The organism is Rugamonas sp. GW822-FHT03B10 (assembly GCF_058801745.1).
Genome location: NZ_JBXANP010000014.1, coordinates 1 through 56,587, shown reverse-complemented (window position 1 = coordinate 56,587; position 56,587 = coordinate 1). Strand labels below are relative to the sequence as shown.

Genomic DNA, 56,587 nt, shown 5'->3' with positions numbered 1-56,587 from the left:
GTAGCAGATGCCGTCGGCGCGGCCCTGGGTCAGGGTGGGGGTGACGCCGTCCACGTCCACGCTCAGGTAGCTGGCCTGCCGGCCCAGCCGTTGGGCCAGCGCGTCGCCCAGGTCCTTCAGGATGCCGCCATTCAGTTTGCCGTCGCGGAACTGCACCAGCGGCATGGTCAGGTCGGTGGGCGCGATCATGACGATCTCGCCGGCCGCCGCATGGGCGGCAGGGAACAACAACAGGGTGGCAAGCAGACACAGGAATTGCCGAAGCATGGGCGGTTCGCCTCCGTGCAATGTTGGGTGGGGGCGGATCGCTTACAGGGGCACGCAAGCGAGCAGCATGGAATAGCGGCCATTCTACGACAGGCGCCGCCGCTCCGCAGGTACGGGTGTCAATTTTGTGACGGCGTCGGTCAATGGTCCGCCGGGCCGCGTGCCGCGTCTGGCCGTCCCGCGTGATGGCGGGCGGGCGAGAGGGGGGCGCGGCTCAGATCAGCGGTGGCGCATCGCTTTCCGCTTCCTGCACCAGCCACTGGCGGAACGCGGCGATGTCCGGCTGGCTGCGGCGTGCCGTGCTCAGGTAGAGGAAGGTCGCGCGCTCGGCCTCGATGAAGCCCAGCGGGGCGATCAGCCGCCCCGCCTCCAGATCGCGCTGCACCAGCAGCCGGGGCGTGATGGCGACGCCGAGGCCGCTGCGCGCCGCCTCGATGGTCAGCGACAGGCTGTCCAGCGTCTGGCCGTGGCGCAGGTTGGCGTGGACGCCGGCCATGCCGGCCCACTCGTTCCACGCGTCCCGGCGCGACGTGGCGTGGAACAGCGGCAGCGTCAGCAGGTCCTGCGGCGTGCGCGGCGGGTTGGGCCAGTTCGGCGCGCACACGGGCCCGATGGCGTCGGCGGCCAGGCGGGTGGCCTCGATGTCGGCCGCCGCCGGGGCCAGGCCGCTGACGATCAGCGCGTCGACCCGCTGCGAGCGCAGGGCGTCGACGTCGGCGCTGGTCTGGAAATTGAGCACCAGCGCCGGCTGCTGGCGCGCGAAGCGCTCGATGCGCGGCAGCAGCCAGTGGGTCAGGAAACTGGCCGAACAGGCGATGGTCAGCTTGCGCTCCTGTGCCGGCGCGCGGATGCGCGCGCACGCGTCCTCCAGCCGCGAGAACGCGGCGCTGCACGCGATCTTCAACTGCTCCCCCTCCGGCGTCAGGCGCACGCCGCCGTTGTGACGGACGAACAACGCCTTCCCCAGCCACTCCTCGAGCGAGCGGATCTGGTGGCTGATGGCGCTGTGCGTGACGCACAGGGCGGTGGCGGCCCGGCTGAAACTGGCATGGTCGGCGGCGGCCTCGAAACTCTGGATGGCCCGTAATGGCGGTAGGCGGCGCATGGCTGGCTGTGAAATTTATTTGCAGCCATTGTGCATTAATTTCGTGACGACGGATGAATAACTGACGCTAGAATGTTATCTTGCAAATGTTTCATCGCATCCAACTCGCTCTTTTACCAGCAAACACATGCACGCGACCATACTGAAGGAACTTGACTGTATCGAACAGACGCTGGGCCGCATCGGCACCGCTGTGAGCATATTCGGCAGCGCCAGGATCGCGCCGGGAAGCGAGATGTATCGGCTTGCCTATGGCATCGCCGAGCGCCTGTCGAACCAGGGATACACCGTCATCTCCGGTGGCGGCCCCGGCATCATGCGCGCGGCGAACGAGGGCGCCAGCGCCGGGGCCAGCCAGACGGTAGGCTTCAATATCGCCCTGCCGTTCGAGCCGCTGGACGACACCTACCAGGACATTTCCCTGGTCTTCGACAACTTCACCACGCGCAAGCTGGCGTTCGCCAAGTGTTCGGCCGCCTTCGTCGTGATGCCCGGCGGCATGGGCACGCTCGACGAATTGTTCGAGATGCTGACGTTGATGCAGACCCGGAAGATGACCAAGGTGCCCGTGGTCCTGGTGGGATCGCAGTTCTGGCAGGGCTTGCTGGGATGGATGCGCGAACGGCTGGAGCTGGCGGGCCTGATCAATCCGGGTGAACTCGGTGAAATAACCGTACTGGATGACGCGGAGGCCGTTGCCAGCCATATCGGCGGCCAAGTTCCGCTGGTCGCCATGCGGAACGGACGGGCCGCCGATCAGTCCTCGGTCAGGTGCAGGAATTCGTCAAGAATGTGGAAGTGATCTTCGAAGAACTGATCCTCCATCGCGAGGAGCTCGTTGAACGGGACCCATTTCGCCAGTGCGGCATCATCGGCCGCCTGCACCTCCGGCATGCTGTCCATCTTCAGGTCGAACAAGTGCGCATGGGTGATGGTCCGCCCACGCAGGCTACGGCGCGGATGATCAAATACCTTCACATCCACCAGCGCATCGACTAGTGTGGAAGGGAGCAGGCCAATTTCGGTCTCCTCCTGCAACTCACGTACGGCGCCTTCGAGCAGCCTTTCATGCTGGTCAAGGAAGCCGCCCGGGAGCGCCCACTGCCCCTTCCCGGGGAATCCCTTGCGCTGCACGAGCAGGACATGCTCCCGGGTCTTGACCACAGCGTCCACCGTCACGAAAACCGGAGCGTAAGGCGCGGCCTTCCAGGCGTCGCGATATGCGCAGATCTTGCGGTGATCCTCCACCAGTGTTGGATAGTGCCCGAGGATGGTCCATGCCTTCAGGTATTGGCGTACCGGTCTGGGCAGCCACTCCGCCACGGCGCTCAGCGACACCTCGACATCCTCCGCTTCGAACAACACCTGGCGGATGCGGGTCGCATCGATGTCCGGCGGATTGTCCACGGTGCGCAGTTCCCAGTGCGGAAACAGGTTCAAATAGTAGCTGGAGCTGTCTTTGAAGTAGCCGACCAGGACGATCTTGTCGGATGGCGCGGCGCTGGCGGTCACCGCCTTTTGCACGGCATTGGCCCAACGACGATCATCGTAGTAGTCGCGCACGGCGACATAGCTCACGCGCTCCCGATCGCCTTCGCGCAAGGTCGCGGCTATCATCGCGGCCCGCTCCTGCCAGGTGAACGGGTTCTTGGGACTGCGCGCGTGGAATGAGGTGCCGAGCACGATGATCACGCGCTGCGCCGTCTCCAGTGCCCGCTGGAGGAGCAAGGCATGCCCATTGTGGAAGGGCTGGAACCGGCCGATGAGAACGCCGATTTGATTGCGGTGGGTATCCATGGTTGTTTCCTTCTCAGTACTTCGCTGCGATCGGCATCTGGCGGCCTGTGCCAAACGCGCGCGCGCGGACACGGATAATCGGCGGCGCCTGTCTGCGTTTATATTCGTTCCGCGCCACCATGCCAAGGATACGGTCAACGAGGGTTCGGCCATTGTCCGTTTGCACAATGGTGTCGACGAATCGCTGGCACGCCAAATATTCTTCGACCGGCAAGCGTTCCCCTTCGATGTGCCACTTGAGAATTTCATCCAACACCTCGTAGGGTGGCAGACTGTCGGTGTCCTTCTGGTCCGGCGCCAGCTCGGCGGAGGGGGGCTTGGCCAGCACCGCTTCGGGAATGATCTCGCGCCCGGCGCGGACATTGATATGCCGCGACAGCGCATAGACCTCGGTCTTGTACAGGTCGCCGATCAAACCCAGGCCGCCGTTGGTGTCACCATACAGCGTGCAATAGCCTACCGATATTTCGCTCTTGTTTCCTGTCGTTAGCAGCAGTGTGCCGAACGCGTTGGAATACTCCATCAGGATCGTGCCGCGCACGCGCGCCTGCAGGTTTTCCAGCGTCAGCCCCTGCAGGGGTTGGTCAAACGCCGATGTGAACCCGCCGCCATATTGTTCGACCAGGTCGCGGATCGGATGCGTCAGCAGGCGGATGCCGAGATTGCCGCAGAGGGTGACGGAATCCGACACGGAACCCTCGCTCGAATATGCCGATGGCATCGTAATGGCGGTCACGTTCTCGGCGCCCAGCGCTTCCACTGCCAGCGCCAGTGTCAAGGCCGAGTCGATACCGCCGGACGAGCCGACCACCACGCTCTTAAAGCCGCAGCGGCGGGCATAGTCGCGCAGCCCCAGCACAATTTGGCAGCGCATCGATTCCACGCGCTCCTCATCCAGTACACCGGCTGCGTCCGCGATGAATCGGCCATCCTCGAATCCGATGACGCTGAAATCCTCTGCATACCGCGCCGCCTCGAAGGCAACGCCCTGGTCCGGCGACACCGCGAACGAGGCGCCGTCGAAGACCAGCTGGTCCTGTCCACCGACCTGGTTCAGGTAGAGGATGGGCAGACCGTTGTTCCGGGCCGCTGCCGCGAACATCGTGTGGCGCTGGAGGCGCTTTCCCATATTCGCCGGACTGGCATTGATGCTCACGACCAGCGCCGGTCTTGCGGCGGCCAGTGCCGCGAACGGGTTGACAGCATAGTCCCGTCCTTCATCGTTCCAGCCATCTTCGCAGATGAGGAATCCCACGCGGTGGCCGGCAACGTCAAGGACACATGCGCGCTCGGGCCCGGGCTCGAAATGGCGGCGCTCATCAAAGATGCCATAGGTTGGCAGCAGCTGTTTGTAATACTCCGCGACCACCACGCCGTCCCGCGCGGCGAGCAAGGCGTTGTACAGCGGCTTGCCCGGTCCGGACCGGCGCCGCACCGTACCGAACACCGCCACGAGGCCCGGGCATTCGCGCGACGCGGCGAGGACGCGTTCGACAGCGCGCGCGTTCTTGTCGAGGAAACGCGCATCTTCGAGCAGGTCGCCAGGGTAGTAGCCGGAGACGGACAGCTCCGGAAAGATCACCATATCGGCGCCCTCGCCGGCCGCCTGCAGCATGCGGCGCACCATCTCGGACGTGTTCCCGTCGAAATCCCCGACGGTCGGGTTGGTCTGCGCTAAAGCGAGTTTGAGCATCTTGTTCTCCGTGTATCAGGCAGCCTGGTGCTGGAATACCTGGCGCAGATAGGCTAGGAAGGTCTCGTCGGTGCACAGCGTCTTGCCGGGAGAATCGGACAGTTTGGCGACTGGCTGGCCGTTGCAGGTCATGAGTTTCATCACGATGTTCAGCGGTGCGATCCCGACGTCATTGGAGAGGTTGGTGCCGACGCCGAAGCCGGTCACGATGCGGTCGGCGAAATGCCGGTACAGTGCGAACGCCGCAGGCAGGTCGAGTCCGTCCGAGAACACCAGTCGTTTGGTCGCGGGATCGAGGCGCAGCTTGTTATAGTGGGCGATCGCCTTCTCACCCCATTCGATGGGATCGCCGGAATCGTGGCGCAAACCATCGAAGAGTTTCGCGAAGTAGAGATCGAAATCTGCCAGGAAGGCATCCATGCCAACCACGTCGGTGAGGGCCACGCCCAAGTCGCCCCGGTATTCCTGTACCCAACCTTCGAGCGCGGCTTTCTGGAAATCGCGCAAGCGCACGCCGAAAGACTGGAACGATTGCAAGTATTCGTGGGCCATGGTGCCGATCGGGACCAGGCCGTACTTCTTGGCGAGGTAGACGTTCGACGTCCCCTTGAAGAACTCCGGGACCTCACGCGCCAGAGTGGCAACGACTTCTTCGTGCCATTCGCCCGAGAACCGGCGCCGCGCGCCAAAGTCGAAAAACTGGAACGGGGTGCGGCGAGCCGGCTCAGCGCCGAATGTGCGCAGCAGCGCGATCTTGTCCGCGAGCCGCTTGCGGCCCTCCGTCATGGCCGCCTGTTGGTCGAAGCGACGGAAATACAGCTCGTTGACGATGTAGAGCACATAGATCTCGAATCCCATCACATGCACTTGCGGGCCCTTGGCCCGGATGACGAGGGTATCGCCCGCCGTTTCGACCGAGATGAAGCGGCGCTGGAAGCGGAAGATCGTCAGGAAGTCGACGAACGATGCCTTGACGTAGCGCAGTTCGCGCAGGTAGGCCAGTTCGTCGTCCGCGAACGACAGGGAGCACAGGTGGTCGAGTTCCCGATTCACATCGCCAGCGAGTTCGGCCAGCGGATACGCCGGCGTATTGCGGCAGACGAAAAGGTATTCGGCGTGCGCATCGGGATGGCTGCGCAGAAGCGCCTGCCACATCGTGAACTTGTAAAGGTCGTTTTCCAACAGGCTGCGAACAACGGGTTTCATTCTTCTTCTCGCTTGGTTGAGTTAACGGGTGGCGTTGGCCAGCAATTCAGGAAGCACATCGGCGGACGTCGCCAACTGGACGCCGCGCCCGATCATGTCGTGCACGAAGGCGTCGTATTGGGCTTCAAAGCCGGTCACGGGGCTCATGCAGTCCGTCACCAGCACCAGCTTGGCGGCATCGTGGGGGCCGAATTGCCAGGCCAGGTGCTCGGTGGTCGCCTTCACGCAGTGGCTGCCGGCCTCGCCGGTGATGAAGACCTTGTCCGCCGCGCGCAGCGTTTCCACCAATTTCTTGTTCAGTTGCGTTTCCGGATCGGCGGCGTCCGGGACCTCCGCCATGACAGCGGAGTAGTGTTCGGTCCACGGGTTGGTGCCCTTGCTGACCTTGCCGACGACGCCGCAGGCAGCGTCCTCCCAGCGGTTGTAGGCGGCGCGCACGTCGTCATGCACGTTATGGCCCCAAGAGCCGATTTCGCAGTGCACCGGCCATACCATCAGGCGATAGCGGCCAGTGGACTCGAGGGCATCCAGATAAGCCAGCGTTTGCGTCAACACGCGTGGGTCGCGCGGCTGGTAGCGGCCGGCGCGCACATCGGCTGCGACGATCTCCGTGAAGGGGGGGACGGCGTCGCCTTCTTCTTTCGCCCAGAACGTTGGATGCGCGATGTCGAATCGATGATGGGAGTCCAGCGTGACCGTGATGCCGGCAAGACCATGCATCCCTTGCGTGATCAGGCCGGCGACACGCTGCATGTCGGCATGGGCACCGCTGACGGGGAGGGCTGGCGCGACCTCGCCACCCTGGCAATAGCTCGCCGGCAGGTCGCAGAAATCATTTTGGGGATCAATCACAAGCAGGTGAAGTTGGCTTTTCATGGCGGTTCCCTTTCGATGTTGTGTCTCAAGTGTAATACGCTTAGTTTAAAAAGGCAACTAAGTATGCTATGCTCTGTACATGGGGAAGAAAAACACTTAGATCCACACAGAAACTAACAGGTCAGCCATGCAACAAGTCATTTGCACCGTCGATGTCGTACTGCTCACGCTCCAGGACAATTCCCTGCGGGTGGCGCTCCTCAAGCGCGACCGGGAACCATTCAAGGGCGTCCTCGCCCTTCCCGGCGGTTTCATCCACCCGGATGAGGATGCCGACACCCAGGAAGCGGCCTTGCGCGTGCTTGCCACCAAGACCGGCATCGAACCACCCTACCTGGAACAGCTCGCGACCTTCTCGGGTCCCGCGCGCGACCCGCGCGGCTGGTCGGTCTCGGTGGTGTACTACGCTTTGGTGCCACACGATGTCATCGCCAAGGCCGGACACGAGGACGTGAAACTGGCCAGCGTGGACCGGCCACTCAACCTCCCCTTCGACCACCGGACCGTTGTGGATACCGCCGTGGCGCGGTTGCGCAGCAAGAGCCAGTACTCGTCGCTGCCTTGCTACCTGGCGGGGGAATCCTTCACGCTGCCCCAGTTGCAGCGCGTTTATGAAGCCTTGATGGGCGAGCCACTGAACAAGGTGAGCTTCCGCCGCAAGATGACGGAAATGGACATGCTCGAGCCCATCGAAGGCGCCTTTTCCGCCGGCGGCGCCCATCGGCCCGCCCAGCTGTATCGCCTCAAGCCGGAACTCCATGACCGGCTCACCTTGATCGAAAGGGGATTGTGAAATGTTTAACGTGAAATTTATCAAATTTCAACCAACGACCTACGTTTTGCAATACAAGAACGGGACCGTGAAACGCGAAGGCATCGGTCTGGCGTTCTTCTACTACGCGCCCACCACCGCCATGGTCGCGGTACCGACCAGCAGCGAAGATGTCCCCTTCATTTTTGAAGAGGCGTCGTCCGATTTCCAGACGATGACGGTACAGGGACAGGTGACCTATCGCATCGCCGATCCCAAACGCATCGGTGGCTTGCTCGATTTCTCCATCAATCCGGTGACGCAGCAGTACATTTCGGAGGACCCGCAAAAACTGCCGCAGCGCGTCGTCAACCTGCTCAAGGTCGCCACCCGCAAGGGCGTGCAGAACCTGCCGTTGCGCGACGCGCTCAAAGCCACGGACCGGCTCGCCCAACTCGTTATTGATGCGATCAAGGCGAACCCGGAATTAGAAACGCTCGGGATTGAAATCCTAGGGCTGTCGTTCCTTGCCATTCGACCGACGCCCGAGACGGCGCGTGCACTGGAGGCGCAGGCGCGCGAGCAAATCCTGCGCGAGGCGGACGAAGCGGTGTACGCGCGCCGCAATGCCGCGGTGGAGCAGGAGCGCCGCATCAAGGAGAACGAACTGAACACGGAAATCGCCGTGGAGGCGAAGAAGCGTCAGATCCGGGAGACGCAGATGGATGCGGAGCGCAGTATCCAGCAGCGCAGGCACGCGCTGCAGCAGTCCGACATGGAGGCGAAGATCGCGCTCGAAGCCAAGAACACCGACCTGGTCGCCCTGTCGATGGACAACGTCAAGCGTGAATCGGACGTGAAAGCGTACGCCGTGTCCGCGTTGCTGCAGGCGTATGCCGGCGTCGATCCGAAGACGGTACAGGCGCTCGCTGTCTCGGGTATGCAGCCCGGGCATATGATCGCGCTCGCGTTCCAGGAGCTGGCGGAAAAGGCCGGCAAGATCGGCCAGTTGAACGTCACCCCCGACCTGCTGCGCGAGGTGATGGCGACAAAAGCGTGAACGCCATGGGCCCTCGCACCGAAACCAAGCTCGTGGTCGTGACGCGCAGGACGCGCCTGGAAGAGCTCGTCGCGCGCCACAACACGATCAGCCAGGCCAAGTTCTATATCGAGCACCTGGGCGCCGATTTTATGGACTATGTCCACGAGCATGAGATCTACCAGGCAGCCATCCACGAAGCGACGGCAGTGCTTCACCGCCTTGGACGGGTCCATCAGGTCGAACGCAGTTTCCTGCCGAATTTCATCTTCGGCCCCAAGGACATCGTCATTGCGATCGGTCAGGACGGGCTGGTGGCCAACACCATGAAATACCTCGATGGTCAGCCGCTGCTTGGCGTGAATCCGGAGCCTGCGCGATGGGATGGTGTCCTGCTGCCTTGGCGGGTCGGCGACCTGGCCAAGCGCCTTCCCTCCCTGCTTGCCGGCCGGTTTAAGACGCAAGAAGTCACCATGGCGAAGGCGTCGCTCAGCGGCGGTCAGGTGCTTTACGGCGTCAACGATATTTTTATTGGCCCGAAGTCGCATACCTCCGCGCGCTATACGATCCGCGTCGGTGCGCAGGAGGAACGGCAATCGTCGAGTGGCATCATCGTGTCGACCGGGCTCGGCTCCACCGGGTGGCTCCGAAGCGTGCGCACCGGTGCCCTGGCCATCACCGAGGAGTGCGCATCCGGCGCGGACCGGCATGCGCCGACGCCGTGGGATGCGCGGTATCTGCATTTCGCGGTCAGGGAACCGTTCACGAGCAAGACCTCGTCGGCCTCCCTCGTCAGCGGGATCATCGACGAGCAGCGCCACCTGACACTGGAATCCGCGATGGCGGAAAATGGCGTTATTTTCAGCGACGGGATCGAATCAGACTACCTCGAGTTCAACGCCGGCATGACCGTGTCCTTGTCCATCGCGGAAAAGTCGGGTTGCCTCGTCATCTGAAGTGTCGCGTCGACCGCTTGAATCCGCGCCTCGCGGCTGACTGCGCCGCATACCGCCCTGCCCGGGCCGGCTAACAGCTCGCCTCCCCATATTCCAGCAAGCCGAACAGGGAGGTGATGTCGATCAGTTGTATCAACACTTCCCCCCCATACGCCTTGATGATGCGCGTGACCAGCGTGCGCCCGTCCTGGCCCGCCAGCGGCAGCGCGATCAGGTCGTCGTCGCCGAATTTGGCCACGCCATGCAATTCGCTCACCAACAAGCCCACGGTGCGTTCGCCGTGGCGCACCACCACCACCTGCGAACGGCCATCGATTTCGGTGCTGCGGCCGGACAGGACGAAGCCCAGGTCGTACACCCACACATGACCCGCGTCGTCCTTGCCGGCCCCGTCCAGTTCCAGTATGCCGATGCATGCCGCCCCGCCGCCCATCGAGACGGGCGTCAGCTTCGATGCCGTGCGGGCCTCGTACACACCGGCCGCGCTCATGGCGTACAGCGATTCGCCGACGAAGAAGGTGGCGAACTCCGCACCGTGCCCGCCGCCGGCCGGCGCCGACAACATCCGGGGCCGCGCCGTGCCGGCCGCGCCCCCGGCGCGCACGGCGCCGAACGATTGCACCACCACGGCCAGCACGTCGGCCGGATAACCGTCCGACACCTTGAACTCGCGATAGCCGTGCGACACGGTGCAGCCCAGCAGCGCGTAGTGCTGATCGTGCGTCAGCAGGCAGGAGCCGCTGCGGCCATTCTCCATGGCCGCCAGATGGGGCGCGATCTCGAAGGTGGCCCCGACCGGCCGCGCCGGATCGGTGCTGGCGATGATGGTGCCCGAGCGTTCGATGAAGCAGGCGTGCAGGTTGGCCCGGCCGCCCAAGGCCCCGCGCAGCATCGCCTCGAATTCCGTCGCCGCGTCGAACACGATGCCGATGCCGCCGATCACGGCCTGGTCCTGCCCGGGCGCGCGGATCGCGGCGTGGTAGACGTAGGTGGGCCGGCCATCGTAGAGCGGCGATGGCGCGAACGGCGTGACGTGGTAGTCCTGCTCCGTGCGCAGCGCCAGCACGGCGGCCAGCGTATCCGCATCGATCGCCGTCGCCGGGCAGGGGCCGGAGCTGGCTACCACCTTGCCTTCCACGTCATAGACCACCAGCGAGGAATAGACGGTGTAGAGACCGTGGATGTATTCCAGCACGTTGGCGATGCGCGCGGCGCGGTCGGGCAGGTCGCCGGCCAGCAAGCGCCGTAGTTCCGGCGACAGCGCCCACCAGCGGCAGTCGTTGGCGCGCTCGTACAGGTTGCGGTCCAGCAGATCGACCATCAGATGGGACGCGAACTCGGCGTCGCGCAGTCCGGCCGCCAGCACGGTTTCGAACAGCTCGTCGATCGAATCGGCGAACAGCGCGTTGCTGCGCGCGCCGGTTTCGCTGATCTGCTCCAGCACGCTCTGCAGCCGCGCCGAGTCGCCCTCCTGGCCCGAACTCATCACCTGCCCGTTCCAGACCACGCGGCGCACCATCTCGGCCGCCCCGACGATCTCGTGCAGGGGCGGGCAGAACGAGCGCGCGTGCGACAGCAGGCCCTCGGCCCATTCCGGCGCCAGGCCGGCCAGCACGTCGCTGTCCAAACTGCCGAAGGCCACGTCCACCGGCACCATGACCTGACCCTGCCAGCCGTCCGGGCCGGGATAGCCCTGGTAGCCGGGCGAGACGGCGGTGCGCACCAGATAGTCGCGGCCGGCGTGCTTCATCAGGGTGGGGCTGCCCCGGCGGTTGACCGGCACGGTGGCGCCCAGCGGGATCCAGAGCGGATCGGCGCTGGCGATCACGGCGCCGTCGGCGTCCAGCAGCAGCATCAGGGCCCGCTCCGTGTGGTCGCGGTGGGTGTGGAAGATGCGCGCCATCTCCTCCTCGAAATGGAAGCACAGGCACAACACGCCGACCACGGCGCCGGTGGTCGGATGGTGCATGCGGCGCGAGTAGATCAGCGCCTTGCGTTTTCCCGGCCGCAGGTCGCTGGCGCGGAAGGTTTCGACGTGGCTGTCGCAGGACAGGGTGGCCGCGATCAGCGGATCGTCGCTGCGCGTGATCGGGCTGGCGTCGTCGATCTGCGCCAGCACCGCGCCATCGGGCGCGAGCAGGATGATTTCATCGTAGACCGAATACTTGTCGCGATAGGAGCGCAGCCGCGCGCGCACGCGCTCGACGTCGTTGCCGGCCTCTCCGTGCAGGCCCGCTGCAAACGCGCACAGCTCGTGGTCGGTGGCGAGAAAGCCCACGTCCGCCGTGCGCTCGTACAGGTTGCGCACCACGATCTCGATGATGTACTGGGACTTGGTCGCCATCTCGGCCAGCACCGTGTTGGTCTTTTCGCGCGCCAGGCCCGCCACCAGCTCCTGCTCCAGCTGGCTGAAGCCGGCGCGCGTCGCCATCACGGTCGGCAGTATCGTCTCGGCCTCGTTCGGGCAATTCATCTTGGCCGAGGCCTCGATCATGCGCCACATCAGATTCAGTTCGTGCAGCGACCGTTCGCATCGGCCGACATCGGGCATGTAGGGCAGGAATCGGTCGACCGGAAAGGGCAGGTTCATGTTCATATGCATGCTCCTCAGTGAAGTTCGGGAATCGGGGCCTGCGCCGGCGCTGGCGCCGGGGCCGGGCGCGGCGCGATGGCGGCAGCCGCGGTGCTTTGCGCGGCGCCCGGCGCGGCGAGCATCGCGATCAGCTGGGCCATCGCCATCGGCCGGCCGGGCAGGTAGCCCTGGATCAGCGCGCAGCCATACTGGCGCAGGAAACCCAGATGCGCGTCCAGCTCCACGCCCTCGGCGATCACGCGCAACTTCATGTTGCGGCCCAGGTCGATGATGGTGCGCACGATGGCGCAATCGTTCTGGTCGTGTGGCACGCCCTGCAGGAACAGCCGGTCTATCTTCAGCGAGCTGATGGGCAATGACTTCAGCAGCGACAGCGACGAATAGCCCATGCCGAAATCGTCGAGGCTGATCTCGAACCCCAGCCGCGCCAGCTCGCGCATGATGGGCAGCGTTTTGTCCATGTGCCGCATGACGACGGTTTCGGTCAGCTCCAGGCAGATCTGGCGCGGATCGACGCCTGCGGCGGCGGTGATGGCCAGCAGCTCGCGCGGCAGATCGTTGTCGAGGAATTCCGGCGCCGCCATGTTGACGTGCACCTGGATGCCGCCGTGGCCCGCCGCGCGCAAACGCGGCAGGTCGCGGCAGACCTGCTCGATGACCCAGCGCCCGATCAGCACGATCAGGCGGCTGTGCTCGGCCACCGGGATGAACTGGTCCGGCGGGACGATGGTGCCGTCGGCCTTGCGCCAGCGGATCAGCGCTTCCAGCCCCACCGGCTGCGGACCCTGGATGTCGTAGATCGGCTGGTATTCGAGGAAGAACTCGTCGCCGTCGAGCGCGTCCTGCAGCGCCGACAGCATCAGCAACTGGGCCGCCTTGGCGCGCTGCTTGCTGTCGTGGTCGCGGTTGAAGTAGCTGATCAGGTTGCGCCCGTTCTCCTTGCTGACGTACATCGCGGCGTCGGCCGCGTGTAGCAGCTGGGCCGTGTTGTCGCCGTCGCGCGGGAACAGGCTGATGCCCACGCTGGCCGACACCGACAGGTCGTGCCCCATGTAGTTGAAGCGCACGCGCGCCGCCTCCAACACGGCGCTGGCCAGCGCGTCGAGCCTGGGACCGGTCAGCCCGGCGGGCGCCAGCAACGCGAACTCGTCGCCGCCCAGCCGCGCCACCACGCCCTCGCCGGGCAGCAGCGCCCGCAGGCGTTGCGCGAACTCGCACAGCACCTGGTTGCCCGCAGCGTGGCCGAAGCCGTCGTTGATGGGCTTGAACTGGTCGAGGTCGATGTACAGCAGGCCGAACTCGCGGCCCCTGGCGCAGGCCGCCTCCAGCAGCGTGTGGAAATGGGCGCGGTTGACCAGACCGGTCATGTCATCCGTTTGCGCCAGCACCCGGACGCGCTCCTGCTGCACCATGCGCTGCGCGGTCTGCGCGATGAGGGCGCTGATCGATGCGGCCAGTCCCGGCAATTGCGCCTCGCGCTGGCGCGGCGCGGCGCTGAAGAATTCCAGCACGCCGGCCCGGTGCAGCTTGCCGTCGGTGGCCACATAGGTGACGGGGAAGAAGAAGCCCGACTGCAGGCCGCAGTGGCCGGCGGCGCGCGCGCGCGTGCGGTCGGCGTGGGTCAGGGTCGTGTCCACCCATTGCGCCTCGCTGGTGCGCCAGGTCTGGCCCACCAGCCCCTCGTCCGGCGTGACGGCCAGACGCATCGTCGCGTCGCGGAACTGCGTGTAGTCGCGGTCGGGCTTGTGCCAGACGTGCTTGCAGCTCAGGAGGTCGACCGTGTCGCCCCGTTCCAGTGCCCAGTACGCGCCCCATTCCCAACCAAGCTCATCGCAGACCAGGTGCAGGATCTTGTCGACGGCGGCGTCGAAGGTGTCGGTGCCGATCAGGTATTGGGTCAACGCGAAGTTGAAGCGCTCGCGGGTGGCCGCGCGTTTGGCGGTGGTGACGTCTTTGAGTATGCCGCAGGCCACGGGCAGGTCCGCCGCCGGCAGCGCTTGCAGGCGCAGCCAGCGCACGCCATGGTCCGGCGCGAAGACGCGGAACTCGCACACCACCGGCTTGCCGGCGTGGGCTATCTCGCTCAGCGCGGCCGCCAGCGGTGCGCTGTCTTCCGGCACCACGCCCGTCGTCCACTCGTCGTGCGCGCTGCCGGGCGCCAGGCTGAGCAACCGCAGGGCGACGGCCGAAAAGCGCATGCGGGCGCGGCTGCGATCCATCGCCCAGCGCCCCAGTCCGGCGAGATCGTCCAACAAATCGGATTGCGACGGGAAAGCCGTGCCGGTGTCCATGGCCGCGCGGGCCGGCGGAATATGCGTGAGGTGATCGTCCAAAGCTGGTTCCTGAAAATCGTTGAAGGCGTGTGTCCGCGGCAGGGGGACTGGACCGTTACATCGCGCGCGACGCGCGCCATCCCAGGCCGTGCGCACCGAAATGGACACATCGCGCACCAGCAACATGCATTTCGCTGTGGCAACGAAGGCCTGCGGGATCCAGACTGGGCCCAGCGCTGGTGGCGCCGGGCCTACGACGAAAACATCACATGGAATTTGCTTTTGGCATGGTTGTGGTTAGCAGTATTCATGCCATGTTGCAAGTGACTGGGGAGCCTGGGAGCTGTCCGTGCGACCGGAGCGGCAGCGCAGCGGCGCCGCCTGGTTTGCCGAAGCCGTTCGCCTTGCTGTAGCATGGGTGGATTCCATTCTTCCAGGGATCCATTTTGCATTCGCTCTACGTGTTCGATTTCCTCCGCACGGTCTCCAAGCAATTGAAGGACACGCTTGAGGAGCTTCCCGAGTCGGCGTTGAACGACGGCGCCTTGGCTGAGTTATTGAAGTACCAGTTGGAGATGGGATCACACCAGGGCGTCTACGTCATCCACTACGACGGCATTCCCAAGTACGTCGGCAAGGCCAACCACGTGCGGGACAGACTGTTCCAGCATCTGACCAAGCTGCGCGGCCGGCGCGGGATCGATACCCGGCTATTGGGATACAAGACCCTGTTGCTCGACAAGAGCATGAGCACGGCGGCCAACGAGGATCTGCTCATCGCCATGTTCAGGGAGGAGCACAAGGACATGTGGAACGGCGCCGGATTTGGACCCAAGGATCCCGGCAAGGAGCGCGACACCACCAAGCCGGGAAAGTTCGACCAAAGCCATCCCATCATCGACGACTATCCGATCCAACTATCCGCCGACGAGGCGGCCACGATGGAGCTTGGCAAGCTGCTCGGCACGATGAAGGCGCAGCTGCCGTATGTGTTCCGCTACGACGTGCCGGCCGGGGAGCTGGAGCGGCAAATCAACGTCGCGGGCGTCAACCCGATCGCGCGCGACCTCCTGCAGGCCGCCGTCACCTTCCTGGGCGAGGGCTGGCGGGCGGCGATCATCAGTTATGGCATGGTGCTCTACAAGACCAACAAGCACTATCCGCATGGGGAAGAGCTGAACCCGTAGATGGTCGGGTGGCCTACGCGACGGCCAATTCCAGTGCCGTTTGCCGCGCGGCGCGCAGATGGTCGCAGACGCTCCCCGCCATCACGGACGCGAGTTGCACCGGCACCGCGTTGCCCAGCTGGCGCATGGTCTCGCTCCAGGAACCTTCGAAGATGAACGCGTCCGGGAAGGTCTGTATCCGCGCCGACTCCCGCACCGTGAAATAGCGCACCGACCCGTCCGGCCGCCGCAGCATGTTCTCCCCGCCGGGGACGCCATGGTCGCCGGCCTTGAGCGCCTTGGCGGGCTCGTCCAGCGGGCTGCCCGTGTGGCCGGCGTAGCTGCGCGCGCCCGGCTGGAACTTGTGCGCCTGCACGACCCGGCCGCGCGGATTCTCCGGATCGGGCAAGTCCGAGATCACGTCCCGCACCGTCCGCCAGGGTAGCAGTCTACGCGCGGGATCGAGGTCCAGCATGCCCTGCAATTTCTTGTCGATGCCCTCGGGCTTCGCCGGCCGCTCGCGTTTCGACACGCGATGACGCTCCCAATACTCGCCAGTGCCCCACTGCGAAATCAGCAAGCTCTCCTGGCTGTGGGAGTGACCGGGGAAGGTGAACTGGGTGTCCACATCCGCGCGGAAGCCCACGATGAAAATCCGCATCCGCTTTTGCGGCACGCCGAAATTGGCCGCGTTGACGAGGCGCCACTCAACGCGATACTCGCTGGCCGCGCCGCCGTCCTTGTGCTTGCGCAGCCGTGCCAGATGGCGCATCCATTCCTCGCCCTTGCGGGGCAAGGCGGATGGGAATTCAAGTTGCAGCAGTATGTAATTGAGGTAGTCGGAAAACGCCTCGCGCTTCAGGCCCTGGACGTTCTCGAAGACGAAGGCGCGCGGTTGCGTTTCGCGCACCGCGCGTATGGCTTGCGGGAACATGTCGCGCACGTCGAGGAAACCGCCATGTTTGCCGCCCATCGAAAATGGCTGGCAAGGCGGCCCGCCGGTGATCAGGTCGATGCCCTGGTAGGGATCGTAGCTGAACTGGCGCACATCCCCTTCCGTCACATCGGGCCAGTGCGAGATCGGGGCGACGTTGTTCTGCTTGTTGTTGCGGATGGTCTGGCACGCATGGGGATTCCACTCGACCACCGCCCGATGGGCCACGCCGTGCCCCGAAAAGCCGAGTGCCAAGCCTCCGGCACCTGCAAAAAGTTCGATTGATTGGAGCGGCATGTTGATTGTCTGTGGTTCTACGATACGGGCGTTCCGAGCTCCGCAGCCGCAGCCGATTGATGGTCGGGCAAATGGCCGGGAACCCACCTGTGGCGGCGTGCGAACAGGAGCAAACCGAGCAGTATAAAGCAAGCGTGACGGTGAATGTGGATCAGTTGAGGGATATTGTACTGTGTATTTGTACAGTATTCAATCGCGCGCCGGGGCCGGCGCAAATTCCGGTCTTTACATTGCGCATTCTCCCCTAAGATATTGAATGACCGATCGTTGATCGGCATCAGAACTTGATGTCCAAGCTGTGCTAGAGGGCTTGGCCGTCGCGAGGGGGAGTAGTGGTCGACTCTGTCACACCTGCGCTGCGCAGCGACATCATGTCGCGCATCCGGGCCAAGGATACCGGGCCGGAGATGATCGTCCGGCGCATGCTGCACAAGGCGGGATACCGTTACCGTCTGCATGTCCGGAAGCTGCCCGGCACGCCAGATCTCGTATTCCCCGCGCGTAAGAAGGTGATTTTTGTCCATGGTTGCTTTTGGCACATGCATGAGGGCTGCGAATTGGCCCGCATCCCGAAGTCGCGGGTCGAGTTCTGGACGACCAAGTTGATGGCCAATAAGGCGCGGGACGATAAGAACCTGGCCGCGCTACGGGCGGCGGGGTGGGAGGTGCTGACGATTTGGGAGTGCGAGCTGCGTCAGCCTGGGTTGCTGGAAGTGATGACGCAGTTTCTTGAGAGCGAGCCGTAGGGTTATTGAATAAGTTCGAAAACGAAGCCCTCGGATTTTGTTTTGTTCCAGGCCGACATGAAAAAGCTCGCACCCCGCACCTTCCATAAGTCCGTGGAATTGTTCTTGAATTATGACCAGCGCGTGATTCGCGTTTGCGCGTCTTCTCGTGGCAAACGGCATCGCGGGTGCATCAGCAGTTGGCTGAGTCCTGCTACAAGGTCCGTTTTGGGAACACCTTTTAGCTCCATTTGGTCCAGCAACCAGAGCAGCCCGAAAGTGTCAACGCCATGCCGCCCAGCTTCGCCGCGTAGTGCTCGGTCGCCGGAAAGCAGGGCGTGCCCTCTTCGTGTGGCGCAAACTAACGCAAAGCAGTCCGGCAAAGACAGCTTAGGTTGCGCACCGCTAATTGATTGCACAAGTTTCAGTTCTGTCGGCGTCAACTGCGCAACTTGCAGTCCTAGTGCGCGCAAGTAGGAGCCGTTATAGTCGGCCAGCTCGCGCCGATAGAGCAAATCAGGGACGACCATGGTCAAACCGCAGGAGAACGATTGCTCTAGTAGTGCTGCGCGCTCCAGGTCGACCAGCACCGACGTATCAGATACCAGGACAATCAAGGTTACCCCTCTGCTCCCATCAATCGCAGATCAAGCTCGCGGACACTAATCCTCAACAACTCGGCGGCTCGGGACTCCGAAATTGCCCCTTCTGCTACCGCACGGAAGCACAATCGCTCCATTCGCTGCGGAAGCTCTGCTGCAAGTTTATGGGGCTCTGCAGAGCCTTGCCCATTCCAGCCAAGCGCCTTGATTTGCTCGAATAGGCGGCTATAGGTGGCCTTGTTGATGATCCCAGCCTGAGCACAGCGCACTACCAATGAAGCGATGCTGACTTTGAACACCTTCTTCAGTTCGGCAAGCTCGCCAAGAGCAATTCCTGTGCGATGGCTGCCTACTAACTGTACGAGCAGTTCCGTCGGCACAAGAAAGGCGCCGGCAAACCTGTTGGCAACCTTTTCCTCGTCGATGTCGCCCATGCTGAGTACCAGGTGGGCCAGTTCATGCGCCATGGTAAAACGCTGCCGTTCACCGTTATGCAACTTGTTAACGACTACAACCGGGACTTCCGCCTTGCCGGTACGGTTAATATGTGCCTTTGATCCAGATACATGCTCAGGTAAATCCAACGATATGACTTTGATTCCACGTTCTTCAAGTAGTTCCGCCATGGACGGGATCGGAGCCACGCCCAGCTTCCAATGCCGTCGGAGCGCATCGGCAGCCCGCTCGCCATCTTCGATCTGTTGGATGTGCAAGTCGGAGTCTGTGAGAACCTGCCATTTTTCGCCTGAGTCCGGCATGAGATCTTCGAGTACGAGAAAGCGCTCCATCTGATCCAACACTGCGGCTTCGACGGCGCGTTCCTCTTTGGCGCCTGCTTGAGGCTCCTTACGGAAGTCGACTCCAGTCAGTTGAATTTCCTGCTGGCTTAGCAGATATTCCGGCGAGATCTCGAGTGCATCGGCAATCGCCAGCAAGGTTTCCGAACCGGGCATCATCTCGTCACGCTCATACTTGCCGATCGCCTGCGCCGAAACTTTACCTTGTATTGCCGCTGCCAGCTGCCGAAGCGACAGGCCCTTTGACTCGCGGGCGCGCTTCAACCGGTTTCCGATCATGATTGCCCCTGAAAATTTTTTGGTTTACACATTGACTAGTTTAATCTTAGTTTGTAAACTTGTGTACGTCAAGCTAACTGCGCAGTAACAACCATTAGTCGCTCGCCGAGAAAGGAGTACATATGTTGAAGCAAAAATAAAAAGAGGCAAGCATGGAAGCTTGCCTCTAGTGAACCCGGCATGACGCCGACTTCAGGTTTGGTCGCCTAAGAGTCTGTCTTGCCGCACTCGCTCTGTCAAGCCTCCTACGTGATTTTCTAAACCGCAGCGCCGGATTTCGGCCTGCGACGGGGAACTATTACCTATGGAGTTCAGAATGAACAGCAATGAAGAAGTTGTAGACATCGAATCCCACGGCAAAGCCGGCAAGCCGGTACCGGCGGGGAAAAAGTATCAAATCAAGGTCGACAAGCAGCATTTTACGGTCGACGTATCGGAAATGACTGGCCGTCAGATCCTGGAGCTCGCGGGGAAGGTCCCGGCCGAGCGTTTTATCCTCCAGTTGAAAAACGGGTCCAACGTTACCAAGGTCGAACTTGATCAGCCGGTCAGTTTCCTCGCCCCGGGTATTGAGCGCTTCATGACGATCCCGAACGAGGTAACGGAGGGGGAAGGGCCGCAAGGCCGTCGCCACTTCGCGCTGATGCCGGAAGACGAAGCCTACCTGGCTGCGCTGGGCTTGCAGTGGGAGGCAGTGGCGGACTGTAACGTAAATCGCGTGGTAATTCATGGTTGGCCTGCACCGCCTGGCTACAACATTTCCGCCGTGAGCGTGAACGTGCAACTGCCTGCCGGCTATCCGGATACGCAAATCGACATGGCCTACTTTCATCCACAATTGGCGCGTCTTGATGGTCGCCAGATTGGGGCGCTATCTAACGAGTCTTTTGACGGCAAGGACTGGCAACGCTGGTCCCGCCATCGCACAGGTGCCAGCGCTTGGCGCATGGGAGTTGATGGCTTGGGCACCCATATGGCCTTGGTTGACGACTGGCTGGCGGCGGAGCTGCGCAAATGAGCACGCGCCATACGTTGGCCTTGTCCGGCGCAATGCATCAGGAAATCCGGCGCCATCTGTTCCCTGGCGACGGCAAGGAGGCGGTCGTCATTGCGCTTTGCGCGGTGGCGGCCGGTTCGGCCCGGACTTCGTTCCTCGTGCAGTCGATTTATCCTGTCCCGTACGATGCTTGCCGTATCCGGGCGGTCGATAGGGTAGCCTGGACACCGGAGGCCGTGGTTCCCGCCCTAACCGAGGCTATGAATCGGACGTTGCGTGTCGTGAAAATACATAGCCATCCCAATGGCTATGAAGCCTTCTCGCTGGCAGATGATGAATCGGACCGAGCGTTCTTTGACAGCGTACTTGGCTGGCTTGACAGTGATGAACCGCAGGTGAGCGCAATTATGCTGCCGAGTGGCGAGATGTTCGGCCGCACTGTCTGGCCGGACCGTCTCGGTCCGCCATTGAGCGACATTCGCGTCGCGGGCGATGACATCTCCTTCTGGCGTCGGGTTGACGGGGAGGGTGCGGCGCCCGAGTATGCGCGCCGCGTGTGGCAAACCTTCGGCGATGATACCTATAACAAGCTACGTGGTCTGCGGATAGGCGTCGTAGGCTGCTCTGGCACCGGGAGTATTGTCGTTGAACAACTAGTGCGGAACTGCGTGGGCGAGCTCGTACTTGTCGATCCAGACAGCGTGGAAGACAAGAATCTGAACAGGATTCTCAATAGCACAATGGCCGATGCTGTTGCAGATCGCAGCAAGGTCGAAGTTCTGAGCCGAGTGATCGCGAACATAGGCCTTGGCACGGTCGTAACACCATTGCATGCAGATCTTGAGAACAGCGAGGTAGTCCAGCACCTGGCCAGCTGCGACGTGCTATTCGGCTGCATGGATTCCATTGATGGCCGGCATTTGCTGAACAAGCTAGCCAGCTTTTACGTGATTCCATTGGTTGATGTTGGCGTGCGTATCGACGCCGATGGGAAAGGCGGAATCGACCAAATCTGCGTGGCAGTCCATTATATTCAGCCTGGTGGTTCCAGCCTGCTCAGCCGAGGCGTCTATGATCAGGAGGATTTGAATGCTGCCTTCATGCGCCGTTGCAATCCTGATCAGCACGCAAAACTTCTTAAAGAGGGCTATGTTCGGAATGCACGCGTAGATCAGCCTGCGGTCATTTCAATCAATATGCAGGCGGCTTCGCTTGCAGTGAACGAACTTTTGGCGCGGCTGCATCCGTTTCGCGTCGACCCTAACCGTGAGTATGCCTACCGCCGCCAAATCCTGAGCGACCCTCCTGCGAGTGGTGACACTGCTGAAGGGATGCCCTGTCCAACGTTTGCGCGTTGGGTGGCGCTTGGCGACGTTGAGCCGCCACTTGGCCTGCAACGGCTGGCTAAGAAAGGAGCTTGAATGCGACTGCTGCGATGGGTTAAACGCAAGCTGGGTATTGCATCGAAGCTCACACTTGTTCGTTGTGAAGAACTTCCAGATCTTCGGAAGAATGACGCAATCTACGTCGTGGGATCTGATGGCGTTTTCTGGCAGGCCTGCATGTGTTGTCCTTGTGGGTGCGGAACATTTATCCAACTCCCTATGTCAAAGAACGGTCGCCCGCGATGGAGTCTGTCTGTCGATTCCGCAGGCCTTGTGTCTTTGAATCCATCGGTACGAAGGACGAATGGCTGCCAAAGTCACTTCTTTGTTAAGCGGGGGAAAGTAATTTGGTGCACCAATTAATTCAAGAGGAGTCATGGTAAAGATGAAAGAACTAGAAGGAACAAATAGCGCAGATAACGAGGACCTAAGGACGATGTTTCCCGGCTGGAGTTTCATTCATCGTCACTTCTTTGAGATTATGGCGCTGGCAATACCTGTAATCGGAATCGCCGGCTTTGCCGCTGGTACTTCCTTCCTTGACGGCTGGAATATGGCTGCCGGGATTGGCAGCAACCTGTTCCCGGTTGGTGTAAACGAGACTGTCCTGCTGGGTTTGAAACTGACCCGGCCTTGGGCTTACAGCGGCGCGCTACTTGCCGTTGCTGTCTCTTACCTCTATTTCTTAGAGATATTAACCGAATGGGAGCGGGCAAAATGGGGCCGTGAAAGTCATTGGCGGCGATGGCAAAGGGTCAAGCTTGCGAAAGCTGCGAACACAGCCCGCAAGCTTATTGGAGTTAATGATCGCCTGACTGATCCGTCCAATAAAGCGTGGAAGAAGCTTGGCCCTAGACGGCGATGGGGATCCCGGATCCCGAGTGTGAATCTAAATTCGAAGCGGTGGCACAGATTTGGTATTCGCGCACTTGCGCTTGTACTGTTTCTTTTTGCAATTGCGATGACGCTGTTCCTCCATTTTTTGTTGAAGGCCTTTATTATCGAAGAGGCACACGCCGAGGGGGTTAAGAGATACGGTCAACTCTACGTTGCAATTACCGGCAAGTTGCCCCTCAATTTTTATGCCGATCTTTCGCAAGCGGAGTTGCGGCAATTTGCTTGTGCGGGAAACGACTTCCTTTGGCACTACAGATCCGTGGACATTTTACTGGAAGACGGGCCGGTCGCCACTAAGCAGCAGGCCTACATTATCCAAAGTACGGACAAGTTATTCTTTCTTCTGGATAAAGACGGATCACGGCTACATTCCTTTGGAGATGCGCCATATAGCCTTCGGGAGAGTTCTTATCGGCCTGTGTCTGCTTGGGCTAAAACTTGCAAGAAATTAGATGCCAAGAAGTAGAAGGAAAATAAAGGGGGTGACGATCTGGCCGTGCGAGCTGCGTTAACTTGGGTTACCGGAAATGTTGACGTAATTTCTTGAGAGCGAACCGGCGAGTGATTAAGCAAGTTCGAAAACGACGCCCATAGGCTTTGCCCCGGAGTGGCTAACATAACGAACCTGCCCATGATAAACAAAGGGCGCACCTTTCCCGTCTTCCAGCTTTCCTTCCCGCACAAATAAGTGGATTTTTGTTCCTGATGCTTCGTGATTCAATATTTCAAGGCCTTTCTTGCCGCTTGGCATAGTCGAGTTCTGGCTCTGCCAGTGGAACGCCTTTTCATCGATCCAATGGTCAACATATCGGTGATCAACAGACTTTCCTTGCTTGTTGATTGTCACGAATAGAACCACCGCGTTTTTATCGGGAAGCGAAACGTGCCCAACGTTCCAGTTGCCGGGATTGAACTCCTTGCCAAACAAAGCCGGAACGTCTTCCCGCTTGAAAGATTGGCCTATTGCGAGGTCCAGCGGATCAATCACGCCTTTTAGCCGCGCCAAGGTACGCATGTCTTCCGTGGTAGGCATGTCCTCATAATCAGCGTTACTGGCGCGTAGTAAATATCCACCGTCGGGTGTTTTCAAGACCGTGCGTAAGAGATACTGGTTGCCCTCGCCAGTTTCATCCTGCCGTTCGATAGCCATCACCGTGCCGGTGATTGAGCCAGCGCGAGACGGCGTAATATGCTCCAAGAGCAGATAATCCCCGTCCTGAATGGGATGTTTTCCACCGTTCATGGAGTTGCCCGAAGCGCGCGCGATGAAGTGCCGTTCTGGGTCCAGTCGTCCATACGATGACCCGAGAGCGCGATACTCCTCGGCGTCGGCCGTTCCGGTTTTGAAATGGCCGCAAGCGATTTTGAGATTCGGGAAGAATGGAAGCTCGACGCGATCAGTCGCTTTTACGTCGCGCTTGAATAGGAGCACGTTGTCAGTGGACGCTTCATGACCGACACGGATTTCGTAAGCGGCGAGACGATAATCGACCAATTCTTGGAGCATCAAGGAAAAATTCTGCTGCAATTGCGGTTCTAGACTGAATGTCGGCTGGAATCGTTCGTTCACCAGCGCGAAGTAGGTGTCCGCCTTTACGCTGCGGTTGCCGCCGATCCAAGCGTTGATTGGATTATCGAGCCAGTAGCGATGCCAAGTGACCGTCTCGCCGTCGTCTTTTTCTCTATACGATGCCGGGACGTCCACAAGTAGTTTGCGTCGTCGTTGAAGTACAGCCCATGAGCGTGCTGCCAGCGAACGGGTCGTCGGTGGATTTGCCCAACCGTCCACCTCTTGAAACGCTTCGAGTAGTACCATCTTGAAGCTTTTCGTCATCGATGTCGTTTCCACCTCGCGCAGGAATGCCCGATGCGACGCGAGTATCGGTTGCTCGCCAGCGGCGAGATCGCCCATGGCTTCCACCAGTTGGAACCAACTGCCATAGTCGTTTCTCATCGCCTGCATGCTGGCGCCAGCCCGATAGAATTCCGCCAGCGTTGGGCGCCGGCCGAGTGTGTCCCGCATCGCCAGATATTCGTTCTTGATGCCGTCGCTATCGAGAGATTTGAGGAATTCAATCAACTGCAGATCGTAGTTGACGAAGCAGCCGTCGGGAAGCTGCCGTTGTTTCGCTTCGATTTCACGCGCGAACTTCGCCAATTGCTTGTAGCTAGCGTCAACGCCAAATAGCGCCTGTGGCTTGTGCAGGAAGCTTTTGTGGTTGCCGATGAAATCCAGTACGACCAATTTATCCTTGCCGTCGCTCTTGCGCAGGCCGCGTCCTAGTTGCTGAAGGAACAGGATCTTGGATTCTGTCGGGCGCAGCATCATCACCGTGTCGATTTCAGGCAGGTCGACGCCTTCGTTGAAAAGGTCGACAGAGAAGATGACAGCGAGACGGCCGTCGCGTAATTGCTCCAATGCGTCAGCACGGCTGAGTGGCGAGCCGGCATAGACTGCCGCGCAAGCGACACCAGCCTTGGAAAACTGCCCGGCCATGAACACCGCGTGGGCGATCGACACGCAAAATGCGAGCGTTCGTTCTTGCTTGTGCTGTTTCCATTGCGTTAGCGCGTGCTTTGCGCGGCTCAGTGTCGCCAGCTTGTTAGATAAGTGTTCCTGGTCGAATCGCCCGCTACGCCAAGGTATTTCGCTGTAGTTGACTGATTCGTCGAAGATCCCGAAGTAGTGGAACGGAACCAGTAGTTGCGCGTTTATGCCCTCGAACAGACCGCGATTAAATACAAGGTTGTCATCACAGAGGGAAAGAATGTCGGATTGGTCCGACCGATCTGGTGTGGCCGTCAGCCCAAGCAAGAAGCGTGGCGAGAAATACGCCAAAAGGCGCCGATATGTCGCGGCGGAGGCATGATGGAATTCGTCGATGACGATATAGTCGAAATGGTCAGCCGGGAATCGTTCTAAATGGGCGTTCTTGCTGAGGGTCTGAACGGATGCGCAGAGGATGTCCACTTCCGTATCGCGGTTCTGCCCGATGTAGTAACCCACCCGCGCGCGTGGTCGGATTCTCAGGAACGTTGCGGCGGCTTGATTCAAAATCTCTTCGCGATGGGCGACGAACAGAACACGCCGAGCGCCAAATTGTTCTGCGTCGAAAGCGGCTAGCCAAGTCTTACCGAGGCCGGTCGCCAGCACGACCAAGCCACGACCAAAACCCTCGTCCCGCGTTTCCGAGAGCGCGGACAGAGCGCTGGTTTGAATTTCAGTCGGTACTGGTGGAGGCTCTTGTTCTTGGCTGCCGGGGGCGACAGCGCGCGGCAAGGGGACTCGGCGGGACTCGTATTGCGCTATCCAGGAATCCGTCAGTGGAATGCTGCGTGGATGGGAAAAAAGTTCCTCGAAACGAGAGCGGGCTTCGAGAAAGCCATTATCGCCTGGATAGTCGATACGATAATTCCACTCCAGGCCGTTTTGCAGTGCTTGTCTGCTGATATTGCTGGAGCCTATAAACGCGGTGCCGCTTGATCCATTGGCCCCAGCGAAGCGGGTGAACAGGTAGGCTTTCAAGTGGAAGCTGGTACCGGCCGATTCATACACCTTGACCTGGGCCCCTTGTTCTTGGAGCAGCATGAGCAGGCGTAAGGCTTCAGGGTCGGTGACGTCGAGATAATCGCTGGTGAGGAAGCGCACCCGTGCTGGCGCCAGCTTTTGGTCTTTGTCGCCTTTCAATGCGCTTTGGAGATCGGGGAGCAGCAAGCGCAAGCCAGTCGTTTTCACGAACGCCACCGCCATTTCTATATCTGAAGCGCGATTGATCGCCGTGCTGATATGCGGTAAGAACGGATCGTTGCCGCCAGTGACTAAGCGACTATTCTTGATCCTATCGCGGAAGACGATCGCGTTCAGCCATTGCTCGCTTCGACCGGGCCGCGCATCCGCCGACACCCAATATTCTGCGTTTTCGAAATCAGGAAGCGCGCTTAACCAGCCATGAAGTTGGTCTTCGTTTACGTCAGTGAAATGGCGGCCATCTTGGACACGTTCACCGACACCCAGCTTGAAGCTCAAATAGAATGTGCCACCCGGCTTGAGCGCATCCCAAAGTCGAGCCAAGGCGGCTGGTATGTCATCCTGCGGCAGATGTAGCAGGCTCGCACATGCCCATATGCCGTCGTAGCAGGATTGCTCGTTTAATTCCGAAAAGCTTCGGACGGCGACATCGATGCCAATGTGCTCCGATGCCAGAAGTGCCAGCTCCGCCGACCCGTCGAACGCCGAAACACGGTATCCCTTTGCGAGAAATGCTTTCGCATCCCTACCCGAGCCGCAACCCGCGTCTAAAATTGTGCCGCCGGGGCATACCCTAGAAAGGAAGCGGTCATGCAGGACAGACATATCGACATCAACGGTGTTGGCGTAGAATCGCGCCGCATTTTGGTTGTAATAGGCTAGCGTCGTGGTCATGTCTGCGCAAATGGGGATCGTTGTTATTGCATTTTTAAATATGCCTTTTGCATAGTATGTCCAAAAAGCAAAAAAGCCAACCGCGAACGGTTGGCTTCCTCATGCGATATGCGCTGGCGACGATTTACACGTCGATGTTGCCCGCCCGCAGCGCATTCGTCTCAATAAACGCCCGGCGCGGTTCCACATCATCGCCCATCAGCGTGGTGAAGATCTGATCGGCCGCGATGGCGTCCTCGATCTGCACCTTGAGCAAGCGGCGCACGGTCGGGTCCATGGTGGTTTCCCACAGCTGTTCCGGATTCATCTCGCCCAGACCTTTGTAGCGCTGCTTGGACACGACGCGTTCCGCCTCGTCGCGCAGCCACTGCATGGCGTGGTGGAAGTCCGTCACGGCCGATTCCTTGGTGCGCTCGCCTTCGCCGCGGCGCACGACGGCGCCTTCGCCGATCAGGCCGGAGAAGGTGCTGGCGGCGTTGGCCAGCACGGCGTAGTCGGCGCCCTGCACGAAGTCGGCGTCGATTGCGCTGACCTTCACGTTGCCGTGGTGCATGCGCTCGATCCACAGCATGTGCTTCTCCGACAGTTCGTCCGAGCGTACCGTCACTTTCACGCCCAGGTCGCCGATGCCGTCGGTCAGCGCGCGGGCCGACCCTTCGGCCGCTTCCAGCGAGCTCAGGTCCAGCGTCACGCCGGTCATGATGGCGCTCAGCGCGGCGCGGTCGATCACGCGCGTCAGGCGCGTCATGATGGCGTTGGCCAGGTTGAACTTGCGCACCAGCTCGGCCAGCGGTTCGCCGGTGATCGGGTCGGCGCCTTCGCGCGGGGTCAGCACGGCCGTGTTGAGGGCCACGCTCATCATGTAGCTCGCTTCCTCCAGGTCGTCCTTCAGGTAGCGCTCGTCGCGGCCGGCCTTGACCTTGTACAGCGGCGGCTGGGCGATGTAGATGTGGCCCCGTTCCACCAGTTCCGGCATCTGGCGGTAGAACAGCGTCAGCAGCAGGGTGCGGATGTGGGCGCCGTCGACGTCCGCATCGGTCATGATGATGATGCGGTGGTAGCGCAGTTTTTCGACGTTGAATTCGTCCGGTCCGATCGAGGTGCCCAGCGTGGCGATCAGCGTGGTGATCTGCTCGGACGACAGCATCTTCTCAAAGCGGGCCTTTTCCACGTTCAGCACCTTACCGCGCAGCGGCAGGATGGCCTGGAACTTGCGGTCGCGGCCTTGCTTGGCCGAGCCGCCTGCGGAGTCACCCTCGACCACGTACAGTTCGCACAGGGCCGGGTCTTTTTCCTGGCAGTCGGCCAGCTTGGCCGACAGGCCCAGGCCGTCCATCACGCCTTTGCGGCGGGTCAGGTCGCGCGCCTTGCGGGCCGCTTCGCGCGCGCGCGCCGCTTCCACGATCTTGCCGCAGATGATCTTGGCGTCGTTCGGCTTTTCCATCAGGTAGTCGGCCAGCGTCTTGGCCACGATCTCTTCGACCGGGCCGCGCACTTCGGACGACACCAGCTTGTCCTTGGTCTGCGACGAGAATTTCGGCTCAGGTACTTTCACCGACAGCACGCAGGTCAGGCCTTCGCGCATGTCGTCGCCGGAGATCTCCACCTTGGCCTTCTTGGCGAATTCCTGCTCGTCGATGTATTTGTTGATCACGCGCGTCATGGCCGCGCGCAGGCCGGTCAGGTGGGTGCCGCCGTCGCGCTGCGGGATGTTGTTGGTGAAGCACAGCACCTGTTCGTTGTAGGCGTCGTTCCACTGCATGGAGACGTCGACCGTGATGTTGGTGCCCTGGTCGGACACGCGCTCGCCGGTGGCCTGGAACACGGTCGGGTGCAGCACGGTCTTGGCTTTGTTGATGTATTCGACGAAGCCGCGGGTGCCGCCTTCGAACGCGAAGATCTCTTCCTTGCCGGTGCGCTGGTCGGTCAGCTTGATGTTGACGCCGTTATTGAGGAACGACAGTTCGCGGATGCGCTTGGCCAGGATCTCGTAGTGGAATTCGACGTGGGTGAAGATCTCCTCGTCGGCCCAGAAGTGGACGTCGGTGCCGCGCTTGTCGGTCTCGCCGATCACCTTGATGGGCGAGACGGCGATGCCGTCCACGTTGTCCAGTTCGCGGTTCTGCGGCACGCCGCGCGCGAACTCCATGAAGTGGATCTTGCCGTCGCGGCGGATGGTCAGCTTGAGGCACTTGGACAGCGCGTTCACGCACGATACACCCACGCCGTGCAGGCCGCCCGACACCTTGTACGAGTTCTGGTCGAACTTGCCGCCGGCGTGCAGCTCGGTCATCACGATCTCGGCCGCGCTGCGTTTCGGGTCGTGCTTGTCGTCCATCTTCAGGCCGGTCGGCACGCCGCGGCCGTTGTCGGTGATGGAGATCGAGTTGTCCGAGTGGATGGTGACGTGGATCTCGGTGCAGTGGCCTGCCAGCGATTCGTCGATCGAGTTGTCCAGCACTTCGAACACCAGGTGGTGCAGGCCGGTGCCGTCCGAAGTGTCGCCGATGTACATGCCGGGACGTTTGCGCACCGCCTCCAGACCTTCCAGGATCTGGATGGAGGCGGCGCCGTATTCTTCGGTCTTGACCGGAACTGGGTTCTCTTGGGTGCTATCGGACATGGACTGCTTTCTCAAATAACGAATTGCTGGAATGACTGGTTGAACCGCGGCGCCGCTTAGATCCGCATCGGCATGACGACGTACTTGAAGTCGGCGTTGTCCGGGATCGAGATCAGGGCCGACGAGTTGGAGTCGCCCAGCGCGATGTTGACGTAGTCGCACTTCAGGTTGTTGAGCACGTCGAGCAGGTAGGTGACGTTGAAGCCGATGTCCACGCTGTCGCCGCCGTAGTCGATTTCCAGTTCTTCCACCGCCTCTTCCTGGTCGGCGTTGGTGGAGCTGATCTTCATGCTGCCGGGCGTGATGATGCAGCGCACGCCCTTGAATTTGTCGCTGGTCATGATGGCGGCCCGCTGCAGCGAGCGCAGCAGCTCATCGCGGCCGATCGTGAACTCGTTGTGGTAGCCCTTGGGGATCACGCGCGTGTAGTCGGGGAACTTGCCCTCCACCAGCTTGGAGATCAGCTCGATGTCGGCGAAGGTCAGCTTGACCTGGTTGGCCGCGATGTCGAGCTGCACCGCGTCGTCGCTCTCTTCGAGCAGGCGCTGCAGTTCGATGATGGTCTTGCGCGGGATGATCACTTCCTGGCGCTCGAAGCGCTGCTCGGTCTCCACCTGGCAGAACGCCAGGCGGTGGCCGTCGGTGGCCACGGCGATCACGTTGTTGCCGTCCAAAACCAGCAGCAGGCCGTTCAGGTAGTAGCGGATGTCCTGCTGGGCCATCGAGAAGTGCACCATGTTGAACAGGTGCTTGAGCGTCTTTTGCGGCAGCGTGACGGTGGCGTTGTAGCTGTCGGCCTGCTGCACGGTGGGGAATTCCTCGGCGGCCAGCGTTTGCAGCGCGAAGCGCGATTTGCCGGTTTGTACCGTCAGGCGCTTGTTCACCAGCGTCATGGTCACGTCGCCCGATTCGGGCAGCGCGCGCAGGATGTCGAGCAGCTTGCGCGCCGCCACCGTGGTGCCCGTCACCTCGGCGCCCGAACCGATGTCGGCGTGGGTGGTGATCTGCACTTCCGTGTCGGTCGACAGGAACGACACGCTTTCGCCTTCTTTGCGGATGAGGATATTGGCCAGAATCGGCATGGTGTGCCGACGCTCGACAATACCGCTCACGATCTGCAGTGGCCGGAGAAGCGTATCTCGGGTGGTTTTGACCAATTGCATATTTATCCTCGAAAGTAAAATTTAACGATACAACTTTAACAATTCCGCCTGTTGGGCGGTTTGCTGGTTTGCCAGAATCATAATGCAAAACGCCGGGACGGAAAAATCGGGAGCGCTCCCCAATTTCTTAGCCCTTCAACGTCTGCTCCAGCACGTGCAATTCGTGGTTGCATTCCGGGTTCTTGGTGCGGTCGAGCGCGATCTTGCGCACCGCGTGCAGCACCGTGGTGTGGTCGCGCCCGCCGAACAGCTCGCCGATCTCGGGCAGGCTCTTTTGCGTCAGCTCCTTGGCCAGGTACATGGCGATCTGGCGCGGCCGCGCGATGTTGGCCGGCCGGCGCTTGGAGTACATGTCGGCCACCTTGATGTTGAAGAAGTCGGCCACCGTCTTCTGGATGTTCTCCACCGAGATCTGGCGGTTCTGCACCGACAGCAGATCCTTCAGCGCTTCCTTGACGATGTCGATCGTGATGTCCTTGCCGTGGAAGCGCGAGTACGCCAGGATCTTGCGCAGCGCGCCTTCCAGTTCGCGCACGTTCGAGCGCAGGTGCTTGGCCACGAAGAAGGCCACGTCGTCCGAGAACGTCACCCCTTCCTGCTTGGCCTTCTTGAGCAGAATCGCGACCCGCATCTCCAGCTCCGGCGGTTCGATGGCCACCGTCAGGCCCGAGTCGAAGCGCGAGATCAGGCGGTCGTCCATGCCCGTGATCTCTTTCGGATAGGTGTCGCTGGTGATGATGATCTGCTTTTTCGCCGCGATCAGCGCCTCGAACGCGTAGAAGAATTCCTCCTGCGTGCGGCTCTTGCCGCCGAAGAACTGGATATCGTCGATCAGCAGCATGTCGAGCGAATGGTAGTAGTGCTTGAAGTCGTCGAAGCCCTTGCGCTGGTAGGCCGTCACCACGTCGCGCACGTACTGCTCGGCGTGGATGTAGCGGATCTTGGCGCCCGGCTGGTCGGCCATCACCTGGTTGCCGATCGCGTGGATCAAGTGGGTCTTACCGAGGCCCACGCCGCCGTAGAAGAACAGCGGGTTGTACGACACGCCCGGGTTGTTGGCCACCTGGATCGCGGCCGCGCGCGCCAGCTGGTTGGCCTTACCGGTCACGAAGCTGTCGAAGGTCAGGTCGGTGTTGATGCGGCTTTGCTCGCGCCGTGGCGCGGCGCTGGCCGGCAGCTCGGGCACGCTGGGCACGGGGTCGGCCATGCGGGCGTTGCCGCTGGGGACGCCGCCGTTGGCGTCCGGCACCGGCGCCACCGTGGCCGCCTTCTTGGGCGCGGACAGGCGCGGATCGAGCACGAACTGCACCTCCGTCGGCGCTTCCCAGTACTGGCAGGCCAGCGCCGTGATGCGGCTGGCGAACTGGGTCTTGACCCAATCGAGCTTGAAACGATTGGGCGCGGCCACGCGCAGCTTGCCCGCCTCGTAATCGAGGGGGATAAGCGGTTTTATCCACGCACTGAATTGTTGCGGCGTCAGCTCCAGTTCCAACTGCGCGGAACAGGTCTGCCAGAAATTTTCCATGAATCGTCTACTGTGAAAAGGTGTGGGAGGGCGTCTCGAAACTGCCCCGGTGCCGCATCCGGACCAGGGCCGTTTACGCCAGGGCTCGCCACACGTAACGCGCTATTCTACTCTCGCCGGCCAAAGTTATCCACAGGCACGACGCTTATTTTAACGATGCGTTCGTGCTGCGGCGCGGCGGCCGGCGCCGTCGCGGGCCAGAGAAGTGTTGACACGCGGGATCGAAATGTTGATAATTCAGGGTTCCCCGCCCGTATTCCGTGTTTATTCACTTGAACGACAATATGGAGTAAGCGTGGATATCAGCGGGCGATGAGATGGACCCAGCTTGTGCCGTGGCAGTTGGCATAGGTGCGCGAAATGTCATTGGCACCAAAAACTGACGGGACGTCAGACCCGATTTTGCATTTTTTTTGCTTTTTAGCGAGACCAACATGAAACGTACTTACCAACCTTCCGTCGTTCGCCGCAAGCGTACGCACGGCTTCCGCGCTCGTATGGCTACCCGTGGTGGCCGTGATGTGCTCAACGCACGCCGCGCAAAAGGCCGCAAGCGTCTGGCTGTCTAAGCCTGAAGCTTGTTAGCTGATCGCGTGGAAAGCTGTATTTCAAGCGGCTCGACAGGCGAAGGTTCACACGACTTCGCGCGCGTTCGGCGTATCGTTAAAACGGATGAATTTTCATCCGTTTTTCGTTTGCGCCCGGCGCAAAAGACGGCGCACTTCGTGCTGTACACCCGCCTGAACCAATTGCCGCATGCGCGGCTGGGCGTCGTGGTGGCCAAGCGATTCGCGCCGCGCGCCGTCACGCGCAACACGATCAAGCGCGTCACGCGCGAACTGTTCCGCGTGACCGGCTTGCCGGCCATCGACTGCGTCGTGCGCCTGGCCAAGCCGGTCAACAGCAAGGATGGTCCCGCCACCACTGCAAAGCTCAAAGCGGCCTTGCGGGTGGAATTGGCGCGTCTGTTCGCGTCGCAGGCCAAACAGGGCCAGGGCCGGACCGCATCCACACCGGCGCCGGCGCCGCTGCCTGTGCCACCCAGCGTGGAACCGGGTGCGCCATGAGCACCTTGCTGCGCTGGCTGGTCCGGGCCTATCAGCTCACCATCAGCCCCATGCTGGGGCCGCGCTGCCGTTTTTACCCAAGCTGTTCGAACTACGCGCTGGAGGCACTGCAAGTGCATGGCGCCGCGCGCGGCAGCCTGCTCACCGTCAAGCGCCTGTGCCGCTGCCACCCGTGGCATGCGGGCGGCCACGACCCGGTGCCGCCCAAGGGCGAGGCACCGGATGACTCCTCAACGACCGCTTGCGGTTGCAACCACTCCTGACAAATACCGTAATGGATATCAATAAACGTACCATCCTGTGGATCGTGTTTGCCGTGTCGCTGGTAGTTCTCTGGAACAACTGGATGGTCTCCAATGGCAAGCCATCCATGTTCGCTCCGGCGCCAGCCCAGGTGGCCAAGGCCACGGACGCGAAGAAATCCGAACTGCCAGCCGTGGCCAGTGCCGCAGCTTCGGCCGCCGCCGCCACGCCGGGCGCGCCCGGCGCCGCCGGTGAAGCCGCGCCGTTCAAGAGCGAGCGCATCACCATCACCACCGATGTGATCCGCGCCGACATCGACACCCTGGGCGGCACCATCAAGCGCCTGGAATTGTTGAAGTACAAGGACGGCGTCGACCCGACCAAAAACCAGGTGCTGTTCGACACCGACGCCACCCACACCTATCTGGCCGAGACGGGCCTGATCGGCGCGGCCGGCCTGCCCAACCACACCACCGGCTTCACGGCACGCCCCGGCGCGCGCATGCTGAACGACGCCAACCAGGTGCAACTGGTGCTGGAGGCGGAGCAGGGCGGCGTCAAGCTGACCAAGACCTTCACCTTCAAGCGCGGCGACTACGTGATCGATGTGCGCCACGACGTCACCAACGTGGGCACGGCGCCCGTCAAGCCCGAGTTGTACCTGCAACTGGTCCACGACGGCAACAAGCCGGCCGGCGACTCCTACTTCAACAGCAGCTACACCGGCCCGACCATGTACACCGACGCCGACAAGTACAAGAAGCTGAAATTCGACGCGCTGGAGAAAGAGGCCCAGGAAGCGGTCAAGACCGGCAAGCCGATGGCGCAGGATCATCCGACCAAGGCCGACAACGGCTGGATCGCCATCTCGCAGCACTTCTTCGTGTCGGCCTTCGTCCCGCAGGACAAGCTGACGCGCGACATCTTCACCAAGAAGGTCGACACCAACCTGTACGCGATCGGCACCGTGCAGCCGCTGGGCACGCTGGCGCCCGGCGCCACCGTCTCGAACGACGCCAAGCTGTACTCGGGCCCGCAGGAATCGAAGCTGCTCGACAAGGTGACGCCCGGCCTGGAGCTGGTCAAGGACTATGGCTGGCTGACCATCATCGCCAAGCCCATCTTCTGGGTCATGCAGCAGCTGCACAAGGTGCTGGGCAACTGGGGCTGGACCATCATCGTGTTCACCATCCTGATCAAGCTGGCGTTCTTCCCGCTGTCGGCCGCCGGCTACCGCAGCATGGCCAAGGTCAAGCTGGTCACGCCGAAGATGCAGGCGATCCGCGAGCGCTACAAGGGCGACCCGGCCAAGATGAACCAGGCCACCATGGAACTGTACAAGGCCGAGAAGATCAACCCGCTGGGCGGCTGCCTGCCGATCCTGGTGCAGATGCCGGTGTTTATCGCGCTGTACTGGGTGCTGCAGGCGTCGGTGGAAATCCGCGGCGCGCCATGGATCGGCTGGATCCACAACCTGGCCGCGCCGGACCCGTTCTACATCCTGCCGGTGCTGTACGCGATCTCGATGTTCATCACCACCCGACTGAACCCGCAGCCGGCCGATCCGATGCAGGCCAAGATGATGATGTTCATGCCGCTGGCGTTCTCGGTCATGTTCTTCTTCTTCCCGTCCGGCCTGGTGCTGTACTGGGTGGTGAACAACGTGCTGTCGATCGGCCAGCAGTACGTGATCTCCAAGAAGTTCGCGCCCGCCGCCGCCAAGTAAGCGGCAGCCGCAGCAAAGAGCCCGCGCCGAGCGCGGGCTTTTTTCATTTTGAATAGACTAAAATCTCACCCCATGAACCTCGACTCCTCCCCCATCGCCGCCATCGCCACCGCACCGGGCCGGGGCGGCATCGGCGTCGTGCGCGCCTCCGGCAAGAACCTGCAGCCGCTGATCGCCGCGCTGTTCGGCGCCACCAGACTGCAGCCGCGCCACGCCACCTACATCCCGTTCACGCAGGCCGACGGCGCCATCATCGACCAGGGCATCGCGATCTGGTTCAAGGGCCCGCACTCGTACACGGGCGAGGACGTGCTGGAACTGCAGGGCCACGGCGGCCCCGTGGTGCTGCAACTGCTGCTGGCGCGCGTGCTGGCGGCGGGCGAGTCCATGGGTTTGCGGCTGGCCGAACCCGGCGAGTTCACGCGCCGCGCCTACCTCAACGACAAGCTGGACCTGGCCCAGGCCGAGGCCGTGGCCGACCTGATCGACGCCTCCACCGAGGCGGCCGCCAAGTCGGCCTCGCAGTCGCTGTCGGGCGCCTTCTCCAGGACCGTGAACGCGCTGGTGGACCGGGTGACGGGCTTGCGCATGCTGGTAGAGGCCACCCTCGATTTTCCCGAGGAGGAGATCGACTTCCTCGAAAAATCCGACGCGCGCGGCCAGCTGGCCGGCATCGTGGAGGCGCTCGACCAGGTGTTCCGCCAGGCGGCGCAGGGCGCGCTGCTGCGAGAAGGGCTCAACGTGGTGCTGGCGGGGCAGCCCAACGTGGGCAAGTCGTCGCTGCTGAACGCGCTGGCCGGATCGGAGGTGGCGATCGTCACGCCGATCGCCGGCACCACGCGCGACAAGGTCAGCGAAACCATCCAGATCGAAGGCATCCCGCTCAACATCATCGACACGGCCGGCATCCGCAGCACGGAGGAGGCGGTGGACCTGGTGGAGCGCATCGGCATCGAGCGCACGTGGGCGGAAGTGGGCAAGGCCGACGTGATCCTGCACCTGCTGGACGCCGACCATGGCCCGTCGCGCGCCGATGAGGCCATCGTGGCCGCGTTCCCGTCCGGCGTGCCGGTGCTGCGGGTGTGGAACAAGATCGACCTGTCCGGCCACAAGCCCGGCGTCGACGCGCGCGACGACGCCACCCACGTCTACCTGTCGGCCCACGAGCACACGGGCATCGACCTGCTGCGGGCGGAACTGCTGCGCATCGCCGGCTGGCAGCAGACGGGCGAATCGCTCTATCTGGCGCGCGAGCGGCACCTGATCGCGCTCAAGAACGCGGGCGCCCACCTGGCCCGCGCCGGCGAGCACGCGGCGCAGGACGACCAGTCGCTGGACCTGTTCGCGGAGGAATTGCGGCTGGCGCAGGCGCAGCTGTCGAGCATCACGGGCGCGTTCTCGTCGGATGATTTGCTGGGGGTGATCTTCAGCCGGTTCTGTATCGGCAAGTAGCGGGTGAACCGATCATTCGTCATTCCCGCGCAGGCGGGAATCCATGCCGCGCCTCCCGTCATGCGGTCTATGGGTTCCCGCCTGCGCGGGAACGACGCGAGCATGGACTCAAACAAGCGATAGATCGCGCGGCGCGACGCCGCTGAACACCTGCGACAATTGGGCGCCCTGCAGCACGTCCGCCAGCCGGTTCAGGAAACCCGAGCGGTAGTCGCGCCTGCCCGTCAGCGGCTGGCCCATTTCGATGCTGTCCTGGGTTTCGAAGTGGCTGCGCGAGAGGTCGTCGATGCCGGCGAACGGAATGAACGCGGCCTGGCCGGCCTGGAACAGCGGATAGATGCTGTCGCGCAGAGCCGGGTGCAGGCCCCAGTTGGCATCGAGCGGCAGCGCCGTGTTGAGTTCGGCGCCGGGGCGGGCGATGGCGATGTTGGGGCGCGATTCGTAATAGAACTGGCTGGCCACGGGCACCAGCAAACTGGTGGCGTCGTAGCCGCCGCGCAGGAACACGAACAGCAGGCGCGCGTCCGCGTTGGGGCTGGCCCACAGTCGCGTGCCGGCGGCGGCCAGCGGCAGGGCGGCGAGTTGGCGCAGGGCGGTGCGGCGGTCCATGGCGGCTCCTTCAGCGATACATCATCTCGGGCGCGGACAGCAGGAAGCTGTTCCACTCCTGCGGCGAGGTGGCTTGCTCCAGCGCGTGCCGCGAGCCGGCGGCAAGGCGGCTTTCGATCGACTGGTAGTACAGCGCGTTGGCCAGTTGGGGGAAGGCCGGCCGCTCCTGCGGTTGCGGTCCTTCCGTCTTGAACAGACCCGCGTTGCCGGTGCCGATGGCGCGCGCGATCTCGAAACGCACGTTGAGCTGGCCGGGGCTGTCCCACGCGGAGGCCGTGAGCGGATAGCCGTCGGGCGTCTGCTTGCCATACAGCGGGTCCATGCGGCCAGGCCATGGGCGCGCACGGCGCGCATGTCGGCGTCGTTCAGCCCCCAGGTCAGGCGGTTGAGCGCGCGGCCATCGTCCGCGACGTTGGCCGCGACGCTGACCGGGACCGGGGGCACGGCGGCGCAGCCGGTCAGCATCAACAGGCAAAGGCAGATTTTCCTCATGCGCACACTCTACCGCGTGTTGTTGTTGTGCTGTGATGCAACGATTTGTAACGTCCCGAGGGGGCAAAAGTGGCTGCTTTGTTACTTGCACGGTTGGTCTGGTGTGAATTTGATCTGCGTCAATCAATCGGTTGAGCTGGCTCTGTATAACTCTGAGGTAGCTCTTGCAAATGCGCAACTACCACTGCGCCGCTTGCAGGGTGTGCCGTTCCTGTCCTGGCAGGCGGGCGCCCCCGCCTGCCAGACCCTCGTCGTACCGACATACTGGAGGACCACGTGAACATCGCCCGCTTCCTTTCCCCGCACTTTATCCGGCGCCACCATCTGGCGGCGCTGCTGCTGATCCCGCTGCTATATGGCCCCCATGGCGCCCGCGCCTTGCCGGCCTTCGCCCGCCAGACCGGGCAGAACTGCGTCGCCTGCCACGCCGGCGGCCAGTTCCCGGAACTGACCAGTTACGGCCGCCTGTTCAAGATGACCGGCTATACCATCGGCAGCCGGGCGGTGCCGTTGTCGGCCATGGGGGTGTTCAGCTACACCAAGAGTTCCTCGCCGACCGACGACGCGGCCTTCGCCAAGGACGCCGCCGCGCTGTTCCAGACCGGCAGCGTGTTCGTCGCCGGCAAGGTCACCGAGAACGTGGGCGTGTTCGCGCAGGCGACCTACAACAATTACGACAGCCAGAATCCCGACAGCGGCAAGTGGCAGGGCAAATGGGGCTCGGACAACATCGAGGTGCGGTATGCGGACCGCCTGATCGACGCCAACCGTGACCTGATCCTGGGCCTGACCGTCAACAACAACCCCTCGCTGGCCGATCCCTGGAACAGCGCGCCGGCCTGGATGCAGTACGTGCCGACCCAGTTCGGCGTGACCGGCCCCGATGCTGCGCCCATCGTGTCCCAGCTGGGCGCGCAGGCCGCCGGCGTCGCCGCCTACGCGTTCTGGAACCAGACCCTCTATGCGGAACTGGCCGGCTATCAAACGGCCAACGGCATCTGGTCCTTCCTCAGCCAGGGCACCAAGAACCCCGATCAGGTCAAGCTGCAAGGCACCAATCCGTATCTGCGGCTCGCGCTCAGCCACGATTGGGGGCCGCACAGCGCCATGGTCGGGGTGATGGCGATGCACGCCAACCTCTACCCGGACAATCTGGACCCGACCGGCCCCACGATCCATTATCGCGACCGCGGTGTCGACGCCCAGTACCAATACCTGCTCGATCCGCACGCGGCCACGCTGCAACTGAGCTACATCGCCGAATCGATCGACAATGGCGACGTGGCCGGCATCGCGGCCAATCCCGGCAACCAGCTCAAGCAATTGAAAGTCAAAGGCAGCTATGTGTACCGGGCACGCTACGGCGGCAGCCTCAGTTACTTCAGCACCACGGGCAGCTCCGATGCGACCTTGTATCCGGACGCCGCCAGCAATCCCGACACGCGCGGCTGGGTGCCCGAGGTGTTCTGGACGCCGGTGCAATACCTGCGCGTCGGTGCGCAGTATTACCACTTCAATCGCTTCCACGGCGCCACCGCGAACTACGATGGTGCGGGACGTAATCCGAGCGGCAACAACACCTTGTTCGTCTACCTCTGGGGAGCATACTGATGATCGCCTTCTCGTCCTTGCGCCCGGCTGCGGGCGCCACGCTGGCGTTGACGCTGGCCGCCGGCCTGGCCGCTTGCTCCTCGGTGGAGCGCTCGCGCTCGCTGAGCGATGCGAACGTGTCGGCCCGTACCATCGCCACCCAGGTCTGCTCGAACTGCCATGGCGTGCAGGGCGTGTCGACCTCGCCCAACTTTCCCCATCTGGCGGGACAATCGCCGGCCTATCTGGAGGCGCAGTTGAGGGCGTTCCGGGGCCATGGCCGCTCCGACCCGGCCGGCTTCGAATACATGTGGGGCATCAGCGCCAGGCTGACGGACCAACAGATCGCCGGCCTCGGCAGTTATTACGCCGAGCAGCCGGCCGCCAGCGGGCGCTCCAGCAACGCCACGCTCGAGCAGCGGGGGCAGGCCATTTTCGCCAACGGCGTCAGCGGCAACGGCGTGCCGGCCTGCGCGTCGTGCCACGGCGCCCGCGGCGAAGGCATGGGGGCGTTCCCGCGCCTGGCCGGCCAACATGCCGACTATGTGGCGAAGCAGCTGGCGGTGTTCCAGCGCACGGAGCAGCGCCCGGAAGGCGCCGTCATGAAGACGGTTGCCCATGCGCTGAGCCAGGATGACATTACCTGCCTGTCCTTGTATGTCGCGTCCATCAAGCCCGGTGGCTGAGCGCGATCCTGCCACGGCGGCGATGTTCCCGCGCCGCCGTGGCGCCGCCCGGACTTGTGTCCCCCCGTCATTTTCCATGTTGCAATACGTTGTTTCTTGGTATTTTTGATACCAGAAACTCCAACACTTCCGGCTTTGTAGTAACCTCATCATCGTGGGAATGGTTCTGGATGGAAATGAAAGTAGGTTGGCTGTAATGCTCCCGTCACACGCGGGTTGCTGGACTGGGATTGCACGGATGAGGGAACGATCGACACCATCGCGCTGGACGGGGCTGCTCGCCCCGCTGTTGCTGTTGCTGGCGCTGGCCGGCTGCAGCGATGACGGCCAGGCGCCGGCCGCGCCATCGGCGGGCGCGGCGCCCACCACCATCACGGCCCTGGTGTGGGCGCCCGACTGGCCCAAGGAAATGCACGACGTGGCGGCCGCGTTCACCCGCGAGCATCCCGACATCCGCGTCGATGTGCAATTCATGATCGGCAATTCGGTCGAGGAGAACCTCAAGCCCAAGGTGGCGGCCAACCAGTTGCCCGACCTGATCTCGGTGAACCCGAACGCCTACGCGGCCAGCCTGGCCGAGCAGGGCGTGCTGGCCGACGTGGGCCGGACGGCCGCCTGGAACAACATGCTGGACCTGCTCAAGCCGGACTGGACCAGCGTCGGCGGCAAGCACTTCGGCGTGGCCGGCGGCGTGGCCGCCACCGTCATCTTTTACAACAAGGCCATGTTCCGCGACGCCGGCATCAGCCGTCTGCCGCAGAACTTCGACGAGTTCCTGGCCGTGTGCGCCCAGCTCAAGAAAGCCGGCCACACGCCGCTGGTGCTCGATGGCGCCTTCCCCAACATGCTGGGCAACGGCCCGTTCAGCCACGGCTTCGCCAACCTGGTGGCGGCCAACCGGCCGGACTGGCGCCAGGCGCTGGCCGACGGCAGCCTGGACCTGGACACGGCCGCCGCCGCCGACATCTTCGCCCGCATCAAGCTGCTGGCCGCGCGCGGCTGCGTGCAGCCCGATTATCTGAACACCGGCTACGACGAGGGCATCCGCCTGTTCACGGCCGGGCGCGCCGCCATGGCGTTCGAGGGCACGTGGGCGGCCGGCCGGCTGATGGTGGGCAAGCGCGACGAGGTCGGCGTGTTCGTGCCGCCCTGGAATGCGGCCGGCAAGCAGGCCGTGCCCGTGGTCGGCAGCGAGACGGGATTCGCCGTCTGCAACACGCGCCACCAGGCGGCCGCCATGCAGTTGCTGGACTACCTGGTCGGCAAGGGTTTCGTCATCCAGCAGAACGCGCGCCGCAACATCCCGCCCATGAAGCAGTTGCCGGGCCGGATGGTGACCGATCCCCAGATCACGGCCTACATCCGCGAAGTGACCGCCTATCCGCAGGTGGTGCCGCCGTATTATGTGTTCCTGCCCGCGTCCACCATCGAGCTGCTGCACCCGTTGCTGCAGGACGTGTTGGCCGACAAGACCTCGCCGCGCGATGCGGCCCGTCAGCTCGACCGTTCGCTGCGCGCCGAGGCGCGCGGCGGCGCCCGCTGACGCCGCCACCGGGAGCCGCATGAGACGCCTGATCGCCCTGTACCTGCCTGCGCTGCTGCGCAAGATCGCCATCCGCTACCGCCTGCTGGCGTCGTTCATCCTGATCTCGCTCACGCCGCTGCTGGTGTCGGGCTACATCTCCTATGCCGAGTCGAGCAAGGCCATCGAGCAGAAGACCCGCTTGTTCACCACCGAGGTGGTCAAGCAGATCGCCAAGAATGTGCAGCTGCGCATGACGGAGATCGAGTCGGACAGCGAGACGCTGGTGTTGTCCGATGCCGTGCAGTCGGCGCTGGCCCGCTATGCGCTCGACAATCCCGAGGACAAGGGCCGGGCCCGTGCGGCCCTGACCAAGATCCTGCTCGACAGCTACGGCTCGTTCCAGGACTTCGGCCAGAAGTATTTCCTCGACCGCGACAACCGCGTGCTCGACCCGCAGGTGTTCGCCCAACTGGGGCGCGGCGTGGTGGAGTTCAGCGCCGCCGCCCGCGCCAGCCAGCGCCGCGTGGTGTGGGGCGCGCTGGAACTGTGGGACGGCCAGAAGAGCATCGCCATGGTGCGCCAGATCTACTCGAAGAACGACAACCGCCTGATGGGCGGCCTGTTGCTCGGGGTGCGCGCGGCCCGCTTCGCCGCCATCTTCGACAACGCCAGCCTGGGCGCGGGCAGCGACATCTTCGTGCTCGACGCGCGCGACGGCACGCCGCTGGTGCAGCGCCGCGAACGGGCCGCCGGCGTGTCCGTCGCGCCGGCCTTGCTGGAACAACTGGCCGCCAGCCTGCGCGGCGGCGAGCAGACCGGCTTCCTGGCCTACCAGCAGACGGTGGCCGACGGCCATCCGCCGGCCGGCTACTTCGCCGTCTACGCCCAGGTGCCCAACACCAGCTGGTACGTGGTGAGCACGCTGCCCAACCAGTTGCTGCTGGCCGAGGCGCAGGCCGTGCGCAAGGAGATCGTGCTGATCGGCCTGATCTGCTTCTGCGGCGCGCTGGTGCTGGCCTATGTGGTGGCGCGCAGCATCTCGATGCCGCTCGAACGGCTGGCCGGCGCCATGCGCGCCACCCGCACCGGCGACTACGGGCAGCGCGTCGAGTACGAGGGCAGTGACGAACTGGCCCTGCTGTCGGAGAAGTTCAACGAGATGGCGGCCAATATCAGCCAGACCCACGAGCAGCTCGAGAGCCGGGTGGCCGAGCGCACGCGCGACCTGGAACAGGCCAACCTCAAGCTGGCGGCCCTCACCATGACGGACCCGCTGACGGGCATCGCCAACCGCCGCCGCTTCGACGACATGCTGGCCTCGGAGCTGCACCGGGCGGCCCGCTGCGCCCATCCGCTGGCGCTGCTGATGATCGACGTCGATTTCTTCAAGAGCTACAACGACCACTACGGCCACCAGGAGGGCGACAGCTGCCTGCGCAAGGTGGCCGCCCTGCTGCAGACGCACGCGCGCCGCGCCAGCGACCTGGCGGCCCGCTACGGCGGCGAGGAATTCGTCATGCTGGCGGCCGACACCGACGCCGACGCGGCGCTGGCGCTGGCCGAGCAGGTGCGCCAGGCGCTGGAGTCGCTGCACCTGCCGCATGCGCTGTCGCCCATCGGCTGGGTCAGCATCAGCGTCGGCGTGGCGGTGCAGGTGCCCGACGAGCTGCAAACGCCGGAGATGTTCCTGCGCATGGCCGACAAGGCCATGTACCGGGCCAAGGAGCAGGGCCGCAACCAGGTGGTGCTGGCCGGGCGCAAGTGAGCGGCGCGGGCCCCGGCGGCTATCGGCGGCGCTGTTCCCATTGAAAAATATTTTCGTTCCGGCATCCCCGGCGCGCCCTGGTTGTGCAGGGGCTGCGCACTGTGCGCGGCGTCGGATTTTTGCCGATTCGCCGGACCAGGCGGTGGCCCGGAAGCTGTTATGATAGGTCACAACGCGGGGCCGTTTGCGCATGATCATGCCCGCCGACTTCCGCTGACGTAACCTGCTGGTAGACCTGCGTACTGCCGCGAAAGGAGGGAGCCTTGGAACCGAAATCAGACAGCGTGCCGGATGACGGGGCCGAGCGCCCGCCGCCCTCGCTTTCCCCCGCCGCGCGGGCGCGCCAGCTGTTGCCGCCCAAAGGCGCCTGCTGGTATTGCGACAAGCCGCTCGACAGCGTGCGCCGCTTCTGCGGCAAGGAATGCGCGGACGCGTTCGACGAGGAAAAGGAATACACGCGCTAAGCGCGCTTCCGTGCGGCGCGCGCCGGCGCCGTTATCGCTGATGCGCGAGCGCCGCCAGCGCCGCTTCGAAGTCGAACAGGTGGGCGGCGGCGGCCACCTCCTGGTAGCGTTCCACCCCCAGCCGGACGGCCAGCGCCGAGGCCGACTGCTCCAGCACGTCGATCGCGGCGCCATCGCCGAGGTCGAGCAGGTGGGCCAGCCGGTCCAGCAACGCCGCGTCGGCCAGCGTCGCGTCCGCGGGCGCCACCGCGGCGGGCGTTGCCGCGTCCATGCCGCTGAGCACGGTGTCGATGGCGGCCAGCAGGCCGTCCAGCGCGTCCGCCAGCAACATCACCGTTTCAGCGCAGGCCGCCGCCGGCAGGTGGCAGGCCGGTTCCAGCGCCGTGGCCAGCTGGCACACGGGGCCGGCGCCTATCATGCCGGCCGCGCCGCGCAGCGTGTGCACGCGGTGCCGCAGCGTGGCCAGGACATCGCCGGCCAGCGCCTGGCGCAACTGCCGACCCAGGCCGCCGTAGTCGTCGCGGAAGCGGCGCAGCAATTGCAGGTACAGCACCCGGTCGCCCATCACCCGCTCCAGCCCCTCGTCCACGCACAGGCTGTCCGCCACGCCGGGGGCGGGGCGCGGGCTTGCTACGCAGGGGTTCGTCATGGCGCGCCGGGGGACGGTGGACGGTCGGTCGTGGGCGGAACGGCGCGCGCTAGCGCGTCGTGAACGACCAGCTGCGCGACAGCGGCACGCCATCGACGGCGCCGCTGAACGTGACGTCGTAGGTGGTGCCCGATTGCAGCACGGCCAGCGGCACGATGGCGGCGGCCGAGGTGGGCGTTTCCGCATCGGTCGCATGGCTGAGCAGGCGCGTGGCCAGCGGCGCGCCGCCGCGTGGCTGGATGGTGAAGCGCTGCACCGTCATGGTGGTCGTGATGTCGGCGTGCATGCTGACCGGATAGCCCACCTCGTTCAGGTCGGGCACGGGGTCCGGCGTCTCATTGTTGCTCATGAAGCTGGTCGGCACCTGGGTCTGGCCATTGACGGGATAGCCTACGGCGCGGCCGCCGCCCAGGCCGATTCCATAGCCGTTGTTGGCCGCCATGTCGCACGTGAAATAGGAATAGTTGCCGCTCGCGAGCGCCGCGCCCGTGCCCATTTCCTTGAAGACGGGCTCGAACATGACGAAGCGGTGGTAGATGGCCGTCACCAGCTCCTCCGCCAGCACGAAGCCGGAGGTGCTGGCGGTGGCGGAAATGATCTCGCCGTAAGCATAGGGCCGCACCAGCACGTAGCCGGCGCTGGCCAGCCGGTCGGCCAGCGTGGCGCCGGTGAAGCCGGGCAGGCCGGGGGTCTGGATATGGGTGACCGTGTTGTTGAGGCGCTGGTAATCGGCGTGGCCCTGGGCCGCCGTGGTCAACATGCTGTTGCGCGACAGGACGTCCACGCCCAGCTGGGCGCGCCGGAAGTTGATCCAGTTGAAGCCATCGAGCGCCGCGTCGCCGGAGAGCGCGGGCGCGCCCGGCTCGGCCGGCAGGTTGCTGCTGCTGGCCGGTGGCGCGTTGCTGGCGCTGCTGCCGCCACCGCCGCCGCCGCAGCCGGCCAGCGCCATCAGCAACGCCAGCGCCAGCGCCTGACCGGGCGCCGCGAACGAAAGATGCCAACGTGAACGGCTGTGCATGAAGAACTCCTGTGTCGTTATCGGGGCCGACGCTGGGACCAGCCCGCTTATGCGTCGATTCTAAGGCAACTCGGGCCGCGCCGCACCCGGTATGCGCAATGCCGTGCGCGGGGCAGGCTGCCGCGCGGCGGCGGCGCGGGTTAAAATAGCCCGCCGCCATCGGGGCGGCGCTCCCTCGTCGTTTTTTCTGGAATGCGCCTGATTTGACTTCTTTACCACACCGTCCGCGCCTGCAGCGCGCCAAGTTCGCCCTGCCCAGTTTCGTCACGTTGCTGTCGATCGCCTGCGGCTTCGGCAGCATCGTCATATCCGTCGACAACGCCTTCATCGGCAACGCCCACGACTACCGCCTGGCCGCCGTGCTGCTGGTGCTGGCCGGCGTGTTCGACGCGCTCGACGGCATGGTGGCGCGCGCCACCGGCACCAGCTCCGACTTCGGCATGCAGCTCGACTCGATCGCCGACGTCATGAACTTCGGCTGCGCGCCCGGTTTGCTGCTGTACTGCTATGGTTTCGTGCAGCTCGGCGCGCACCAGCCCACGCTGCTGCGCCTGGGCGGCATGGCCAGCTTCTTCTTCGTCGCCTGCGGCGCCTTGCGCCTGGCCCGTTTCAACGTCAACGTGGGCCGCACCGACCCGCGCTACTTCGTCGGCATCCCCATCACGGCCGGCGCGGCCTGCGTGGCGTCGGTGGTGGTGGCCTGGCCCGCCCCGCCCGCCGGTCCCTGGCAGGCGGCCGGGCTGGCGCTGCTGCTGTTCGCCGTCGGCGGCCTGATGGTGTCGACCATCCGCTTCCCCAGCACCAAGCAGAAGAAAAGCAAGGCGGCGCTGCTGCTGTTGCTGGCCAACCTGGCCCTGCTGGCCTGGCTGCAGACGGTGTTCTTCGTGCTGTTCTTCGCCGTCTACATCGGCGCCACGCTGGCCCTGAACGTGGCCTGGAAGCTGGGCTGGCGCGGCATCGCCCCGCCCGCCGTCTACAACGATTGAAGAGCACAACCGGGGTCAGGTCATACCATCACGCAACTTGCGTGGCGGCATGACCTGACCCCGGTTTGTTGTTTGCCTCAGGCCACCTCGTGCCCGCGCGCGGCGCGCAGGATCTCGAACCACTGGCTGCGGTCCAGACTGAACTGGGTGGCGCGCACGGCGTCGACGATGGCCTCGATGCGCCCGCTGCCCGTCAGCGGCAGCGGCCGCGACGGCAGTTGCATGATCCACGCGAACACCACGCTGGCGAACGGCTGACCCAGTTCGTCGGCGATGCGCTGCACCACGGCGCGCACGCGCGCGCCGGCGGCGTCGCCGCCGCTGAACAGGCGGCCGCCGGCCAGCGGCGACCACACCATCGGGCGCACGCCCACGTCCTGCAGGCCGTCGAAGGTGTCGTCGAACAGCGGCGCCACATGCAGCGGCGAACATTCGACCTGGTTGGTGGCCAGCGGCACGCGCCGGTTCAGGCACTCGAACTGGTGCCGGCTGAAGTTGGAGACGCCGAAGTGGCGCACCTTGCCCTGCAGCCGCAGCCGGCTGAAGGTGCCGGCGATCTCGTCGAAGTCCATCAGCGGGTCGGGCCGGTGGATCAGCAGCAGGTCCAGGTAGTCGGTGCCCAGCGCACGCAGCGATTGCTCGACCGAGGCCGTGATGTGGCTGGCGCTGGTGTCGTAATGCTGGATGGTGTGGCCGGGCCGCGCCGGCGACACCAGTTTGATGCCGCACTTGCTCACCAGTTGCATGCGGCCGCGCAGCGATGGCTGCAGGGCCAGCGCCTCGCCGAACAGGGCCTCGACCCCATAGTCGCCGTAGATGTCGGCATGGTCGAAGCTGGTCACGCCCAGCGCCATGCAACGCTTGATCAGGCTCAGACGCTGCTGCGGCGTCAGGTTCCAGTCCCCCATGCGCCACATGCCGGCCACGATGCGCGACAGCGTGGGGCCGTTGGGGCTGGTGACGATGGCGGGGCAAAGCAGACCGGCAGGCGGTTCATAGTTCATGGCGGGCTTTCGGGCGGTGGACGGGAAGGGACTAAGTTCCATTTTGCAAGTAGTACTGTTACACGACTGCCCGTCGCCGGCAGCACATTTTGCCCTATGGCGACCTCGACCGTTGCAAGCGCCGCATCGCGCGCATGCGCCGGATAAAACAAAAGTCCGCCGAAGCGGACTTTTGTTGGTCGGCGGTGCGGCCGCTTATTTCAGCCAGAGGCGTATCGAATCCCAGGCGCGGCCGAAGATGGAGGCCTGGTTCACCGGTTCCAGCGCCACCACGGGCAGTTCCAGCAGCGGCTTGCCGTCGACCATCATCTTGAGCGTGCCGACGCGGCTGTTCTCGGCCAGCGGGGCCACCAGCGGGTCCTTCCGTTCGAGCAGCGGCTTCATCTTGCCGGCCACGCCCTTGGGCACGGTCACCAGCACGTCGTTCGGGAAGCCGATCTTGACGCTGCCCTTGGAACCCTTCCAGATCTCCGGGGTGGCGATGGCCTGGCCCTTCGAGTACAGCTTGACCGTGTCGAAGTTCTGGAAGCCCCAGTTGAGCAGCTTCTGGCTTTCCTGGGTGCGCGCGCTGTCGGAGTTGGTGCCCAGCACGACGGCGATCAGGCGGCGCTCGCCGGCGCCGTTGGGGCGGTGCGCCGAGGCGATCATGCAGTAGCCGGCGGCCTCCGTGTGGCCGGTCTTCATGCCGTCCACGGTCGGGTCCAGCCACAGCAGGCGGTTGCGGTTCTGCTGGGTGATCTTGTTGTAGGTGAAGCTCTTGACCGAGTCGATCTTGTAGAACTCGGGGTAGTCGAGGATCACGCGCTTGGCCAGCACCGACAAGTCCTGCGCCGTCGAGTAGTTCTCGGGGCTGGGCAGGCCGTGCGGGTTGGCGAAGTGGGTCGAGGTCAGGCCCATGCGCTGCGCCTCGCGGTTCATCATCACCACGAAGGCGGACTCGTCGCCGGCCACGGCCTCGGCCAGGGCCACGGCCGCGTCGTTACCCGATTGCACCATCAGGCCGTACAGCAGGTCGTTGACCTTGACCGGGGTGGCCGGGTCGATGAACATCTTCGAGCTGCTCGAATCGACCTTCCACGCGTGGGTCGAGACGTTGACCATCTGGTTCAGGTCCAGCTTCTTGTCCTTGACGGCGGCGAAGGTCAGGTAGGCCGTCATGATCTTGGTCAGCGAGGCCGGCTCGATGCGGGCGTTGGGGTCCTGCGAGGCGATGATCTGGCCGCTGGTGGCGTCCAGCAGCAGCCACGATTTGGCGGCGATGGTGGGGGGCGGCAGCGTCTGGGCGACGGCGGCGGTCATCATCAACACACTGGTGGCCAGTGCGGCGAATAATTTTTTCATGTTGCCTGGGTATCTGTTGGGGATGTGAGTTGGGGGCGGGCCGCCCGAAAAATTGCAGCGGCCATTATAGGGCTTACGCCGCGCCGGCGGTGTCCTGTTCCGGCCGCGTGCGCCACAACTGGCTGACCCAGCCTTTGATGTGCTGCAGCTTGCGGTGGAAGAAGTGGTCGGCGCCGGGGATCACGATCACGGGCAGGTCCTGCGGCCGGGCCCAGTCGAACACGTCCTTCAGGGGGATGGTCTCGTCCAGCTCGCCGTGGATGACGATGGTGTCGGCCGGCACCTTGGCCACGTCCCACTTGCCGGCCGCCGTGCCGATCATGACCAGCCGCTCGGCCGGGGTGCCGGCCGCCACCAGCTGTTCCTGCAGGCGGCCCATCACGAAGGTGCCGAACGAGAAGCCGGACAGGGCCACCGGCAAGCCCGGGTAGCGTTGCTGCATGTATTGCAGCAGCACGGCCATGTCGTCGGTCTCGCCGTGGCCGTGGTCGTGCTCGCCCTCGGAGGCGCCCACGCCGCGGAAGTTGATGCGGGCCGCTACGTAGCCGAGGCCGACGAAGGTGCGGGCCAGGGTCTGGGCCACCTTGTTGTCCATGGTGCCGCCGTACAGCGGGTGCGGGTGGGCCACCAGCGCGATGCCGCGCGGGGCCTGCTTGGGGAAGTCGATCAGGCCTTCCATCAGCCCGGCGCCGCCGGGCAGCGTGAATTTTTCAGAGTTCTTGTTCATACCATTCGGAGGGTTCAGATTTTCAGACGGTCGACCACCTTGCCGTTGACCAGGTGGCTGTCGACGATCTCGTCGATGTCGGCCGTGTCGACATAGGTGTACCACGTGCCTTCGGGATAGACCACCAGCACCGGGCCTTCATCGCAGCGGTCCAGGCAGCCGGCCTGGTTGATGCGGACCTTGCCGGCGCCGTTGATGTCCAGTTCCTTGCAGCGCTTCTTGGCGTGCTTCTGGGCCGCGATGGCGTTGTGGTCGCTGCAGCAGGGGCGGCCGTCGTCGCGCTGGTTGACGCAGAAAAACACGTGGCGTTTGTAATACAGGTCGTCGCTCATGGCAATCTCGTGTGGGTTGGCGTTGGTTGGCAGCCGCTATGATACCCGCGATCGCGGCCCGATGCGGGCCGCCGTCACGCGCGTTGCCGGCCGTGCGCGGGCAGCCACAGGTACCAGACCGTGAAGAACGGCCACAGCAGCGACAGGAACTGGGCCGCGCCGTTGAAGTTGAGGAACTTCCCTTGCACCCAGGTCTGCAGCGTGGCGACGAAATACGGGTTGGCCGGGGTGGTGTTGACGATGAGCAGGCTCAGCAGCAAGGTCAGGGCCGCCAGCCGGCGCTGCGCCACGTGCGGCGCGAAGGCCAGGCCGGCCAGCATGATGGCGCCGATCAGCAAGCCGCCCTCGGCGCCCGGCGTGACCCACACGAACGCGTTCTCGGGCGAGAACAGCAGCGCCGTGGCCAGCGCCTTGACGACGACGGCGGCGCCCACCAGCGCCGCCAGCAGCGCGGCGCGCGGCGCCGGGCGCCGTAGCAGGCACAGCAGCGTGAGCGCGGCGCCCACCATGCCGCAGGCCGTGATGATGGTCTCGGACAGCCAGTACTGTTCCACCGTCAGCGTGGCCACGGGCCGCACCCAGGCGCCCAGGTCGATGTCCGCGTCCAGCAGCTCGGACAGCCATTCGGACAGGATGGGCAGCAGCTGGCCGTGGCCGAACAGGAAGCTTTGCGGGTAGATCTGCGCCAGCGGCCACATGGCCAGCAGCACCAGGCCCTGGCTGGCCTGCGGCGCGAACCAGCGCCGGCGCAGCCGGTACAACTGGCTCTGGTCGAGCAGGCGGCGCACGGTGAGCACGCCGATCAGCGCGCCCAGGCTGCAGCCGGCCGCGTTGGTGTAGAAGTCCAGGTTGGACGAGACGCGGCTGGGCAGGTAGGTCTGCACGGCCTCCATCAGGCCCGACAGCAGCACGCCGCTGGCGCTGGCCAGCAGCCAGGCGGCCAGCCGCGTCGCGCGCGGATACAGCGCGTACACCATCAGCGTGCCGAGCGGGATGTAGCCGGCCACGTTGGTGATGGCGTCGAACTTGGTCCAGTAATGCGGCAGCTCGACATGTTCGAGGAAGATCAGCGGCGACAGGCCGTGGTTCTGCCAGCCCGAGAACGGATACCAGCTGGCGTACACGATCAACAGCACGTAGGCCAGCAGCGCCGCGCGCGCCAGCGCGGAGCTGCGGCCCGGCGTGGGCCGGTGCGCCGGCACGGGCGGGTCGGTTTGCTGCGTCATTGCGGCGGCAGCGTGGCCAGCCACGCCAGCAGGTCGGCGGCCAGCGCGTCGCTGGCGTCGGCCAGCGCGCGCGCGCCGCCGGCCGCGTCGGCGCTCGGCGCCGGGCTGCTGCGCTGGAAGGTGCGCTGGTCCACCAGCCGGTGGTTGCGGAACAGCGAGGCGCGCACGGCCAGCGCGCCGCTGCTCTCGGTGGCGCTGGCGAAGTTCTGCGTGAAGTCGTCCAGTTCCAGCCGCAGCATGGGCGCGCCGCTGCCCACGTCGGTCGAGGCCAGCACCTTGACGCCGGCCTGCGCCAGGCGCGCCTTGACGCGCTGGGTCAGCAGCTGGGGCGGGGTGCTGGTCCACTGGTTGTAGGCGTAGGGGCGGGCCTGGCGCGCGTCCGCGTACAGCAGCCGGTATTGCATGCGTTCCGAGTCGAGCGCGGGCGGACCGTCCACGTCGGCCACGATCAGGGCCGGCAGCGGCGCCGGCGGCGCGGCGCCGGCCGCCTGCGGCAGCGGGCCGAAGTCGTACAGGGTGGTGGCGGTGCGGCCGCCGCCGCTGGCGCAGGCGCTCAGCAGCAGCGGGGCGGCCAGTGCGGCCAGTGCCGCCAGTCGGGAAAGGTTGGTCATCGCGGGGCTCCTCATTTGGCCGGCGCCGTGAAGCCGTCTTCGCCGGGGCCGGGCGGGGTGCCGGGCGCGCCGAACAGCAGGCTTTGCGGACGTTCATTGAGCTTGTTCATGGTGTTCTTCACGGCCCGCATCGACGAGCGCGATTCGTCGGTGAGCGCGATCACGTGCGGCAGCGCGTCCATCTCGATGCCGCTGGTGACCGCTTCCACCGACAGGCCGACCCGGTCCGCCGTGCCGCTCAGTCGCGCCAGCGGGCCGTCGGGCGCCTGCAGGCTGGTGGTCAGGCGGCGCGCGTCGGTGGCCAGCGCGGTGACCGATTGCAGCGCGCCCTGGGCCTGGTCGGCCAGCGCGGGCAGGCGCGCGATGGTCGGCTGCAGTTGCTCGGGCAGGGCGCCGTAGGCCTTGGCGGCGGCGCTGATGTCGCTGAAGGCCGACAGCATGACGCGCTGGTTGGCGGGACTGAGCAGGGCGTTCAGGCGGTCGGCCGCCTGCTCGGCCTGCGACAGGATTTGCTTGCCCCGCTTCTCCAGCTGGTCGAACAGGCCGGGGCGCAGCGGAATGCGGGTGGGGTTGTCGGCATTGGTGCCCAGCAGCGGCGAGCCGACCTTGTCGTCGTCGAGCTGGACGTAGGCGATCCCGGTCACGCCCTGGTAGCCGAGCGTGGCGAAGGTGGTTTTGGTGATGGGCGCGTCCGGATTGATGCTCAGGGTGACGAGGATCTGGCCCGTCACCTTGGGATCGAAGCCGATGCTGGCCACCTTGCCCACCTGCAGGCCACGGTAGCGCACCTGCGCCTGCGGGTTCAGGCCCGGCACGGGCTGGGAGGTGGCCAGCTGGTAGGGGACGCGCTCGATGCGGTCGCGGTTGAACCAGAGGCCGAACAGCACGGCCGCGATCACCAGCGTGATCGTGAAAAAGCCTGTCATGAGTGCGTGCGATCTGTTTTCCATGGATGCTCCGATGCGTGTTCAGTGTCCCGTGGCCGGCGCGCCCTTCGGCTGCGGCGGGGACGGGTCAAGCGCTTCCAGCGCGCGGCGGCCACGGTCGCCCAGGAAGAACTGTTTGATAAACGGGTGGTCGATTTTCAGCAGCTCGTGCGTGGGGCCGATGGCGATCACGTGTTTTTCGGCCAGCACGGCGATGCGGGTCGAGAGCGCGAACAGCGTGTCCAGGTCGTGGGTGACCATCACCACCGTCAGCCCCAGTTCGCGGTGCAGCGATTTGATCAGCGCGACGAAGCTCTCCGACAGGTCGGGGTCGAGCCCGGCCGTCGGTTCGTCCAGGAACAGCAGCCGCGGCTCCAGCGCCAGCGCGCGCGCCAGCGCCACCCGCTTGACCATGCCGCCGGACAGGTCGGACGGCATCTTGTCCGCGTGTTCCGGGCCCAGGCCGACCATGTTCATCTTCAGCAGCACCACGTCGCGCACCAGGTCCTCCGGGATCTTGTGCAGTTCGCGCAGGGGTTGGGCGATGTTCTCGAACACGGTGAGGGCCGAGTACAGCGCGCCCTGCTGGAACAGCATGCCCCAGTGGTTGCGCAGCTTCTGCAACTGCCTTGCGTCGACTTCGCTGATGTCCTCGCCGAACACGCGCACGCAACCGCGCGCCGGGCGTTCCAGTCCCAGCATCTGGCGCAGCAGCACCGTCTTGCCGGTGCCCGAGCCGCCGACGATGGACAGGATCTCCCCCGCCTGTATCGCCAGGTTCAAGTCCTGGTGCACGACGGTGCGGCCGAATTTGGTCCACAGGCCCGTGATCTCCACCACCGGCACGCTGCCATCGAGTTTCAGCACGCCGGTGTTGGGCGCGCCGCAGTTGGAGGTGGGGGCTGGCAGGTTCTCGTCCATCAGTACCCCACGCCGTTGAACATGATCGCGAACACGGCGTCGGCCAGGATCACGACGGTGATGGCGGTGACCACCGAGGTGGTGGTGCCGCGCCCCAGGCTTTCCGTGTTGGGCTTGATGCGCAGGCCGAAGTGGCAGGCCACCAGCGCGATCAGCATGCCGAACACGGCGCCCTTGCCCAGGCCGATCATGTAGTTCGCCAGCGGCACGGCATCCGGCAGCTTTTGGATGAAGTAGTACGGCGACAGGTGCAGTTCGACGTTGGCCGACACCATGCCGCCGATCAGCGCCATGACGTCGGTCCAGATCACCAGCAGCGGCATGCAGACGGCCAGCGCGATCACCTTGGGCAGGATCAGGCGGAAGCCATGCGAGATGCCCATCACCAGCATGGCGTCCAGTTCCTCCGTGACCCGCATCACGCCCAGTTGCGCCGTGATCGAGGAGCCGGAGCGGCCGGCCACCAGGATGGCCGCCAGCAGCGGCCCCAGTTCGCGGATGATACTCATGCCGAGCAGGTTGACCAGGTAGATGTCGCCGCCGAAATTGCGCAGCTGCTGGGCGGACAGGTAGGACAGCACCACGCCGATCAGGAAGCCGACCAGCGCAGTGATGCCCAGCGCCTGCGGGCCGGCGTGATAGATGTTGGCCGAGATCTCGCGCCATGGGCCGCGCAGCGGGTGGCGCGCGAAGCGGACCGCATCCTGCGTGACGGAACCGACCAGGGAGATCATGCCGCGCAGGTGCGCGAAGAACTTCATCATCGCGAAGCCGAGCACCATCACGGAGGTCAGGCGCTGCTTGCGCGGGGTGTTCAGTTCCAGGTTGCCGGCCGTCTCCAGCCGCTTGAAGAATTCCTCCTGTCCCGGCGCCAGCCGCAGCGAGGCGGGACGGGTCTTGCCCCAGGCGTTCCACAGTAGCTGGGCGCCGATGTGGTCCATGCTGTCGATGGCCGTCAGGTCCCATTTGATCGGGCCTTTGTCCTTCAGCGTATTGAGCTGGCCGGTGAGCGTATGCATCGCATGGCCCAGCGCGAGCGCGTGGACTTGCCAGGTGCCGGCAGCGGTGGCGGCGCCGGAATCGAGAGTGAGGGTGGGCTCTGGGACGGAGGGCATGACGCCAGTTTAAGGGAGTTTGGACGGGACCGCCACCGCTGTGGGCTGCCGTCCCGGGATGTGTCAGGCCGCCAGGTGGCGCGCCTGGCGTTGCGGCGCCGCTGTTTCGGCCCGTGCCGCCGGTGTATTGGCGGCGGCCGGCTTGAGGCGTGAACCCGATTCGTTGCGGCCCGCGTAGTCGCTGGCCAGCAGTGCGTCGGCGGCCGCCTTGCTCATGCCGCGCGTCTGCAGCCATGTCGCCACCAGTGCGGCCAGCCGGTCGAGCGCGATGCGGTGGGTGGCGTCCGTGTTCGCATACAGCCAGTCGGAGAAGGCCATGAAGTTTTCGAACGCCGCGTCGCCCAGCAGCACCGGCAGTGTGTGCGCGAAGCGGCCCGAGTTGGCCACCAGGTCCCAGTAGCGGGCGAAGCGCACCAGGCGCTGCATGGTGGGGAAGTCGATGTGCTTGTTGGCCAGGATGGTGTAGGGCGCGTAGGGTTCGAACACGAGGCCGTATTCTTCCGTATGGCGGATGATGGGCGTGCCGCGCAGCCGTTTCAGGATGCCGAACTGGATCTCGTGCGGCTGGAGCGACCACAGATGGTTGAAGCCGCGCGCGAAGCTGGCCACGTCCTCGCCGGGCAGGCCGGCGATCAGGTCCACGTGCATGTGGGCGTGCGACTGGGTGGTCAGCCAGCGGATGTTGTCGGCCGCCTTCTGGTTGTCCTGCTTGCGGCTGACGAGGGTTTGCACCTCGGGGTTGAAGCTCTGGATGCCGATCTCGAATTGCAGCGCGCCGGGCGGGAATTTGCTGATGCCTTCCTTGAGCGCGTCGGGCAGGTGGTCGGGCACCAGCTCGAAGTGGGCGTAGACCGGGTCGTCGGGATGGGCGGCCAGCTTATCGAGGAAGAACTGCATGATCCGCAGGCTGGTCTTGATGTTCAGGTTGAAGGTGCGGTCGACGAACTTGAACAGGCGCGCGCCGCGCGCGTGCAGCGTTTCCAGCTCCGCCAGGAAGGTGTCCAGGTTGAAGGGCCACGCCGTTTTGTCCAGGGCAGACAGGCAGAACTCGCACTTGAACGGGCAGCCGCGCGATGCTTCCACATAGATGGTGCGGTTCTTGATGTCGTCGTCGCTGTAGAGTGAGTACGGTAGCTTGATCTCGGCCATCGGCGGCTGGACGCCGGCATGGATCTTCATCAGCGGCTTGGGGCCGTTCAGGATTTCGCCGCACAGCTTGGGGAAAGTGACGTCGCCCCATCCGGTGATCAGGTAGTCTGCCAGCTGGACGAACTGCTGTTCGCCCGGCTCGTGCGACACCTCCGGTCCGCCCAGTACGACCACTACCTGCGGCGCCACGCGTTTGAGCATGGCGACGACCTTGGTGGTTTCTTCGACGTTCCATATATAGATGCCGAAGCCGACGATGCGCGGCTGGTGGGCCAGGATGCGTTCGACGATTTCGGTGGTCTTGGCGCCGATGACGAATTCCTGCAGTTTGGTCTGCTCCTGCAACGGCCCCATATTGGCAAACAGGTAGCGCAGACCCAGCGAGGCGTGGGTGTAGCGGGCGTTGAGGGTGGTGAGCAGGATGGTCATGACGGCAGTGCGGATCGGTGAAACCGCTATTTTACGCTGTCGGCCTTGCCAGCCACCCCGCCTGTTTGCTATAGTTCGCCTCCCCGCGAAACGGCGCGTGTAGTGCGAGTTGAGCGGGGCGAAAACGAGGGGTTGACGAGCTGCACGAAACACCGCATAATCTCA

General features: G+C 63.9%; 49 protein-coding genes and 1 pseudogene (1 of these 50 cut by a window edge). 21 read left to right on the top strand and 29 right to left on the bottom strand.

Translation table 11 applies throughout. The annotated features are described in order from the left end of the window. Together AC1RQG_RS20275 and AC1RQG_RS20270 are read right to left on the bottom strand one after the other, a co-directional pair. Nucleotides 1–267: the 5' end (the start) of a substrate-binding periplasmic protein gene (locus AC1RQG_RS20275; protein WP_493133990.1), read on the bottom strand. It extends 456 nt beyond the left edge of the window; only the first 267 of its 723 coding nucleotides appear in the window; its start codon is at nucleotides 265–267; its stop codon lies off the left edge, out of view. Between the two features lie 214 nt (nucleotides 268–481). Further along, nucleotides 482–1,372, bottom strand: a complete 891-nt coding sequence (locus AC1RQG_RS20270; protein WP_493133988.1) for a LysR substrate-binding domain-containing protein — start codon at nucleotides 1,370–1,372, stop codon at nucleotides 482–484. 127 nt (nucleotides 1,373–1,499) lie between these two features. On the opposite strand from AC1RQG_RS20270, the gene AC1RQG_RS20265 reads away from it, so the two are divergent. Further along, on the top strand, nucleotides 1,500–2,174 hold the full coding sequence (locus tag AC1RQG_RS20265) for an LOG family protein (RefSeq protein ID WP_493133986.1): 675 nt from the start codon (nucleotides 1,500–1,502) through the stop codon (nucleotides 2,172–2,174). On the opposite strand, the gene AC1RQG_RS20260 is transcribed toward AC1RQG_RS20265, so the two are convergent. Genes AC1RQG_RS20260 through AC1RQG_RS20245 form a run of 4 tightly spaced genes read right to left on the bottom strand, consistent with a single transcriptional unit; the run spans nucleotide 2,129 to nucleotide 6,944 of the window. Continuing rightward, nucleotides 2,129–3,169 (bottom strand): bifunctional nicotinamide-nucleotide adenylyltransferase/Nudix hydroxylase, encoded by a 1,041-nt coding sequence (locus tag AC1RQG_RS20260; RefSeq protein ID WP_493133984.1) that lies wholly within the window; start codon nucleotides 3,167–3,169, stop codon nucleotides 2,129–2,131. The genes AC1RQG_RS20265 and AC1RQG_RS20260 overlap by 46 nt on opposite strands. A 13-nt stretch (nucleotides 3,170–3,182) precedes the next feature. Beyond that, nucleotides 3,183–4,862, bottom strand: coding sequence for an NAD+ synthase (locus tag AC1RQG_RS20255; RefSeq protein ID WP_493133982.1), 1,680 nt, complete (start codon nucleotides 4,860–4,862; stop codon nucleotides 3,183–3,185). A gap of 15 nt (nucleotides 4,863–4,877) precedes the next feature. Continuing rightward, nucleotides 4,878–6,068, bottom strand: coding sequence for a nicotinate phosphoribosyltransferase (gene pncB, locus AC1RQG_RS20250; RefSeq protein ID WP_493133980.1), 1,191 nt, complete (start codon nucleotides 6,066–6,068; stop codon nucleotides 4,878–4,880). A 21-nt stretch (nucleotides 6,069–6,089) separates the two neighbouring features. After that, on the bottom strand, nucleotides 6,090–6,944 hold the full coding sequence (locus tag AC1RQG_RS20245; protein WP_493133978.1) for a cysteine hydrolase family protein: 855 nt from the start codon (nucleotides 6,942–6,944) through the stop codon (nucleotides 6,090–6,092). Nucleotides 6,945–7,071: 127 nt separating this feature from the next. Between AC1RQG_RS20245 and AC1RQG_RS20240 the strand changes: the two genes are divergently transcribed. The 3 genes from AC1RQG_RS20240 to AC1RQG_RS20230 are packed head-to-tail and all read left to right on the top strand — an operon-like array spanning nucleotide 7,072 to nucleotide 9,690. Next, a complete protein-coding gene (locus tag AC1RQG_RS20240) occupies nucleotides 7,072–7,737 on the top strand; it encodes an NUDIX hydrolase (RefSeq protein ID WP_493133976.1) in 666 nt (221 codons plus the stop codon). A 1-nt stretch (nucleotide 7,738) separates the two neighbouring features. After that, a complete protein-coding gene (locus AC1RQG_RS20235) occupies nucleotides 7,739–8,755 on the top strand; it encodes an SPFH domain-containing protein (protein ID WP_493133974.1) in 1,017 nt (338 codons plus the stop codon). A gap of 5 nt (nucleotides 8,756–8,760) precedes the next feature. Next, nucleotides 8,761–9,690, top strand: coding sequence for a diacylglycerol kinase catalytic domain-containing protein (locus AC1RQG_RS20230; protein ID WP_493134087.1), 930 nt, complete (start codon nucleotides 8,761–8,763; stop codon nucleotides 9,688–9,690). Nucleotides 9,691–9,760: 70 nt separating this feature from the next. On the opposite strand, the gene AC1RQG_RS20225 is transcribed toward AC1RQG_RS20230, so the two are convergent. Next, complete coding sequence (locus AC1RQG_RS20225; RefSeq protein ID WP_493133972.1) at nucleotides 9,761–12,280, bottom strand: chemotaxis protein CheW; 2,520 nt, start codon at nucleotides 12,278–12,280, stop codon at nucleotides 9,761–9,763. A gap of 17 nt (nucleotides 12,281–12,297) precedes the next feature. Next, entirely contained in the window at nucleotides 12,298–14,616 is a 2,319-nt protein-coding gene (locus AC1RQG_RS20220; protein ID WP_493133970.1) for a putative bifunctional diguanylate cyclase/phosphodiesterase, read from the bottom strand. Between the two features lie 386 nt (nucleotides 14,617–15,002). On the opposite strand from AC1RQG_RS20220, the gene AC1RQG_RS20215 reads away from it, so the two are divergent. Continuing rightward, nucleotides 15,003–15,743: a GIY-YIG nuclease family protein gene (locus AC1RQG_RS20215; protein ID WP_493133968.1), complete on the top strand. Its 741-nt coding sequence runs from the start codon at nucleotides 15,003–15,005 to the stop codon at nucleotides 15,741–15,743. Between the two features lie 13 nt (nucleotides 15,744–15,756). Here the strand turns inward: AC1RQG_RS20215 and AC1RQG_RS20210 are convergent, their stop codons facing one another. Further along, nucleotides 15,757–16,953: a DNA cytosine methyltransferase gene (locus AC1RQG_RS20210; RefSeq protein WP_493133966.1), complete on the bottom strand. Its 1,197-nt coding sequence runs from the start codon at nucleotides 16,951–16,953 to the stop codon at nucleotides 15,757–15,759. Between the two features lie 332 nt (nucleotides 16,954–17,285). Here AC1RQG_RS20210 and AC1RQG_RS20205 point away from each other — a divergent pair, with 332 nt between their 5' ends. Beyond that, the gene (locus AC1RQG_RS20205) at nucleotides 17,286–17,699 is read left to right on the top strand and encodes a very short patch repair endonuclease (RefSeq protein WP_493133965.1); all 414 of its coding nucleotides are present in this window, start codon (nucleotides 17,286–17,288) and stop codon (nucleotides 17,697–17,699) included. A gap of 110 nt (nucleotides 17,700–17,809) precedes the next feature. Here the strand turns inward: AC1RQG_RS20205 and AC1RQG_RS20200 are convergent, their stop codons facing one another. Together AC1RQG_RS20200 and AC1RQG_RS20195 are read right to left on the bottom strand one after the other, a co-directional pair. After that, nucleotides 17,810–18,295 (bottom strand): PIN domain-containing protein, encoded by a 486-nt coding sequence (locus AC1RQG_RS20200; RefSeq protein ID WP_493133964.1) that lies wholly within the window; start codon nucleotides 18,293–18,295, stop codon nucleotides 17,810–17,812. 2 nt (nucleotides 18,296–18,297) lie between these two features. Beyond that, on the bottom strand, nucleotides 18,298–19,356 hold the full coding sequence (locus tag AC1RQG_RS20195) for a helix-turn-helix domain-containing protein (protein ID WP_493133962.1): 1,059 nt from the start codon (nucleotides 19,354–19,356) through the stop codon (nucleotides 18,298–18,300). A gap of 316 nt (nucleotides 19,357–19,672) precedes the next feature. Between AC1RQG_RS20195 and AC1RQG_RS20190 the strand changes: the two genes are divergently transcribed. From AC1RQG_RS20190 to AC1RQG_RS20175, 4 genes are read left to right on the top strand one after another with little or no spacing between them, the layout of a single operon-like run. Continuing rightward, nucleotides 19,673–20,374 (top strand): multiubiquitin domain-containing protein, encoded by a 702-nt coding sequence (locus AC1RQG_RS20190; protein WP_493133961.1) that lies wholly within the window; start codon nucleotides 19,673–19,675, stop codon nucleotides 20,372–20,374. Then, a complete protein-coding gene (locus AC1RQG_RS20185; protein WP_493133959.1) occupies nucleotides 20,371–21,774 on the top strand; it encodes a ThiF family adenylyltransferase in 1,404 nt (467 codons plus the stop codon). Before AC1RQG_RS20190 ends, AC1RQG_RS20185 begins: the two co-directional genes overlap by 4 nt. Continuing rightward, the gene (locus AC1RQG_RS20180; RefSeq protein WP_493133958.1) at nucleotides 21,775–22,101 is read left to right on the top strand and encodes a ubiquitination-like system serine protease family protein; all 327 of its coding nucleotides are present in this window, start codon (nucleotides 21,775–21,777) and stop codon (nucleotides 22,099–22,101) included. A 22-nt stretch (nucleotides 22,102–22,123) separates the two neighbouring features. Continuing rightward, a complete protein-coding gene (locus AC1RQG_RS20175) occupies nucleotides 22,124–23,101 on the top strand; it encodes a hypothetical protein (RefSeq protein ID WP_493133957.1) in 978 nt (325 codons plus the stop codon). 99 nt (nucleotides 23,102–23,200) lie between these two features. On the opposite strand, the gene AC1RQG_RS20170 is transcribed toward AC1RQG_RS20175, so the two are convergent. From AC1RQG_RS20170 to dnaA, 4 genes are all read right to left on the bottom strand, one after another. Continuing rightward, nucleotides 23,201–27,058, bottom strand: a complete 3,858-nt coding sequence (locus tag AC1RQG_RS20170; RefSeq protein ID WP_493133956.1) for a DUF3427 domain-containing protein — start codon at nucleotides 27,056–27,058, stop codon at nucleotides 23,201–23,203. Nucleotides 27,059–27,182: 124 nt separating this feature from the next. Further along, entirely contained in the window at nucleotides 27,183–29,681 is a 2,499-nt protein-coding gene (gyrB, locus tag AC1RQG_RS20165; protein WP_493133954.1) for a DNA topoisomerase (ATP-hydrolyzing) subunit B, read from the bottom strand. A gap of 56 nt (nucleotides 29,682–29,737) precedes the next feature. After that, nucleotides 29,738–30,844: a DNA polymerase III subunit beta gene (gene dnaN, locus AC1RQG_RS20160; RefSeq protein WP_493133952.1), complete on the bottom strand. Its 1,107-nt coding sequence runs from the start codon at nucleotides 30,842–30,844 to the stop codon at nucleotides 29,738–29,740. A 127-nt stretch (nucleotides 30,845–30,971) separates the two neighbouring features. Then, entirely contained in the window at nucleotides 30,972–32,369 is a 1,398-nt protein-coding gene (gene dnaA / locus AC1RQG_RS20155) for a chromosomal replication initiator protein DnaA (RefSeq protein ID WP_182151885.1), read from the bottom strand. A 434-nt stretch (nucleotides 32,370–32,803) separates the two neighbouring features. On the opposite strand from dnaA, the gene rpmH reads away from it, so the two are divergent. From rpmH to mnmE, 5 genes are all read left to right on the top strand, one after another. Further along, nucleotides 32,804–32,938: a 50S ribosomal protein L34 gene (gene rpmH, locus AC1RQG_RS20150; RefSeq protein ID WP_010401996.1), complete on the top strand. Its 135-nt coding sequence runs from the start codon at nucleotides 32,804–32,806 to the stop codon at nucleotides 32,936–32,938. Nucleotides 32,939–33,064: 126 nt separating this feature from the next. Then, a complete protein-coding gene (gene rnpA / locus AC1RQG_RS20145) occupies nucleotides 33,065–33,436 on the top strand; it encodes a ribonuclease P protein component (protein WP_493133950.1) in 372 nt (123 codons plus the stop codon). Further along, nucleotides 33,433–33,699, top strand: a complete 267-nt coding sequence (gene yidD / locus AC1RQG_RS20140; protein ID WP_493133948.1) for a membrane protein insertion efficiency factor YidD — start codon at nucleotides 33,433–33,435, stop codon at nucleotides 33,697–33,699. The genes rnpA and yidD overlap by 4 nt, the downstream gene beginning before the upstream one ends. An 11-nt stretch (nucleotides 33,700–33,710) precedes the next feature. Next, on the top strand, nucleotides 33,711–35,405 hold the full coding sequence (gene yidC / locus AC1RQG_RS20135) for a membrane protein insertase YidC (RefSeq protein WP_493133947.1): 1,695 nt from the start codon (nucleotides 33,711–33,713) through the stop codon (nucleotides 35,403–35,405). 72 nt (nucleotides 35,406–35,477) lie between these two features. Further along, nucleotides 35,478–36,857, top strand: a complete 1,380-nt coding sequence (gene mnmE, locus AC1RQG_RS20130) for a tRNA uridine-5-carboxymethylaminomethyl(34) synthesis GTPase MnmE (RefSeq protein ID WP_493133945.1) — start codon at nucleotides 35,478–35,480, stop codon at nucleotides 36,855–36,857. 147 nt (nucleotides 36,858–37,004) lie between these two features. Here mnmE and AC1RQG_RS20125 read toward each other — a convergent pair. Together AC1RQG_RS20125 and AC1RQG_RS20120 are read right to left on the bottom strand one after the other, a co-directional pair. Then, nucleotides 37,005–37,466, bottom strand: a pseudogene (locus tag AC1RQG_RS20125) (DUF1501 domain-containing protein); the annotation flags it as partial. Between the two features lie 10 nt (nucleotides 37,467–37,476). Further along, nucleotides 37,477–37,788, bottom strand: a complete 312-nt coding sequence (locus AC1RQG_RS20120; protein WP_493133943.1) for a DUF1800 family protein — start codon at nucleotides 37,786–37,788, stop codon at nucleotides 37,477–37,479. Between the two features lie 446 nt (nucleotides 37,789–38,234). Here AC1RQG_RS20120 and AC1RQG_RS20115 point away from each other — a divergent pair, with 446 nt between their 5' ends. The 5 genes from AC1RQG_RS20115 (at nucleotide 38,235) to AC1RQG_RS20095 (ending at nucleotide 43,988) form a co-directional block, all read left to right on the top strand. Then, on the top strand, nucleotides 38,235–39,569 hold the full coding sequence (locus tag AC1RQG_RS20115; protein WP_493133941.1) for a cytochrome C: 1,335 nt from the start codon (nucleotides 38,235–38,237) through the stop codon (nucleotides 39,567–39,569). After that, complete coding sequence (locus AC1RQG_RS20110; protein WP_493133939.1) at nucleotides 39,569–40,234, top strand: c-type cytochrome; 666 nt, start codon at nucleotides 39,569–39,571, stop codon at nucleotides 40,232–40,234. Before AC1RQG_RS20115 ends, AC1RQG_RS20110 begins: the two co-directional genes overlap by 1 nt. Before the next feature lie 238 nt (nucleotides 40,235–40,472). After that, nucleotides 40,473–41,777 carry an ABC transporter substrate-binding protein gene (locus AC1RQG_RS20105; RefSeq protein WP_493133937.1) on the top strand — a complete coding sequence of 435 codons (1,305 nt, stop codon included), beginning with the start codon at nucleotides 40,473–40,475 and terminating at the stop codon, nucleotides 41,775–41,777. A 19-nt stretch (nucleotides 41,778–41,796) separates the two neighbouring features. Continuing rightward, entirely contained in the window at nucleotides 41,797–43,524 is a 1,728-nt protein-coding gene (locus AC1RQG_RS20100) for a GGDEF domain-containing protein (protein ID WP_493133936.1), read from the top strand. Nucleotides 43,525–43,787: 263 nt separating this feature from the next. After that, nucleotides 43,788–43,988: a hypothetical protein gene (locus tag AC1RQG_RS20095; protein ID WP_493133934.1), complete on the top strand. Its 201-nt coding sequence runs from the start codon at nucleotides 43,788–43,790 to the stop codon at nucleotides 43,986–43,988. 31 nt (nucleotides 43,989–44,019) lie between these two features. On the opposite strand, the gene AC1RQG_RS20090 is transcribed toward AC1RQG_RS20095, so the two are convergent. Both AC1RQG_RS20090 and AC1RQG_RS20085 read right to left on the bottom strand, forming a co-directional pair. After that, entirely contained in the window at nucleotides 44,020–44,637 is a 618-nt protein-coding gene (locus AC1RQG_RS20090) for an Hpt domain-containing protein (RefSeq protein ID WP_493133932.1), read from the bottom strand. A gap of 49 nt (nucleotides 44,638–44,686) precedes the next feature. Continuing rightward, nucleotides 44,687–45,655 (bottom strand): CAP domain-containing protein, encoded by a 969-nt coding sequence (locus AC1RQG_RS20085; RefSeq protein WP_493133930.1) that lies wholly within the window; start codon nucleotides 45,653–45,655, stop codon nucleotides 44,687–44,689. A gap of 230 nt (nucleotides 45,656–45,885) precedes the next feature. Between AC1RQG_RS20085 and pssA the strand changes: the two genes are divergently transcribed. Beyond that, a complete protein-coding gene (gene pssA / locus AC1RQG_RS20080; protein ID WP_493134085.1) occupies nucleotides 45,886–46,641 on the top strand; it encodes a CDP-diacylglycerol--serine O-phosphatidyltransferase in 756 nt (251 codons plus the stop codon). A 77-nt stretch (nucleotides 46,642–46,718) separates the two neighbouring features. Here pssA and AC1RQG_RS20075 read toward each other — a convergent pair whose 3' ends face one another. From AC1RQG_RS20075 to AC1RQG_RS20030, 10 genes are all read right to left on the bottom strand, one after another. Continuing rightward, entirely contained in the window at nucleotides 46,719–47,645 is a 927-nt protein-coding gene (locus AC1RQG_RS20075) for an aldo/keto reductase (protein WP_493133929.1), read from the bottom strand. Between the two features lie 195 nt (nucleotides 47,646–47,840). Next, nucleotides 47,841–48,986: a D-alanyl-D-alanine carboxypeptidase family protein gene (locus AC1RQG_RS20070; RefSeq protein ID WP_493133928.1), complete on the bottom strand. Its 1,146-nt coding sequence runs from the start codon at nucleotides 48,984–48,986 to the stop codon at nucleotides 47,841–47,843. A gap of 73 nt (nucleotides 48,987–49,059) precedes the next feature. Then, a complete protein-coding gene (locus AC1RQG_RS20065; RefSeq protein WP_493133926.1) occupies nucleotides 49,060–49,713 on the bottom strand; it encodes an alpha/beta hydrolase in 654 nt (217 codons plus the stop codon). Between the two features lie 14 nt (nucleotides 49,714–49,727). Beyond that, a complete protein-coding gene (locus tag AC1RQG_RS20060) occupies nucleotides 49,728–50,045 on the bottom strand; it encodes a (2Fe-2S) ferredoxin domain-containing protein (RefSeq protein WP_493133924.1) in 318 nt (105 codons plus the stop codon). A gap of 74 nt (nucleotides 50,046–50,119) precedes the next feature. Next, a complete protein-coding gene (locus tag AC1RQG_RS20055; protein ID WP_493133923.1) occupies nucleotides 50,120–51,271 on the bottom strand; it encodes a VanZ family protein in 1,152 nt (383 codons plus the stop codon). Beyond that, complete coding sequence (locus AC1RQG_RS20050) at nucleotides 51,268–51,882, bottom strand: ABC-type transport auxiliary lipoprotein family protein (protein ID WP_493133921.1); 615 nt, start codon at nucleotides 51,880–51,882, stop codon at nucleotides 51,268–51,270. The genes AC1RQG_RS20055 and AC1RQG_RS20050 overlap by 4 nt, the downstream gene beginning before the upstream one ends. Before the next feature lie 11 nt (nucleotides 51,883–51,893). Further along, nucleotides 51,894–52,832: an MlaD family protein gene (locus tag AC1RQG_RS20045; protein ID WP_493133919.1), complete on the bottom strand. Its 939-nt coding sequence runs from the start codon at nucleotides 52,830–52,832 to the stop codon at nucleotides 51,894–51,896. 18 nt (nucleotides 52,833–52,850) lie between these two features. After that, complete coding sequence (locus tag AC1RQG_RS20040; RefSeq protein ID WP_493133917.1) at nucleotides 52,851–53,729, bottom strand: ABC transporter ATP-binding protein; 879 nt, start codon at nucleotides 53,727–53,729, stop codon at nucleotides 52,851–52,853. Continuing rightward, nucleotides 53,729–54,844, bottom strand: coding sequence for an MlaE family ABC transporter permease (locus tag AC1RQG_RS20035; protein WP_493133915.1), 1,116 nt, complete (start codon nucleotides 54,842–54,844; stop codon nucleotides 53,729–53,731). The genes AC1RQG_RS20040 and AC1RQG_RS20035 overlap by 1 nt, the downstream gene beginning before the upstream one ends. Before the next feature lie 63 nt (nucleotides 54,845–54,907). After that, nucleotides 54,908–56,422 (bottom strand): B12-binding domain-containing radical SAM protein, encoded by a 1,515-nt coding sequence (locus tag AC1RQG_RS20030; RefSeq protein WP_493133913.1) that lies wholly within the window; start codon nucleotides 56,420–56,422, stop codon nucleotides 54,908–54,910. Between the last annotated feature and the right edge of the window lie 165 nt (nucleotides 56,423–56,587).

Excerpts from the sequence above, each read along its gene's own strand:
- AC1RQG_RS20055 (WP_493133923.1), bottom strand. The coding sequence starts at position 51,271 with ATGACGCAGCAAACCGACCCGCCCGTGCCGGCGCACCGGCCCACGCCG.
- AC1RQG_RS20105 (WP_493133937.1), top strand. The coding sequence starts at position 40,473 with ATGAGGGAACGATCGACACCATCGCGCTGGACGGGGCTGCTCGCCCCG.
- AC1RQG_RS20085 (WP_493133930.1), bottom strand. The coding sequence starts at position 45,655 with ATGCACAGCCGTTCACGTTGGCATCTTTCGTTCGCGGCGCCCGGTCAG.
- yidD (WP_493133948.1), top strand. The coding sequence starts at position 33,433 with ATGAGCACCTTGCTGCGCTGGCTGGTCCGGGCCTATCAGCTCACCATC.
- AC1RQG_RS20240 (WP_493133976.1), top strand. The coding sequence starts at position 7,072 with ATGCAACAAGTCATTTGCACCGTCGATGTCGTACTGCTCACGCTCCAG.
- AC1RQG_RS20050 (WP_493133921.1), bottom strand. The coding sequence starts at position 51,882 with ATGACCAACCTTTCCCGACTGGCGGCACTGGCCGCACTGGCCGCCCCG.
- AC1RQG_RS20065 (WP_493133926.1), bottom strand. The coding sequence starts at position 49,713 with ATGAACAAGAACTCTGAAAAATTCACGCTGCCCGGCGGCGCCGGGCTG.
- AC1RQG_RS20040 (WP_493133917.1), bottom strand. The coding sequence starts at position 53,729 with ATGGACGAGAACCTGCCAGCCCCCACCTCCAACTGCGGCGCGCCCAAC.
- AC1RQG_RS20210 (WP_493133966.1), bottom strand. The coding sequence starts at position 16,953 with ATGCCGCTCCAATCAATCGAACTTTTTGCAGGTGCCGGAGGCTTGGCA.
- AC1RQG_RS20110 (WP_493133939.1), top strand. The coding sequence starts at position 39,569 with ATGATCGCCTTCTCGTCCTTGCGCCCGGCTGCGGGCGCCACGCTGGCG.
- AC1RQG_RS20030 (WP_493133913.1), bottom strand. The coding sequence starts at position 56,422 with ATGACCATCCTGCTCACCACCCTCAACGCCCGCTACACCCACGCCTCG.
- gyrB (WP_493133954.1), bottom strand. The coding sequence starts at position 29,681 with ATGTCCGATAGCACCCAAGAGAACCCAGTTCCGGTCAAGACCGAAGAA.
- AC1RQG_RS20175 (WP_493133957.1), top strand. The coding sequence starts at position 22,124 with ATGAAAGAACTAGAAGGAACAAATAGCGCAGATAACGAGGACCTAAGG.
- AC1RQG_RS20185 (WP_493133959.1), top strand. The coding sequence starts at position 20,371 with ATGAGCACGCGCCATACGTTGGCCTTGTCCGGCGCAATGCATCAGGAA.
- AC1RQG_RS20225 (WP_493133972.1), bottom strand. The coding sequence starts at position 12,280 with ATGAACCTGCCCTTTCCGGTCGACCGATTCCTGCCCTACATGCCCGAT.
- AC1RQG_RS20060 (WP_493133924.1), bottom strand. The coding sequence starts at position 50,045 with ATGAGCGACGACCTGTATTACAAACGCCACGTGTTTTTCTGCGTCAAC.
- yidC (WP_493133947.1), top strand. The coding sequence starts at position 33,711 with ATGGATATCAATAAACGTACCATCCTGTGGATCGTGTTTGCCGTGTCG.
- AC1RQG_RS20195 (WP_493133962.1), bottom strand. The coding sequence starts at position 19,356 with ATGATCGGAAACCGGTTGAAGCGCGCCCGCGAGTCAAAGGGCCTGTCG.
- AC1RQG_RS20070 (WP_493133928.1), bottom strand. The coding sequence starts at position 48,986 with ATGAAAAAATTATTCGCCGCACTGGCCACCAGTGTGTTGATGATGACC.
- rpmH (WP_010401996.1), top strand. The coding sequence starts at position 32,804 with ATGAAACGTACTTACCAACCTTCCGTCGTTCGCCGCAAGCGTACGCAC.
- AC1RQG_RS20100 (WP_493133936.1), top strand. The coding sequence starts at position 41,797 with ATGAGACGCCTGATCGCCCTGTACCTGCCTGCGCTGCTGCGCAAGATC.
- AC1RQG_RS20270 (WP_493133988.1), bottom strand. The coding sequence starts at position 1,372 with ATGCGCCGCCTACCGCCATTACGGGCCATCCAGAGTTTCGAGGCCGCC.
- AC1RQG_RS20035 (WP_493133915.1), bottom strand. The coding sequence starts at position 54,844 with ATGCCCTCCGTCCCAGAGCCCACCCTCACTCTCGATTCCGGCGCCGCC.
- AC1RQG_RS20265 (WP_493133986.1), top strand. The coding sequence starts at position 1,500 with ATGCACGCGACCATACTGAAGGAACTTGACTGTATCGAACAGACGCTG.
- AC1RQG_RS20180 (WP_493133958.1), top strand. The coding sequence starts at position 21,775 with ATGCGACTGCTGCGATGGGTTAAACGCAAGCTGGGTATTGCATCGAAG.
- mnmE (WP_493133945.1), top strand. The coding sequence starts at position 35,478 with ATGAACCTCGACTCCTCCCCCATCGCCGCCATCGCCACCGCACCGGGC.
- AC1RQG_RS20090 (WP_493133932.1), bottom strand. The coding sequence starts at position 44,637 with ATGACGAACCCCTGCGTAGCAAGCCCGCGCCCCGCCCCCGGCGTGGCG.
- AC1RQG_RS20260 (WP_493133984.1), bottom strand. The coding sequence starts at position 3,169 with ATGGATACCCACCGCAATCAAATCGGCGTTCTCATCGGCCGGTTCCAG.
- pncB (WP_493133980.1), bottom strand. The coding sequence starts at position 6,068 with ATGAAACCCGTTGTTCGCAGCCTGTTGGAAAACGACCTTTACAAGTTC.
- dnaA (WP_182151885.1), bottom strand. The coding sequence starts at position 32,369 with ATGGAAAATTTCTGGCAGACCTGTTCCGCGCAGTTGGAACTGGAGCTG.
- AC1RQG_RS20045 (WP_493133919.1), bottom strand. The coding sequence starts at position 52,832 with ATGGAAAACAGATCGCACGCACTCATGACAGGCTTTTTCACGATCACG.
- AC1RQG_RS20075 (WP_493133929.1), bottom strand. The coding sequence starts at position 47,645 with ATGAACTATGAACCGCCTGCCGGTCTGCTTTGCCCCGCCATCGTCACC.
- AC1RQG_RS20190 (WP_493133961.1), top strand. The coding sequence starts at position 19,673 with ATGAACAGCAATGAAGAAGTTGTAGACATCGAATCCCACGGCAAAGCC.
- AC1RQG_RS20120 (WP_493133943.1), bottom strand. The coding sequence starts at position 37,788 with ATGGACCCGCTGTATGGCAAGCAGACGCCCGACGGCTATCCGCTCACG.
- dnaN (WP_493133952.1), bottom strand. The coding sequence starts at position 30,844 with ATGCAATTGGTCAAAACCACCCGAGATACGCTTCTCCGGCCACTGCAG.
- AC1RQG_RS20235 (WP_493133974.1), top strand. The coding sequence starts at position 7,739 with ATGTTTAACGTGAAATTTATCAAATTTCAACCAACGACCTACGTTTTG.
- AC1RQG_RS20170 (WP_493133956.1), bottom strand. The coding sequence starts at position 27,058 with ATGACCACGACGCTAGCCTATTACAACCAAAATGCGGCGCGATTCTAC.
- AC1RQG_RS20245 (WP_493133978.1), bottom strand. The coding sequence starts at position 6,944 with ATGAAAAGCCAACTTCACCTGCTTGTGATTGATCCCCAAAATGATTTC.
- AC1RQG_RS20230 (WP_493134087.1), top strand. The coding sequence starts at position 8,761 with ATGGGCCCTCGCACCGAAACCAAGCTCGTGGTCGTGACGCGCAGGACG.
- AC1RQG_RS20255 (WP_493133982.1), bottom strand. The coding sequence starts at position 4,862 with ATGCTCAAACTCGCTTTAGCGCAGACCAACCCGACCGTCGGGGATTTC.